The organism is Stenotrophomonas sp. 22692, assembly GCF_052045015.1.
Lineage (GTDB): Bacteria > Pseudomonadota > Gammaproteobacteria > Xanthomonadales > Xanthomonadaceae > Stenotrophomonas > Stenotrophomonas geniculata.
Genome location: NZ_JBQEMR010000009.1, coordinates 20609 through 76270 on the forward strand (window position 1 = coordinate 20609; position 55662 = coordinate 76270).

Annotated in this window: 55 protein-coding genes (1 of these 55 running past the window's edge); 25 read left to right on the forward strand and 30 right to left on the reverse strand. The window is 66.4% G+C overall.

Going from position 1 to position 55662, the window contains the following annotated elements:
* Window positions 1-51: 51 nt before the first annotated feature.
* Both ACTJJM_RS09570 and ACTJJM_RS09575 read right to left on the reverse strand, forming a co-directional pair.
* Window positions 52-591 (reverse strand): GNAT family N-acetyltransferase, encoded by a 540-nt coding sequence (locus ACTJJM_RS09570; RefSeq protein WP_010486816.1) that lies wholly within the window; start codon window positions 589-591, stop codon window positions 52-54.
* Between the two features lie 126 nt (window positions 592-717).
* Window positions 718-1563 carry a glycine zipper 2TM domain-containing protein gene (locus ACTJJM_RS09575; RefSeq protein ID WP_440865438.1) on the reverse strand — a complete coding sequence of 282 codons (846 nt, stop codon included), beginning with the start codon at window positions 1561-1563 and terminating at the stop codon, window positions 718-720.
* Window positions 1564-1726: 163 nt separating this feature from the next.
* Here ACTJJM_RS09575 and ACTJJM_RS09580 point away from each other — a divergent pair, with 163 nt between their 5' ends.
* A complete protein-coding gene (locus tag ACTJJM_RS09580) occupies window positions 1727-1945 on the forward strand; it encodes a DUF6116 family protein (protein WP_010486812.1) in 219 nt (72 codons plus the stop codon).
* On the forward strand, window positions 1942-2715 hold the full coding sequence (locus ACTJJM_RS09585) for a TatD family hydrolase (RefSeq protein ID WP_049453106.1): 774 nt from the start codon (window positions 1942-1944) through the stop codon (window positions 2713-2715). The genes ACTJJM_RS09580 and ACTJJM_RS09585 overlap by 4 nt, the downstream gene beginning before the upstream one ends.
* 33 nt (window positions 2716-2748) lie before the next feature.
* Here the strand turns inward: ACTJJM_RS09585 and ACTJJM_RS09590 are convergent, their stop codons facing one another.
* Entirely contained in the window at window positions 2749-3573 is an 825-nt protein-coding gene (locus ACTJJM_RS09590; protein WP_053443288.1) for a tRNA threonylcarbamoyladenosine dehydratase, read from the reverse strand.
* Window positions 3574-3653: 80 nt separating this feature from the next.
* On the opposite strand from ACTJJM_RS09590, the gene ACTJJM_RS09595 reads away from it, so the two are divergent.
* Both ACTJJM_RS09595 and ACTJJM_RS09600 read left to right on the forward strand, forming a co-directional pair.
* Window positions 3654-4088, forward strand: a complete 435-nt coding sequence (locus tag ACTJJM_RS09595) for a cytochrome c (RefSeq protein ID WP_099559388.1) — start codon at window positions 3654-3656, stop codon at window positions 4086-4088.
* A 136-nt stretch (window positions 4089-4224) separates the two neighbouring features.
* Window positions 4225-4719, forward strand: a complete 495-nt coding sequence (locus tag ACTJJM_RS09600; protein WP_010486804.1) for a glycine zipper 2TM domain-containing protein — start codon at window positions 4225-4227, stop codon at window positions 4717-4719.
* 72 nt (window positions 4720-4791) lie between these two features.
* Here ACTJJM_RS09600 and ACTJJM_RS09605 read toward each other — a convergent pair whose 3' ends face one another.
* Complete coding sequence (locus tag ACTJJM_RS09605; RefSeq protein ID WP_010486802.1) at window positions 4792-5001, reverse strand: cold-shock protein; 210 nt, start codon at window positions 4999-5001, stop codon at window positions 4792-4794.
* A 235-nt stretch (window positions 5002-5236) separates the two neighbouring features.
* Between ACTJJM_RS09605 and ACTJJM_RS09610 the strand changes: the two genes are divergently transcribed.
* The 3 genes from ACTJJM_RS09610 to arsC all read left to right on the forward strand — a co-directional run bounded on the left by ACTJJM_RS09610 (window position 5237) and on the right by arsC (window position 7337).
* A complete protein-coding gene (locus ACTJJM_RS09610) occupies window positions 5237-5722 on the forward strand; it encodes a DUF456 domain-containing protein (protein WP_125438328.1) in 486 nt (161 codons plus the stop codon).
* Between the two features lie 119 nt (window positions 5723-5841).
* Window positions 5842-6996 carry a phospholipase A gene (locus tag ACTJJM_RS09615; RefSeq protein WP_125438331.1) on the forward strand — a complete coding sequence of 385 codons (1155 nt, stop codon included), beginning with the start codon at window positions 5842-5844 and terminating at the stop codon, window positions 6994-6996.
* A complete protein-coding gene (arsC, locus tag ACTJJM_RS09620; protein WP_159360372.1) occupies window positions 6996-7337 on the forward strand; it encodes an arsenate reductase (glutaredoxin) in 342 nt (113 codons plus the stop codon). The genes ACTJJM_RS09615 and arsC overlap by 1 nt, the downstream gene beginning before the upstream one ends.
* 73 nt (window positions 7338-7410) lie before the next feature.
* On the opposite strand, the gene ACTJJM_RS09625 is transcribed toward arsC, so the two are convergent.
* The 4 genes from ACTJJM_RS09625 to ACTJJM_RS09640 all read right to left on the reverse strand — a co-directional run bounded on the left by ACTJJM_RS09625 (window position 7411) and on the right by ACTJJM_RS09640 (window position 10546).
* A complete protein-coding gene (locus ACTJJM_RS09625) occupies window positions 7411-8046 on the reverse strand; it encodes a glutathione S-transferase family protein (protein WP_049409309.1) in 636 nt (211 codons plus the stop codon).
* 58 nt (window positions 8047-8104) lie between these two features.
* Complete coding sequence (locus ACTJJM_RS09630; protein WP_159360373.1) at window positions 8105-8440, reverse strand: hypothetical protein; 336 nt, start codon at window positions 8438-8440, stop codon at window positions 8105-8107.
* A 75-nt stretch (window positions 8441-8515) separates the two neighbouring features.
* Window positions 8516-8911 carry a hypothetical protein gene (locus ACTJJM_RS09635; protein ID WP_053443290.1) on the reverse strand — a complete coding sequence of 132 codons (396 nt, stop codon included), beginning with the start codon at window positions 8909-8911 and terminating at the stop codon, window positions 8516-8518.
* A gap of 117 nt (window positions 8912-9028) precedes the next feature.
* Window positions 9029-10546, reverse strand: coding sequence for a fumarate hydratase (locus ACTJJM_RS09640; protein WP_010486788.1), 1518 nt, complete (start codon window positions 10544-10546; stop codon window positions 9029-9031).
* A 147-nt stretch (window positions 10547-10693) separates the two neighbouring features.
* On the opposite strand from ACTJJM_RS09640, the gene ACTJJM_RS09645 reads away from it, so the two are divergent.
* The 4 genes from ACTJJM_RS09645 to ACTJJM_RS09660 all read left to right on the forward strand — a co-directional run bounded on the left by ACTJJM_RS09645 (window position 10694) and on the right by ACTJJM_RS09660 (window position 15171).
* Window positions 10694-11590: an RNA polymerase sigma-70 factor gene (locus ACTJJM_RS09645; protein WP_197601702.1), complete on the forward strand. Its 897-nt coding sequence runs from the start codon at window positions 10694-10696 to the stop codon at window positions 11588-11590.
* Window positions 11591-11626: 36 nt separating this feature from the next.
* Window positions 11627-12076, forward strand: a complete 450-nt coding sequence (locus ACTJJM_RS09650; RefSeq protein ID WP_197601703.1) for a carboxymuconolactone decarboxylase family protein — start codon at window positions 11627-11629, stop codon at window positions 12074-12076.
* Between the two features lie 363 nt (window positions 12077-12439).
* A complete protein-coding gene (locus tag ACTJJM_RS09655) occupies window positions 12440-14311 on the forward strand; it encodes an ABC transporter ATP-binding protein (protein WP_440865439.1) in 1872 nt (623 codons plus the stop codon).
* 80 nt (window positions 14312-14391) lie between these two features.
* Window positions 14392-15171 carry a ferredoxin--NADP reductase gene (locus tag ACTJJM_RS09660; RefSeq protein ID WP_010486777.1) on the forward strand — a complete coding sequence of 260 codons (780 nt, stop codon included), beginning with the start codon at window positions 14392-14394 and terminating at the stop codon, window positions 15169-15171.
* A 94-nt stretch (window positions 15172-15265) separates the two neighbouring features.
* On the opposite strand, the gene ACTJJM_RS09665 is transcribed toward ACTJJM_RS09660, so the two are convergent.
* Entirely contained in the window at window positions 15266-15745 is a 480-nt protein-coding gene (locus ACTJJM_RS09665) for a glutathione peroxidase (protein WP_049482383.1), read from the reverse strand.
* A 130-nt stretch (window positions 15746-15875) separates the two neighbouring features.
* Here ACTJJM_RS09665 and ACTJJM_RS09670 point away from each other — a divergent pair, with 130 nt between their 5' ends.
* Window positions 15876-18044: a M3 family metallopeptidase gene (locus ACTJJM_RS09670; RefSeq protein ID WP_126559431.1), complete on the forward strand. Its 2169-nt coding sequence runs from the start codon at window positions 15876-15878 to the stop codon at window positions 18042-18044.
* A 92-nt stretch (window positions 18045-18136) separates the two neighbouring features.
* On the opposite strand, the gene cfa is transcribed toward ACTJJM_RS09670, so the two are convergent.
* The 3 genes from cfa to ACTJJM_RS09685 are packed head-to-tail and all read right to left on the reverse strand — an operon-like array spanning window position 18137 to window position 20493.
* Window positions 18137-19252, reverse strand: a complete 1116-nt coding sequence (gene cfa, locus ACTJJM_RS09675; RefSeq protein WP_053443294.1) for a cyclopropane fatty acyl phospholipid synthase — start codon at window positions 19250-19252, stop codon at window positions 18137-18139.
* A 19-nt stretch (window positions 19253-19271) separates the two neighbouring features.
* Window positions 19272-20153 carry a DUF3298 and DUF4163 domain-containing protein gene (locus ACTJJM_RS09680; protein ID WP_010486767.1) on the reverse strand — a complete coding sequence of 294 codons (882 nt, stop codon included), beginning with the start codon at window positions 20151-20153 and terminating at the stop codon, window positions 19272-19274.
* A gap of 37 nt (window positions 20154-20190) precedes the next feature.
* On the reverse strand, window positions 20191-20493 hold the full coding sequence (locus tag ACTJJM_RS09685) for a GNAT family N-acetyltransferase (RefSeq protein WP_006455911.1): 303 nt from the start codon (window positions 20491-20493) through the stop codon (window positions 20191-20193).
* A gap of 185 nt (window positions 20494-20678) precedes the next feature.
* On the opposite strand from ACTJJM_RS09685, the gene ACTJJM_RS09690 reads away from it, so the two are divergent.
* Entirely contained in the window at window positions 20679-20864 is a 186-nt protein-coding gene (locus ACTJJM_RS09690) for a hypothetical protein (RefSeq protein WP_049453088.1), read from the forward strand.
* A 43-nt stretch (window positions 20865-20907) separates the two neighbouring features.
* Here ACTJJM_RS09690 and ACTJJM_RS09695 read toward each other — a convergent pair whose 3' ends face one another.
* Window positions 20908-21534 (reverse strand): rhomboid family intramembrane serine protease, encoded by a 627-nt coding sequence (locus ACTJJM_RS09695; protein WP_010486760.1) that lies wholly within the window; start codon window positions 21532-21534, stop codon window positions 20908-20910.
* Between the two features lie 7 nt (window positions 21535-21541).
* Window positions 21542-23107 (reverse strand): POT-type proton-dependent oligopeptide transporter, encoded by a 1566-nt coding sequence (locus ACTJJM_RS09700; RefSeq protein WP_049409328.1) that lies wholly within the window; start codon window positions 23105-23107, stop codon window positions 21542-21544.
* A 162-nt stretch (window positions 23108-23269) separates the two neighbouring features.
* Here ACTJJM_RS09700 and ACTJJM_RS09705 point away from each other — a divergent pair, with 162 nt between their 5' ends.
* On the forward strand, window positions 23270-24118 hold the full coding sequence (locus ACTJJM_RS09705; RefSeq protein WP_057503451.1) for an endonuclease/exonuclease/phosphatase family protein: 849 nt from the start codon (window positions 23270-23272) through the stop codon (window positions 24116-24118).
* Between the two features lie 60 nt (window positions 24119-24178).
* Here ACTJJM_RS09705 and ACTJJM_RS09710 read toward each other — a convergent pair whose 3' ends face one another.
* The gene (locus ACTJJM_RS09710) at window positions 24179-24790 is read right to left on the reverse strand and encodes a superoxide dismutase (protein ID WP_005410310.1); all 612 of its coding nucleotides are present in this window, start codon (window positions 24788-24790) and stop codon (window positions 24179-24181) included.
* 220 nt (window positions 24791-25010) lie between these two features.
* Here ACTJJM_RS09710 and ACTJJM_RS09715 point away from each other — a divergent pair, with 220 nt between their 5' ends.
* Entirely contained in the window at window positions 25011-25463 is a 453-nt protein-coding gene (locus ACTJJM_RS09715; protein WP_197597852.1) for a ribonuclease domain-containing protein, read from the forward strand.
* Window positions 25463-25876, forward strand: coding sequence for a barstar family protein (locus ACTJJM_RS09720; RefSeq protein ID WP_010486750.1), 414 nt, complete (start codon window positions 25463-25465; stop codon window positions 25874-25876). The genes ACTJJM_RS09715 and ACTJJM_RS09720 overlap by 1 nt, the downstream gene beginning before the upstream one ends.
* A gap of 105 nt (window positions 25877-25981) precedes the next feature.
* Here the strand turns inward: ACTJJM_RS09720 and ACTJJM_RS09725 are convergent, their stop codons facing one another.
* A complete protein-coding gene (locus ACTJJM_RS09725; RefSeq protein WP_440865440.1) occupies window positions 25982-27748 on the reverse strand; it encodes a hypothetical protein in 1767 nt (588 codons plus the stop codon).
* 10 nt (window positions 27749-27758) lie between these two features.
* A complete protein-coding gene (locus tag ACTJJM_RS09730) occupies window positions 27759-28358 on the reverse strand; it encodes an NfuA family Fe-S biogenesis protein (RefSeq protein ID WP_010486746.1) in 600 nt (199 codons plus the stop codon).
* Between the two features lie 90 nt (window positions 28359-28448).
* Here ACTJJM_RS09730 and ACTJJM_RS09735 point away from each other — a divergent pair, with 90 nt between their 5' ends.
* The 3 genes from ACTJJM_RS09735 (at window position 28449) to zupT (ending at window position 30120) form a co-directional block, all read left to right on the forward strand.
* Window positions 28449-28799 carry a 4a-hydroxytetrahydrobiopterin dehydratase gene (locus ACTJJM_RS09735; protein WP_005417612.1) on the forward strand — a complete coding sequence of 117 codons (351 nt, stop codon included), beginning with the start codon at window positions 28449-28451 and terminating at the stop codon, window positions 28797-28799.
* Window positions 28796-29212, forward strand: a complete 417-nt coding sequence (locus ACTJJM_RS09740) for an energy transducer TonB (RefSeq protein ID WP_010486743.1) — start codon at window positions 28796-28798, stop codon at window positions 29210-29212. The genes ACTJJM_RS09735 and ACTJJM_RS09740 overlap by 4 nt, the downstream gene beginning before the upstream one ends.
* Before the next feature lie 98 nt (window positions 29213-29310).
* The gene (gene zupT / locus ACTJJM_RS09745) at window positions 29311-30120 is read left to right on the forward strand and encodes a zinc transporter ZupT (protein WP_010486740.1); all 810 of its coding nucleotides are present in this window, start codon (window positions 29311-29313) and stop codon (window positions 30118-30120) included.
* 546 nt (window positions 30121-30666) lie between these two features.
* On the opposite strand, the gene ACTJJM_RS09750 is transcribed toward zupT, so the two are convergent.
* Window positions 30667-31641, reverse strand: coding sequence for an RluA family pseudouridine synthase (locus ACTJJM_RS09750; RefSeq protein WP_049453080.1), 975 nt, complete (start codon window positions 31639-31641; stop codon window positions 30667-30669).
* A 407-nt stretch (window positions 31642-32048) separates the two neighbouring features.
* Between ACTJJM_RS09750 and rne the strand changes: the two genes are divergently transcribed.
* Window positions 32049-35321 carry a ribonuclease E gene (gene rne, locus ACTJJM_RS09755; RefSeq protein WP_423159027.1) on the forward strand — a complete coding sequence of 1091 codons (3273 nt, stop codon included), beginning with the start codon at window positions 32049-32051 and terminating at the stop codon, window positions 35319-35321.
* 177 nt (window positions 35322-35498) lie between these two features.
* Here rne and ACTJJM_RS09760 read toward each other — a convergent pair whose 3' ends face one another.
* The 10 genes from ACTJJM_RS09760 to ACTJJM_RS09805 form a co-directional block, all read right to left on the reverse strand.
* Window positions 35499-36386, reverse strand: a complete 888-nt coding sequence (locus ACTJJM_RS09760) for an endonuclease/exonuclease/phosphatase family protein (protein WP_049408973.1) — start codon at window positions 36384-36386, stop codon at window positions 35499-35501.
* Between the two features lie 2 nt (window positions 36387-36388).
* Window positions 36389-39556, reverse strand: a complete 3168-nt coding sequence (locus ACTJJM_RS09765; RefSeq protein ID WP_423159026.1) for a discoidin domain-containing protein — start codon at window positions 39554-39556, stop codon at window positions 36389-36391.
* A complete protein-coding gene (locus ACTJJM_RS09770) occupies window positions 39553-40389 on the reverse strand; it encodes a carbohydrate ABC transporter permease (protein WP_006378064.1) in 837 nt (278 codons plus the stop codon). Before ACTJJM_RS09770 ends, ACTJJM_RS09765 begins: the two co-directional genes overlap by 4 nt.
* Entirely contained in the window at window positions 40386-41267 is an 882-nt protein-coding gene (locus tag ACTJJM_RS09775) for a carbohydrate ABC transporter permease (RefSeq protein WP_006378065.1), read from the reverse strand. Before ACTJJM_RS09775 ends, ACTJJM_RS09770 begins: the two co-directional genes overlap by 4 nt.
* Window positions 41264-42604, reverse strand: coding sequence for a sugar ABC transporter substrate-binding protein (locus ACTJJM_RS09780; RefSeq protein WP_010486726.1), 1341 nt, complete (start codon window positions 42602-42604; stop codon window positions 41264-41266). The genes ACTJJM_RS09775 and ACTJJM_RS09780 overlap by 4 nt, the downstream gene beginning before the upstream one ends.
* 4 nt (window positions 42605-42608) lie before the next feature.
* Window positions 42609-44213, reverse strand: coding sequence for a glucoamylase family protein (locus tag ACTJJM_RS09785; RefSeq protein ID WP_010486724.1), 1605 nt, complete (start codon window positions 44211-44213; stop codon window positions 42609-42611).
* A gap of 249 nt (window positions 44214-44462) precedes the next feature.
* A complete protein-coding gene (locus ACTJJM_RS09790) occupies window positions 44463-47519 on the reverse strand; it encodes a TonB-dependent receptor (protein WP_419965132.1) in 3057 nt (1018 codons plus the stop codon).
* 76 nt (window positions 47520-47595) lie between these two features.
* Window positions 47596-48633, reverse strand: a complete 1038-nt coding sequence (locus ACTJJM_RS09795; protein ID WP_019336632.1) for a LacI family DNA-binding transcriptional regulator — start codon at window positions 48631-48633, stop codon at window positions 47596-47598.
* A gap of 148 nt (window positions 48634-48781) precedes the next feature.
* The gene (locus tag ACTJJM_RS09800) at window positions 48782-49057 is read right to left on the reverse strand and encodes a BolA/IbaG family iron-sulfur metabolism protein (RefSeq protein WP_019336633.1); all 276 of its coding nucleotides are present in this window, start codon (window positions 49055-49057) and stop codon (window positions 48782-48784) included.
* Window positions 49054-49353, reverse strand: coding sequence for a YciI family protein (locus ACTJJM_RS09805; protein WP_029550673.1), 300 nt, complete (start codon window positions 49351-49353; stop codon window positions 49054-49056). The genes ACTJJM_RS09800 and ACTJJM_RS09805 overlap by 4 nt, the downstream gene beginning before the upstream one ends.
* A 375-nt stretch (window positions 49354-49728) precedes the next feature.
* On the opposite strand from ACTJJM_RS09805, the gene ACTJJM_RS09810 reads away from it, so the two are divergent.
* Genes ACTJJM_RS09810 through ACTJJM_RS09820 form a run of 3 tightly spaced genes read left to right on the forward strand, consistent with a single transcriptional unit; the run spans window position 49729 to window position 53150 of the window.
* The gene (locus ACTJJM_RS09810; RefSeq protein WP_010486714.1) at window positions 49729-50634 is read left to right on the forward strand and encodes a segregation and condensation protein A; all 906 of its coding nucleotides are present in this window, start codon (window positions 49729-49731) and stop codon (window positions 50632-50634) included.
* A 13-nt stretch (window positions 50635-50647) separates the two neighbouring features.
* Entirely contained in the window at window positions 50648-51523 is an 876-nt protein-coding gene (gene scpB, locus ACTJJM_RS09815) for an SMC-Scp complex subunit ScpB (protein ID WP_049453069.1), read from the forward strand.
* Window positions 51516-53150: a pseudouridine synthase gene (locus ACTJJM_RS09820; RefSeq protein WP_071306023.1), complete on the forward strand. Its 1635-nt coding sequence runs from the start codon at window positions 51516-51518 to the stop codon at window positions 53148-53150. The genes scpB and ACTJJM_RS09820 overlap by 8 nt, the downstream gene beginning before the upstream one ends.
* A gap of 116 nt (window positions 53151-53266) precedes the next feature.
* On the opposite strand, the gene ACTJJM_RS09825 is transcribed toward ACTJJM_RS09820, so the two are convergent.
* A complete protein-coding gene (locus ACTJJM_RS09825; RefSeq protein ID WP_423159025.1) occupies window positions 53267-54055 on the reverse strand; it encodes an AraC family transcriptional regulator in 789 nt (262 codons plus the stop codon).
* A 90-nt stretch (window positions 54056-54145) separates the two neighbouring features.
* On the opposite strand from ACTJJM_RS09825, the gene ACTJJM_RS09830 reads away from it, so the two are divergent.
* Both ACTJJM_RS09830 and ACTJJM_RS09835 read left to right on the forward strand, forming a co-directional pair.
* Window positions 54146-55273: an MFS transporter gene (locus ACTJJM_RS09830; protein WP_440865441.1), complete on the forward strand. Its 1128-nt coding sequence runs from the start codon at window positions 54146-54148 to the stop codon at window positions 55271-55273.
* A gap of 95 nt (window positions 55274-55368) precedes the next feature.
* Complete coding sequence (locus ACTJJM_RS09835) at window positions 55369-55662, forward strand: hypothetical protein (RefSeq protein WP_043401502.1); 294 nt, start codon at window positions 55369-55371, stop codon at window positions 55660-55662.
* A protein-coding gene (locus ACTJJM_RS09840) for a hypothetical protein (protein WP_241875325.1) crosses the window boundary here: on the reverse strand, window positions 55649-55662 show its 3' end. 421 nt of this gene lie beyond the right edge of the window; the window shows 14 of its 435 coding nt (coding positions 422-435); its start codon lies off the right edge, out of view; it ends in the stop codon at window positions 55649-55651. The genes ACTJJM_RS09835 and ACTJJM_RS09840 overlap by 14 nt on opposite strands.

A 55662-nucleotide genomic window follows, 5' to 3' on the forward strand; every position in this document is an offset into this window, starting at 1 on the left:
CGGCTGCCTCTGCGCGAACGGCAGCCGAGCGTGGGCTCGGCTCTACAACCGTCAACGGCGCTGCCGCCACTGCTCGCGCGACTGGCCCCAGATCTGCATCGGCTTGTCGTTGTACGGCGCTGGCAGCTCCCCCATGCGCAGCATCGTGCTGCCGAGCTTGCGCGCGACCGCCCGCGAGTTGTCGTTGTTCTCGGCGATGGTGTGGATCACCTCATCCCACCCGAGCGTGTCGAACGCCCAGTCGATCGCGGCGACCGCAGCTTCCGGCGCATAGCCCCTGCCCCAGCTGGCATGGCGGATGCCCCAGCCGACCTCGGTGCCGGGCCAGTCCTGCGGTTGCCAGGGACCCATGCGCCCGATCCAGTCGCCGCTGGATTTCTCGATCACGCTGAACATCGAGAAGCCGAACAGCTGCCAGGCGCCGGCCAGGCTGCAGAAGCCACGCCAGGCCACCGAAGGCGGCTGCACGCCACCGAGGGTGCGCATCGTTTCCTCGTCGGCGCAGAACGCCAGGTAGGGTTCGTAGTCCTCGCGCAGCAGTGGGCGCAGGATCAGGCGCTCTGTTTCGATGCGCAGGTCGAAAATGCTCATGCCGGCTCCATGTCGAAGGAAGCGTCCATGATGGTGGATTCGCGCTCCGCACGGATGAATTTCGCCGGCTGCAACGGAACGGGCCGGCATGAGCCGGCCCGTCGGGTACTGCGTGCTGCACCTGGATTACTGGCGCGTGGTGGCCGCAGTGGCACCGGCCGCAGCGGTCTGCGTGACCAGCTGGCCATCGACCACCGGCAGGCGATCGCTGGCCGGCTTGTTGGCCATGCGCACGGTCTTCTCGGCGCCGTCGTAGCGATAGGTCACGTTGTAGCCCTTCACCACGTCGTTGGTGCCCATGGCGATGCGGTTACCCGGCTTGCTGGCCATGCGCATGGTGCCGGTGGTGCCGTCCTCGTTGCGGTAGGTCACGTTGTAGCCGGTAACACGGCTCGACTCGGAGGTTGCGGTCTCGGTGTGGCACTGGCGCTCGGTACGGTTGACCACGCGGCCACCCACGTGGCGCTTGTCGATCTGGTTGCCGATGAAGCCACCGGCCACGGCACCGGCCGCGGTCGCGGCCTTTTTGCCGTTACCACCGCCGACCTGGTTGCCCAGCAGGCCACCCACCACAGCACCGACCACGGTGCCGCCGACGTTGCCGTCACGTTCCGGCAGGCGCTCCTGCACCGTCACGTCCTGGCAGACTTCATGCGGTGTCTGGGTGGTGGAGGTCTCGCGCACCGCATCGGTGCCGATCACGGTGGCGTAGGCCTTCTGCTTCTCGGTGATCGGGTCGACCTTCAGCACGTCGGCATATTCCAGCCCACGCGGTGCCGACGGGTCGAGCGTGTCACCACGCGCGCCATCGTCAGTGGCGTTGCCATCGACCAGGCGCGATTCGCCATTGGGGGTTCCGGCGCTGATGGAATCAGGCGACGTGTCGCCGCTCTTCATGAAGGCGGCGGTGGCGATACCACCGACCAGCAGCGCGCCCGCTGCGACCAGGACAGTTGTAGTTGTGCTTTTCATGACCTGCTCCTTGCGGACCATCCGCAACGTTCTCGGACCAGATTGCAGCATGCGCTGCCTGAACGGAATCTCCACATTTCCTGCTCATTCCCGTAACCCATTCAGCATCGGGAAATGCTGGGCCCGTGGTAGCGTTTGCATATTCCCCAGGAGGACCCCCGCCATGGCCAACCCGATGCTGCTGCCGGTACTGCAATGGGCGCGCCGGCTACGCTACCCCACCCTGTTCAAGCTCACCGCAGGCCTGTTCGTGCTGACCCTGTTCATCCCCGACCCGATCCCGTTCGTCGATGAACTGGTACTCGGCTTCGGCACCCTGCTCCTGGCCAACTGGAAAAGCCGCAACACCGCCACGGCGCCGCCGTCGCTGGAACAGCGTTGAGCCTGCTGGTCGACAGCCACTGCCATCTCGATGCCGGCGAGTTCGACAGTGACCGCGCCGCCGTGATCGCACGCGCGCAGGCCGCTGGCGTGCGCCTGCAGGTGGTGCCGGCGGTGACCGCAGCCAGCTGGCCGAAGCTGAGGGAGGTCTGCCAGCAGGCGCCGGGGCTGTACCCGGCCTACGGCCTGCACCCGATGTTCCTGTCCGAGCACCGGCCCGGCCACCTGCCGCTGCTGCGCGAGTGGATCGAGCGCGAACGCCCCTGCGCGATCGGCGAATGCGGCCTGGACTTCTTTGTCGAAGGCCTGGATGCCGAGACGCAGCAGGCGTACTTCATCGGCCAGCTGCAACTGGCCCGTGAGTTCGAGCTGCCGGTGATCGTGCATGCACGGCGCGCGGTGGACGTGGTGATCGCCGCGATCCGTCGCATCGGCGGCCTGCGCGGCGTGGTGCACAGCTTTTCCGGCAGTCCGGAACAGGCGGCACAACTGCACCGGCAGGGCTTCCTGCTCGGGCTCGGCGGCCCGTTGACCTACGAACGCGCGCAGCGCCTGCAGCGGCTGGTGCGCGACATGCCGCTGGAACAGCTGCTGCTGGAGACCGACGCGCCCGACCAGCCTGACGCCGGCATCCGCGGCCAGCGCAACGAACCGGCACGGCTGGGGGTCATCGCCCGCCACGTGGCCACGCTGCGCGGGATGGAGCTGGACGCAGTGGCCCAGGCCACGACGGAGAATGCACGACGCCTGTTCGCGCTGCCGGCAATGTAACGGTAGGTGCCGGCCGCTGGCCGGCACGATCCATCACACCTCGCTGGCCTCTACCGCTTCGGCCTTCACTTTCTTCGGCTCCAGCAGCATTTCCAGCGCCTTGCCCACCGCCGCGAACGCGAACGCGCCAGTGATATGGGTCGCCGCACCCAGGCCGGCGCCACAGTCCAGCTTCAACGCCGCATCGGCGCCAAGGTTCGGGCGGATGCCACAGACGCTGCCATCAGCCTGCGGATACTTCACGTTCTCCAGCGAATACACTGCCGGCACACCGAAATAGCGCTTGGCGTTCTTCGGGAAATTGAACTCGCTGCGCAGCTTCTTGCGGATCAGCGCCAGCATGGCGTCGTGCTCGGTGCGCGAGACGTCGCGGATGCGCACCAGGGTCGGATCGGTACGGCCACCGGCGGCACCGACGGTCAGCAGCGGCAGCTTGCGCCGACGGCACCAGGCAATCGTCTCGACTTTGACCCGGAAGCTGTCGCAGGCATCGATCACCAGATCGAAGCCCCGGTCCAGCAGCTCCGCCATGTTCGACACGGTCAGGAACGCCTGCACGGCATCGACCTCGATATCCGGATTGATCGCGCGGCAGCGCTCGGCCATCGCCTCGGCCTTGTTGCGGCCGTAGTTGCCTTCCATCGCCGGCAGCTGCCGGTTGGTGTTGGAGACGCAGATGTCATCGGCATCGATCAGGGTCAGGTGGCCCACCGCCGAGCGGGCCAGCGCTTCCACCACCCATGAGCCGACGCCGCCCATGCCCACCACCGCCACGCGGCTATCCTGCAGGCGCTCGAGCGCACCCACGCCATACAGCCGTTCGATGCCGGCGAAGCGTTGTTTGACCTGTTCATTCATCCCGCTATTTTAACGTGCAGGCGCCAGCGCCTGCAGCGCGCCGGCATCGAACCCACCGTTGCACGCCCGGAGAGCCCGCCATGAACGCCAGCCCACCCCGCCGCCCGTCCACCGCCTACCGCTATCTGTTCGTGCTCGGCCTGGGACTGTTGATCGGCCTGATCGCCACGGTGATGGTGGGCCGCGCCCTGCAGGCGCGCCGCGACCCGTTCCCGGACAGCCTGATGCAGGTGATGCAACGGCAATCGCAGCTGCTGCAGCAGGCCCAGCAGCAGAACCGCTGCAGCCTGGCCGACAGCGTGCCGCGCCTGCAGGCCCTGCGCCTGCTGTCCAACGACCTCGATCTGGCCTTTGCCGGGCTGAAGGACAACGCGCAGTTCCAGCAGCATGCCAGCCAGCTGCGTGGCAACCTCAACGTCGCCCTGGCCGCGCCGCCCAGCGACTGCACGGCCCTGGCCCAAGTGGTGGAAACCGTGCAGGCCGACTGCCGCGCCTGCCACCAGGACTTCCGCTGAGCCGCATTCATCCTGCAGCCGGGCAAGGCATGCACGGTTGGCGCGTCGTTCACGTTCGAAAGGAGACGATTCGTCCACCCTGCTGCATGACGCAGTACCACCCCAGACACCCGCCTTCACGGCCAGGAGACGCCCCATGAAGATCCAGCTCATTGCCGCCAGCGCCATCGCTACCCTCGCCCTGGCAGGCTGTGCCACCTCGCCTGGCTACGGCGGTGGTGGTTACAACAACGGCTACAACAATGGCGGCTACGGCAACAACGGCGGTTACAACCAGGGCCGCTGCGCTGACTGCGGCATCGTCACCCGCATCAATACCGTGCAGTCCGGCCGTACCGCCCCCAGCGCGACCGGCGCGATCCTGGGCGGCATCGTCGGCGCCGTGGCCGGCCACGAGATCTCCGACCACACCGGTGGCAGCCGTGGCAACAAGAACATCGCCGCCGCTGCGGGCGCAGTCGGTGGCGCGCTGGCCGGCAACCAGATCCAGAAGAACGTGACCAGCGACACCTACGACATCAGCGTGCGCATGGACGATGGCCGCACCATCGTGGTCAACCAGCGTGACCTCGGCGGCATCCGCGAAAACACCTACGTGCGCGTGGTCAACGGCAAGGTCATCCTGCGCTGATCCGCACCGGGCCATGCGCAACGAAAAAGGCCCGCTTGCGCGGGCCTTTTTCATGCCGACAGGCGGCGGGCATTACACCGGCTGCACCTTGTCAGCCTGCAGACCCTTCTGGCCCTGCACGACTTCGAAGCTCACAGTCTGGCCTTCCTTGAGGCTCTTGAAGCCCTGGGTCTCGATGGCGCGGAAGTGCACGAACACGTCCTCGCCATTCTGCCGGCTGATGAAGCCGAAGCCCTTCGCATCATTGAACCACTTTACGGTACCGGTCTCGCGATCAGCCATCTCACTAACTCCCTTTGACTCTCTCTTGTTGTTGGAAACGCCTGGTGGGCGGCTGACAAGCAAGGGGGAAGCGAGGTGCATCGATGCAGCGGATCGGGAAGATCTTGCTTCATCAGGCCACGATCCACGGTGACCTTGCCAAGCTCAGCGACTGCAACTTAACCCGCCCAAAACGAAAAAGCAACTGGCAAAATCTTTCACTGTCAACCCCAAAACGGCCACCATACGGGACAGCATGGGACTCTCATTCATCTTATATCTGCTATCGGTCATTTTTGTCCTGGTCGGCATCGCCGGGATCATCCTGCCAGCCCTCCCCGGCATCCCACTGGTATTCATCGGACTGCTGCTGGCGGCCTGGGCCGACGGCTTCGCCCATGTGGGCTGGCCAACCCTGGTCGCACTGGGTGTACTGACCGTGCTCTCGCTGCTGGCGGACGTGCTGGCCACAGTGGTGGGCGCACAACGGGTGGGCGCCAGCCGGAAGGCGCTATGGGGCACGTTCGTCGGCAGCATCGTCGGCCTGTTCTTCATGCCGATCGGCCTGTTCGCCGGCCCGTTGATCGGCGCCCTGCTCGGCGAGTACTGGCACACCCGCGAGCTGGGCCGCTCGACAAAGGTCGGCCTGGCCACCTGGCTCGGCATCCTGCTCGGCCTGGCGCTGAAGCTGGCGGTGGTGATCGCGATGCTGGGGCTGTTCGCCTTCGCCTGGTTCCTGTGACCGGTGCAGCCTTCACGCTACACGCACGCAGTGGCCGTGCATAAACCGTGGGGGCTGGCCGCGATCCGGTACAGCCGCCACACTGTGCGATTCCCGTATTCACTGAAGGGCCTGCTGGAATGACCCTCCCCCCGCTGCTTCCCTGCCTCGCGCCGCTGGCGCTGGCCCTGGCCAGTGCGCCGCTGGCCGCGCAGGAGTTCGTGCCCAGCACCGACACCTCGCCGGCGGCGTGTGCCGCCATCACCACCGACGCCGCGCGCCTGGCCTGCTATGACCGCCTGTTCGCGCACACCCCGCAGGCCACGGCCGCTGCCGACGCCGCTGCCGAGGCAGCCGCGCAGGCCCGTCGCGAAGAGCGCCAGACCGCACGCGTGAGCCAGGGCGAAGAGAAACTGCGCGAACGGGTCAGCGACCTGTTCCGCCCGGCAGCACCGGACAGCGCGCTGGCCAACGCCGGCCGCGGTTCGCTGCTGGACAGCCGCTGGGAACTGGCCGAGGACTCCAAGCTGGGCCCATTCCAGCTGCGTGCCTACAAGCCGGTGTACCTGCTGCCGGCGTTCTGGACCAGCGACCGCAACACCACGCCGCATTCGCCGAACCCGGCCAACACGGTCACCACCCCGCAGGTGCTCGACAGTGCAGAACTGAAGTTCCAGATCAGCTTCAAGACCAAGATCGCCGAGAACCTGTTCGGCGACAACGGCGATATCTGGGCCGGCTACACCCAGAGCTCGCGCTGGCAGGCCTACAACGGCGAGGATTCGCGCCCGTTCCGCGAAACCAATTACGAGCCGGAAGTGATGATGGTATTCCGCAACGGCTACTCGATCGGTGGCTGGCGCGGGCGCATGACCGGCATCGCACTGAACCATCAGTCCAACGGCCGCGCTGATCCGCTGTCGCGCAGCTGGAACCGGGTGATGCTCAACATCGGCCTGGACCGTGAGAACTGGGCACTGGTGCTGCGTCCGTGGTACCGCATTCCCGAGACCCGCAGCGACGACAACAATCCGGACATCGAGGACTACATGGGCCGCGGTGACGCGACCTTGACCTGGAACCGCAACGGCCATGAAGTCTCGCTGATGGCGCGTCATTCGCTGCGCACCGGCAGCCGCTCGCACGGCGCCCTGCAGCTGGATTACGGCTTCCCGATCAGCAACCTGCTGCGCGGCCATGTGCAGATCTTCGACGGCTACGGCGAAAGCCTGATCGACTACAACCACAAAGCCACCTACGTGGGTGTGGGCGTGTCGCTGCTGGAGTGGTTCTGATGGACGTGACGATCTGGCATAACCCGGCCTGCAGCAATTCGCGCGGCGCCCTGAAGCTGATCCGCGATGCGGGCTTCGAGCCGGAGGTGATCGAGTACCTCGGCAATCCCCCCGATGTGGCCACACTGCGCCAGGTGCTGGCCGAATCCGGATTGAGCGCGCGTGATCTGGTGCGCAGCAAGGAATCGCAGTTCGCCGAACTGGGCCTGGAAGATGCGGACGAGGCCACGCTGCTGGCCTCGATGGCCGAACACCCGCGCCTGATCAACCGCCCCGTGGTGCGCACGACCAAGGGCACACGGCTGTGCCGCCCGCCGGAAACGGTGCTGGAGATCCTCTAGCCCGAAAAAGGGGACGGAGGGAATTAAGTCGTTTGTGCACAAACGACTTAATTCCCTCCGTCCCCTTTTTTGGTTATCGCCAGTCGGTGATGCCCTCGCGGCGATACACCTCGGCGAACGCCGGGCGCGCCTTCATCGACGTGGCATGCGCCTTCAGCACCGGCCAGGTGTCGCTGGGCTTCGGCATGCCGCGCGACCAGCGCATCAGCATCACCAGCATGTAGTCGACCACGCAGGGCGTGGCGCCCAGCAGGTAGGGACCATGCACCTGCAGGTGCGTGGCGACATGCTGCCAGGCCGCTTCAAGGCGCTGACGGGCCATCTCGCGGCTCGCCTCGATATTCGCCTCCCCCGCCATTTCATGCGGGTAGAACCAGGCGCGATAGGCGGGCTGCAGCGTATTGGCACACCAGAACATCCATCGGTAGGCCTCGGCACGCTGTGGCGTGCCCACCGGGGGCAGCAGGTTGGCGCCCGGATGGCGATCAGCCAGATACAACGCAATGGCCGCCGCTTCGGTCAGTACCAAGCCATCGATCAGCAGCGTCGGCACCACACCGGCCGGATTCAGCGCCAGGTACTCCGCCGACTTGTGCTCGCGCGCGTCGAAATCCAGCAGCACCAACTCGTGCTCGATGCCCAGCTCGATCAACAGCCAATGCACCACGAGGGCGGCAGTACTGGTCGAACCATACAGCGTGGTGCTCATGCGGAAGATCCTGTGCAGGTGGATCCGCCGATTATGCGCCCGCGCGCGCGATCGTTGCTCAGCCGCAGCTGCTCATGCAGGAATCCCGGCGTTCGCCACAGGACATCATCGGCGCGCGCATCGTGCAGTCATGCGCCTTCAGTTCGCAGGCACGGCGCAGTTCGGGGTTGGCAACGTCCTTGCAGCGCTTGTCCGGCGCAGGCACCGCCTGCTGCTCGCAGCTGAAGGCACTATTGCCGGTGCTGCCCCGCGCCATGCAGCTGCGATAGTCGGCCTGGCACTGCATGCGGCACTGCGAGGAGGCGGAGAAATCCGCACCTTCATAGGATGACGTTGTGCTGCAGCCGGCCAGGATCAGCAGGAACACAGCCGCGACGGATCGATGCAGGCGCATGGGCACATCCAGTGCAGGGGAGTGCCGACCCTAGCAGACTACGGTTGCTCGTGCATGCACCTACGCGTGCCGCGATCAGTACACGGGAGTACCGGTGTCGGTGCGGACGTCATTCACGGTACCGCCGCAGGAGAGCAGGCACTGGGCGTACGGGGCACTGCATGAAGGAAGCGCCGGGGGACCGCAGTAGTTGCCGGCACCGTTGCCCCCTTCGCAGTTGTGCCGCTGCTTGTCGTCGGCGATACCACTGCAACGGCTGATGATCCGGCTCTTCTCGCTTTCGCAGCTCCGCTGATCCGATTCGGCACGGGCGCGGTTGTGGAAGTCGCACGTCGCCTTCTGGCTCTCGCAGACCGACGCGCAGATCTTCCCCGCTTCGTGGGTGGGTGGCTCGACGAAATAACGTGGCCCGCAGGCGCTGCACGCCAGCGTAGCGACCAGCAACACGAAAACACGCGACCACCGCAGCACGATGGACTCCCTTCCAGTACGCCGGCCAGTACGTTGGCAGAGCAGGCCGCGCGCGGGCGGGCTGCACACAACAACGGCGCCACGCGGGCGCCGTTGCCTGAAACGGAAGCGGAAGACTTACTCCACCACCACCGGAATCTTGCCGATGCGGGCCTGCCATTCGCGCGGGCCGGTCTTGTGTACCGATTCGCCAGTGGAATCCACTGCCACGGTCACCGGCATGTCCTGCACGGTGAACTCGTAGATCGCTTCCATGCCCAGATCAGCGAAACCGACCACCTTGGCCGCCTTGATCGCCTTGGACACGAGGTAGGCCGAACCGCCGACCGCCATCAGGTAGGCCGACTTGTGCTTCTTGATCGCCTCGATTGCGGCCGGGCCGCGCTCGGCCTTGCCGACCATACCCAGCAGGCCGGTCTGCGCCAGCACCTGCTCGGTGAACTTGTCCATACGGGTCGCCGTGGTCGGGCCGGCCGGGCCCACCACTTCGTCGCGCACCGGATCAACCGGGCCCACGTAGTAGATGAAACGCCCCTTCAGGTCGACCGGCAGTTCCTCGCCCTTGTTGAGCATGTCGACCATGCGCTTGTGCGCGGCGTCACGGCCGGTCAGCAGCTTGCCGTTGAGCAGCAGGGTCTGGCCCGGCTTCCAGCTGGCCACGTCCTCCGGCGTGATCGTGTCCAGGTCCACCCGGGTGCCCTTGGACGCGTCATAGGTCAGCTTCGGCCAGTCTTCCAGCGACGGCGGGTCCAGCATCACCGGGCCGCTGCCGTCCAGGGTGAAGTGCGCGTGGCGGGTGGCCGCGCAGTTCGGGATCATCGCCACCGGCAGGTTGGCCGCGTGGGTCGGGTAATCGTTGATCTTGATGTCGAGCACGGTGGTCAGGCCACCCAGGCCCTGCGCACCGATACCCAGGGCATTGACCTTCTCGTACAGCTCCAGGCGCAGCTCTTCGATGCGGTTGGACGCACCACGGGCCTGCAGCTCGGTGATGTCGATCGGCTCCATCAGCGCTTCCTTGGCCAGCAGCATCGCCTTTTCGGCGGTGCCACCGATGCCGATGCCGAGCATGCCCGGCGGACACCAGCCGGCGCCCATGGTCGGCACGGTCTTCAGCACCCAGTCGACGATCGAGTCGGACGGATTGAGCATGGCGAACTTGGTCTTGGCTTCCGAGCCACCGCCCTTGGCGGCGACGATCACGTCGACCGTGTTGCCCGGCACCACCTTGACGTTGACCACGCCCGGGGTGTTGTCCCTGGTGTTGATGCGCTTGCCGGCAGGATCAGCCAGCACCGAGGCGCGCAGCTTGTTGTCCGGGTGCATGTAGGCGCGGCGCACGCCTTCATTGGCCATGTCTTCCACGCCCATGGTGGCGTCATCCCAACGCACGTCCATGCCGATTTCCAGGAACACGGTGACGATGCCGGTGTCCTGGCAGATCGGACGGTGGCCTTCGGCGCACATGCGCGAATTGATCAGGATCTGCGCCATCGCCTCCTTCGCGGCCGGCGACTCCTCGCGCTCGTAGGCGGCGGCAAGGTTCTTGATGTAGTCGACCGGGTGGTAGTACGAGATGTACTGCAGCGCGTCGGCGATGGACTGGATGAGGTCTTCCTGCTTGATCGATGTCACGTCTTGCTCGCTTGCTCGAGGCTGGCGGGGGTAATCCGCCCATTTTACCCCCTCCCCCGGCCGCGGGGTGGTAGTGCCGGCCGCCGGCCGGCACTATCCGCGCAAGCCCTCTGTCACGCCATGCGCCACTGCGGCGTCCTTGCCCACATGAACGCCGAAACCGCTTTCCAGACCCACCGCCCGCGCCTGATGGCCCTGGCCTACCGCCTGCTCGGCAGCCGCGCCGACGCCGAAGACGTCGTCCAGGATGCCTGGCTGCGCTGGTCCGGCGCCGACCCGGCGGCCGTCCGCGACCCCGAAGCCTGGCTGGTCACCACCACCACCCGGCTTGGCCTGGACCGGCTGCGCGCGGCCAAGCGCGAGCGCATGCACTACGTCGGCCCCTGGCTGGCCGAGCCACTGGCGGTCACCCTGGAGCCCGACCCGGCGCCCGGCCCGGCGCAGCTGCATGCGCTGGCCGACGATGTCTCGGTCGCCTTCCTGACCCTGCTCGAACAGCTCGGCCCCGAGGAACGCGCCGCCTTCCTGCTGAAGGAGGCGTTCGACCACGACTACCGCGAAATCGCCGACCTGATCGGCCACAGCGAAGCCAACTGCCGGCAGCTGGTGCATCGGGCCCGGCAGCGCCTGCAATCCGGGCGCCCACGCTTCAATGCCGATGCCAGCCAGCACCGGCAGCTGCTGGCGCGCTTCATGGATGCCTCGCAGCGTGGCGACAGCGAAGCAATCCGGGCCCTGCTGCACACCAACGCGCAGCTGGTCTCCGACGGCGGCGGCGTGGTCACCGCAGCGGTACGCCCGCTGCTGGGCGCCGAGCGCATCGGCCGCCTGTTCTGGGCCATCGCACGTCGTGGCGCGGTGCATCCGGCGCAGCTGGGCTACGTCAACGGCGAGCCGGCGATCCTGCGCTTCCATGGCGATCGGCTGCACTCGGTCACCACCATCGAAGTGGCCGATGGCCGCATCGCCAACGTGTACAGCGTGCTGAATCCAGAAAAACTGCCGTCGGTTGTCACGCGCGATGGCGGTGCGGCGTCCTGGTAATGAAAGGCGGCCAACGTGGCCGCCATGGAGCCGAAAATGTCCGACCACGCCTCTCCCCGCGTCCCCTACACCCGCCTGGCCGCCGAGGCCTTCAAGGGCCTGTTGGCCACCAGCCAGGCGGTGCATGACAGTTCGATCGACCCGACCCTGATGGAACTGGTGTTCCTGCGCGTGTCGCAGCTCAACGGCTGCGGCTACTGCATGGACATGCACGGCACCGCGCTGCGCAAGGGCGGCATCGAGCCGCGCAAGCTGGACACCCTGCCCGCGTGGCACGAAAGCCGCTTCTTCGATGCACGCGAACGCGCAGCGCTGGGCTGGGCCGAGGCGCTGACCCGCTTGACCGACGGTGCGCCGTCGCAGGCGGCGTTCGATGCGTTGGCGCCGCATTTCGATGAGAAGAGCATCAGTGACCTGAGCATGGGCATTGCCGTGATCAACGCCTGGAACCGGCTGGGCGCGGGCCTGCTGCCACCGCTGCCGTAAGAGGGTTTTGTTGGCCGGGCTGCCGCCCGGCACCCGCAGAGGCAACAACCAGAGCAACATCAAAAGCCGGCGCTACTGTGGGTTGGCGGGGCGGGTCAGGTCGCAGGGGACGCTGCAAGTACGTCCATGTAAGCTCGGTCGCCGCATGCGTGCGACTCACGCCCCTGCGACCTGACCCACCCCGCCCTCGACAGACTTCTACTGCTGTTGGCAGGTGTCGACCTTGGTCGACACGGTAGATCCACGCCATGCGTGGATACGGGGGGGCTGGATCCCTTCGCTTTGCAAAGGGATCTGATCCCGGTGCCGGCCACACGGCTGCACTGACCCCATCTGCACGCGTCCGACGCGCACAATACGCGCATGCCTGCTACCCCCACCGCTGGCGCTGCCGCCGCGAAGAAACCCAGCCTGCGCCAGCGCTTCAGGGCGATGCGCAACCTGCCGCCTTTCCTGCGCATGGTCTGGCAGACCAGCCCTGCGCTCACCCTGGCCAGCCTCGGGCTGCGCCTGATCCGTGCACTGCTGCCGGTGGCGATGCTCTACGTCGGCAAGCTGATCATCGACAGCGCCCTGCACCTGAGCCAGCACGACGCTAGCTTCCCGCCGCTGGGCGAAGCGCTGTCCAGCGGCGTGCTGAATCCGTTGCTGGGCCTGCTGGCGCTGGAATTCGGCCTGGCCATCGCCTCGGACCTGCTCGGCCGGCTGGTCAGCTACGCCGATGCCCTGCTCTCGGAACTGTTCGCCAACGTCACCAGCATCCGGCTGATGGAACACGCGGCAACGCTGGATCTGGAGGACTTCGAGGATCCGGACCTGCAGGACAAGCTGGACCGTGCGCGGCGCCAGACCATGGGCCGGATGAACCTGATGAGCCAACTGTTCGGCCAGGTGCAGGACGCGATCACCGTGGCCAGCCTTGCCGTCGGCCTGCTGGTCTACGCGCCGTGGCTGATCCTGCTGCTGGCGCTGGCGCTGGTGCCGGCCTTCATCGGCGAATCGCACTTCAACGCGGCCGGGTACAGCCTCAACTTCCAGTGGACGCCCGAGCGCCGCCAGCTCGACTACCTGCGCCAGCTCGGCGCCAGCGTGGAAACGGCCAAGGAAGTGAAGATCTACAACCTGCACCGCTTCCTGGTGGAGCGCTACCGGCGGCTGTCAGTGGCGCTGTTCCAGGCCAACCGTGCACTGGCCCGGCGCCGCGCGTTCTGGGGCACGCTGCTGGCCGCGCTGGGCACGCTGGGCTACTACACCGCCTATGCCTACATCGCCTGGCGCACGGTGCGCGGCGACTTTTCGATCGGCGACCTGACCTTCCTCGCCGGCAGCTTCCTGCGCCTGCGCCAGCTGCTGGAAGGCCTGCTGATCGGGTTCTCGCAGGTGGCCAGCCAGGCGCTGTATCTAGATGACCTGTTCTCGTTCTTCCAGATCCAGCCGGAAATCCACTCGTGTGAAGGCGCCGTGCGCGTGCCGCAGCCGATCCGCCAGGGCTTCGTGTTCGAGAACGTCGGCTTCCGCTATCCCGATGCCGAGCAGTGGGCGGTGCGCCATCTGGATTTCCAGCTGCACGCCGGCGAAGTGCTGGCCCTGGTCGGCGAGAACGGAGCGGGCAAGACCACGCTGGTGAAGCTGCTGGCGCGGCTGTACGAGCCGGACGAGGGCCGCATCCTGCTCGATGGCCGTGACCTGCGCGACTACGACCTGGACGACCTGCGCGCCAACCTCGGGGTGATCTTCCAGGACTTCGTGCGCTACAACCTCAGCGCCGGCGAGAATATCGGCGTCGGCCAGGTCGAGGCGATGGACGACCAGGCACGCATCGCCGACGCCGCGCGGCGCGGCATGGCCGAGGACGTGATCGACGACCTGCCCGGCGGTTACGACCAGCTGATCGGCCGCCGCTTCAAGCAGGGCGTGGACCTGTCCGGTGGCCAATGGCAGAAGATCGCCATTGCCCGCGCGTGGATGCGCAATGCGCAGGTGATGATCCTGGATGAGCCAACCGCAGCGCTGGATGCCCGAAGTGAGTTTGAAGTGTTCCAGCGGTTCAGGGAACTGGCGGATAATCGCACCGCAGTATTGATTTCCCACCGTTTTTCCTCGGTACGCATGGCCGATCGCATCCTGGTGCTGGCCGATGGCCGCATCGAGGCCAGCGGCACCCATGAGCAGCTGATGGCCCAGGGAGGACGGTACGCCGAGCTGTTCGAGCTGCAGGCGGCGGGTTACCGCTGAGAACGCCTCTCGTTCCGCCTAATGAGAACCCGTCTCATTTGAGATAGAATCACCCCCGACGACTTTCGATAGATACGCCCATGTCCTCCGCTTTCGGCGCCGAAACGGTGCTTGAGGTCCGTCACTGGACCGACGCCTACTTCAGCTTCACCACCACCCGCGACAGCGGCTTCCGCTTCGAGAACGGCCAGTTTGTGATGATCGGCCTGGAAACCGAGGCGCGGCCGTTGCTGCGCGCCTATTCCATCGCCAGCGCCAACTGGGAAGAGCATCTGGAGTTCTTCAGCATCAAGGTGCAGGACGGCCCGCTGACCTCGCGCCTGCAGCACATCAAGCCGGGCGACAAGGTGCTGGTTGGCAAGAAACCCACCGGCACCCTGCTGATCAGCGACCTGCACCCGGGCAAGAACCTGTATCTGCTGGGCACCGGCACCGGCATGGCACCGTGGCTGTCGGTCATCAAGGACCCGGAAACCTACGAGCGCTTCGAGAAGGTGATCCTGTGCCACGGCGTGCGCTACGAAAAGGACCTGGCCTACCGCGATTACTTCGAGAAGGAACTGCGTGAGCATGAGTTCCTGGGCGAGATGATCGGCGACAAGCTGCTGTACTACCCGGCCGTCACCCGTGAACCGTTCGCCAACCAGGGCCGCCTGACCCAGCTGATGGAGAGCGGCGAGATGCAGCGCACCCTCGGCCTGCCGGAGCTGAGCCCGGAAAACGACCGCGCGATGATCTGCGGCAGCCCGCAGATGCTGGCCGACCTGCGCACCGTGCTCGACGCGCGTGGCTTCCAGGTTTCGCCGCGCATCGGCCAGCCGGGCCACTATGTCTTCGAGCGCGCGTTCGTCGAGAAGTAAACCGTTGCAGCTGTAGAGCCGAGCCCACGCTCGGCTCGCGCGCACCGCGCGCGCTCAATGTCGGCCGGACAAGCAGCCGAGCGTGGGCTCGGCTCTACAACACCGCTTCGATCTCGTCGCGCAGCTGCTCCGGCTTGGTGGTGGGCGCATGCCGCGACACTACCCGCCCCTGGCGATCGACCAGGAACTTGCTGAAATTCCACTTGATACGGGCACTGCCAAGCAGGCCGCGCTTCTCGCGTGACAGCCAGGCCCACAACGGATCAGCCCCCTCGCCGTTGACCTCGATCTTCTCCGACAGCGGGAAGCTGACCGGATAATCCAGCGAACAGAACTGGCGGATCTGCGCGGCGTCGCCGGGCTCCTGCGCGCCGAACTGGTTGCATGGGAAGCCGATCACCACCAGGCCGCGCTCGCGGTAGTCCTGCCACAGCTGCTCCAGCCCGGTGTACTGCGGGGTGAAACCACAGCGGCTGGCCACGTTCACCAGCAACAAGGGACGGCCCCGGTACTGATCCAGCGCCTGCGGCTGGCCGTCGAGGTCACGGAAGCTGAAATCGTAGGCGCTGGTCATGATGGCGGGCCGTGGGCGGTGAATGCATGGTACCCGCGCCCGGCGCCACCAGCATGCCTTTTGACACAAGTGCGGGCGCGGCCGGCCGGGTTAACCTCGGGCCCTTGTCTGCCTTACCGGAGTTCCTACCTTGACCACTCGCCTTGCCCTTGCCGTGGCCATGTCCCTCGGCCTTGCCCTGCCCGCCTTCTCCGCCGGCGCCGCCACCCCGGCTGCCAGCACCCATGCCCAGCAGGCCAATCCGTTCTTCGCCGAAAGCCCGCTGCCGCTGCACTTCCCGCAGTTCGACAAGATCAAGGACAGCGACTTCGCCCCAGCCTTCGACGCCGGCATGGCGCAGCAGCTGAAGGAAGTGGAGGCCATCGCCAACAACAAGGCCAAGCCGACCTTCGACAACACCATCATCGCCCTGGAAAAGAGCGGTGACATCCTCGACCGCGCGACCACCGTGTTCTTCAGCCTGGTGGGCGCCGATACCAACGACACCCGCAAGAAGCTGCAGGCCGACTACTCGGCGAAGTTCGCCGCGCACAGCGATGCGATCGCGCTGAACGGCAAGCTGTTCGCGCGCATCCAGGCACTGTACGACACCCGCAGCCAGCTGGGCCTGGACGCCGAAGGCGTGCGCCTGGTCGAGAAGTACTACGACAACTACGTGCGCGCCGGCGCCAAGCTGTCCGACGCCGACAAGGCCAAGCTGAAGGAAATGAACGCCGAGCTGGCCAACCTGGGCACCAAGTTCAGCCAGAACGTGCAGTCGGAAGTGAACGCTTCGGCAATCACCGTCGACGACGTCAAGGAGCTGGACGGCCTGTCCAAGGAGCAGATCGCCGCCGCTGCCGAAGCCGCCAAGGCCCGCGGCCAGGACGGCAAGTACGTGATCACCCTGCTCAACACCACCGGCCAGCCGCCGCTGACCAACCTGGCCAACCGCGCCCTGCGCCAGAAGATCTACGAAGCGTCGGTCAGCCGTGGCAGCCGTGGCGGTGAGTTCGACAACACCGCGCTGGTCTCGCGCATCATGCAGCTGCGTGCCGACAAGGCCAAGCTGATGGGCTTCCCGAACTTCGCCGCCTACAACCTGACCAACCAGACCGCCAAGACCCCCGAAGCAGTCAACGCGATGCTGGGCAAGCTGGCCCCGGCCGCCGTGGCCAACGCCAAGCGCGAAGCCGCCGACCTGCAGGCGATGATCGACCAGGAACAGAAGGCCGCGGGCAAGCCGACGTTCAAGCTGGAACCGTGGGACTGGGCCTTCTACAGCGAGAAGGTGCGCCAGGCCAAGTACAACTTCGACGAGTCGCAGCTGAAGCCGTACTTCGAAATGAAGAACGTGCTGGAGAACGGCGTGTTCCATGCCGCCAACCTGGAATTCGGCCTGACCTTCAAGCAGCGCACCGACCTGCCGGTCTACCACGATGACGTCACCGTCTACGACGTGTTCGACGCCGACGGCAGCCAGCTGGCGATCTTCATCTTCGACCCGTATGCACGCGCCTCAAAGCGCGGTGGTGCGTGGATGAATTCCTACGTTTCGCAGTCCAAGCTGACCGGCTTCAAGCCGGTGGTCGCCAACCACCTGAACATCCCGAAGCCGCCGGCCGGCCAGCCGACCCTGCTGACCTGGGATGAGGTGAACACCACCTTCCACGAGTTCGGCCATGCCCTGCACGGCATGTTCTCCAACGTGAAGTACCCGTACTTCTCGGGCACCTCGGTGCCGCGTGACTTCGTCGAGTTCCCCTCGCAGGTCAACGAGATGTGGGCCGACAACCCGGTCATCCTGAAGAACTACGCCAAGCACTACCAGAACGGTTCGGCGATGCCGCAGGCGCTGCTGGACAAGGTGCTGGCGGCGGCCAAGTTCAACCAGGGCTTTGCCACCACCGAGTACCTGGGTGCAGCCATGCTTGATCAGCGCTGGCACCAGATCGGCGCCGACCAGGTGCCGGCCGCCAAGGACGTGATGGCCTTCGAGCGCGCCGCGCTGGAGAAGGACGGCATCTACTACGCGCCGGTTCCGCCGCGCTACAAGACCCCGTACTTCAGCCACATCATGGGTGGCTACTCGGCCGGCTACTACGCCTACATCTGGTCGGAAGTGCTCGACGCCAACACCCAGAAGTGGTTCAAGGACAACGGCGGCCTGAGCCGCAAGAACGGCGACCACTTCCGCGCCACGCTGCTGTCCAAGGGTGGCAGCGTGGATGCCATGCAGCTGTTCCGCGATTTCGCCGGCCACGAGCCGCAGATCGAACCGCTGCTGGAAAAGCGTGGCCTGACCGGCGCCGGCAACTGATCGCCGCTGCGGCAGCCTGAAACGAAAACCGCCCGGGAAACCGGGCGGTTTTTTGTTGGGTCATCCACGCATGGCGTGGATGCTCTTGCAGATCAGCGTGGCGCCACGTACCCGCCCGGCACGCCTTCCGGCGACAGCACCAGCTGCCACAACTGCGCATGCCGGCAGCGGAAGGTGGCCATCGATCCGGCCAGGTAGAACCGCCACATGCGGCGGAAATGCTCGTCATAACGCGCATCCAGCCGTGGCCATGCCGCTTCCACGTTGCGCCGCCAGGCTTGCAGGGTCAGGTCGTAATCGGTGCCGAAGTTGTGCCAGTCCTCCAGCACGAAACGGCCTTCGAACGCCCGGGTGATCTGCACTGCCGACGGCAGCATCGAGTTGGGGAAGATGTAGCGCGCGATCCACGGATCGGTGCGATGCCGGGAGATGTTGGTGCCGATGCTGTGCAGCAGCAGCAGGCCACGCGGCGACAGGCAGCGTTTGGCCACTTCGAAGAAGCTGGCGTAGTTCTTGTCGCCGACGTGCTCGAACATGCCGATCGAGAAAATCGCATCGAACGGTTCGTCCAGTTCCCGGTAGTCCTGCAGGCGGATTTCAATCGGCAACCCCGCGCACAGCTCGCGGGCAAACTCGGCCTGTTCCTGCGAAATGGTCACGCCGACGCCGCTGACGCCGTAGCGCTCGGCAGCGAACTTCAGGGCTTCGCCCCAGCCACAGCCGATGTCCAGCACACGCTGACCCGGGCGCAGCCCCAGCTTGCGGCACACCAGGTCGAGCTTGGCTTCCTGCGCGGTGTCGAGATCGTCGGCATTGCGCCAGTAGCCACAGCTGTAGACCAGGCGCTGGCCGAGCATGGCCTGGTAGAGATCGTTGCCGAGGTCGTAGTGGCGGCGGCCGACTTCGTAGCTGCCCTGCCCCACCTGCAGGTTGAACAGGCGCGCCTTCAGCGCATCGGCCACTTCGCGCCAACCGTGCACCCGTTCGTCCAGGTGCGCCTGCATCAGGTGGACGAGGAATTCATCCAGGACGTTGGCATCCCACCAACCCTCCATGTAGCTCTCGCCGAGGCCGAGCGAGCCTTGGCCCATGACCCGCGCGAAGAAGCGCGGGTCATGCACCTGGATATCCTGTGGCTGGGTACCGCCGATGCGGACCCCGGCTTCCTGCAGCAGGCCGGCGACCCGCTCCTGCAACCCTGTATCCACGCCACCTCCTCGACTGCGGTCAACCGCGTGCGAACAGCTCCACGTAGTCCTTGGCCACGTGCGGCAACAGCACCGCCGCCGGTACATCGGCGGTCTGGGTGCCGTCCGAGTATGGACCCACCTGGTAGGGCGGGAAAACAAAGCGCAGTGCCGTGATCTGCCCCTTGTCGTCGGTCAGCGGCTGGAACTGGCTGAAATTGTCGGCCTGCGGGCCGGTACCGTCGGCGATCATGCGCGATGCGTTGCGCAGCGATTCCTGCAGCTGGGCCGGGTCCATGTCCTCGCCGCTGAGCCGCGTGGCCACGCGTTCGCGCAGCTGGTCGGCAACGAAATCACTGATCGCCTTCCAGCCCTTGGCATCGGCCACCAGCTTGTCGGCGCTGAGCATCTGCTGCTGCGCCGGCAGCCACACGAAACGCGCCACCAGCGGCTCGCCGTGGGCGCCACCGGTATAGCGGCTGCCATCGGCACTGACCACCACCAGCTGTGGCGTTTCCAGCAGCTTCTCGAAGCTCAGCGACAGCTCGTAGGGCATGGTCGGCTTGTCATTGCCCAGCCCGTCCAGTGCCTGCTGCAGGTCGCTGCGAGCGCTGGTGGCATAGTCCTGCAGCGCGCGTGCCAGGCCCGGGTAGCGGTCGATGCCGGCCGGGTAGCTGATGCCCACCACTTCGCGTTCGTTGTTCTCGATCACGTCGCGCAGGTCCAGCGGCGCTTCCGTGGCCGGCGTTTCGCCTGCGGCGGTGGTCTCGGCGGCAGGTGCCCCGTCGGCCACCGGTGCCTTTTCGCTCTCACGCTGGCAACCGGCCAGCAACAGCACGCCCACCACGCCGGCCAGCACGCTGCCGTGCAATGGCCGGTTGTTTCCAATCTTCATCGGGATCCCCTGTTCATGTTTGTACATCATCGCCTGCCATGGCTGAAGCGTGGCCCGCTGGCATTCAGCCAACGAGCAGGTCGTGGTACTCCTCATGCCGCTGCAGGAAGGCCTCGGCGTAGGAACACGCCGGCACCACCTTGTACTTCTGCTCACGGGCAAAACGCAGCGCCACACGGGTCAGCTCACCGGCAATGCCCCGGCCGGCGATCGGCTCGGGCACCTCGGTATGCGTGATGACCATGCGCCTGCGTTTGATCTGGTAATCCAGCACCGCCAGCTGTCCGCGCACACGGGCGGTGAAGCGATGGTTGGCCAGGTCGTGTTCGACCTCGTAGGCCAGACCGGGGGGCGTGACCGAAGCCATGGAACTGTCTCCTGCGGCGACTGCGTGGATGGTGCGCAGCCGGGCGCCATGATCGCGTGAAGCCTGAACAGGGGCAAGTCCAGTCCGTTCACGTCAGTTTTCGACCCTCAAGCTGGGGGGCCGGCGGCCGCTATCGCCTGTGGAGGGGTACGGCCAGGCTGGCACGGCCCTTGCGACCGTTGATCATGCGCACCACCGCGGAGGCACCGATGCACCCCAGCGATCCCCATTCCGATACCGACCGCGCCCTGCTGGAGGGCCTGCTGCAACTGGCGGTGGAAGGGCAGACCGAAGACCAGGATTTCCAGCGCATCGGCGAGGAAGTGTTCGCCCGCCTGCTGGACACCTACGGCCAGCAGACCGCGATCTGAGCCTGCCGGGGCGGATCGCTGCCGATCCGCCCCGCTCCCGCCATCAACCGCCGCCGAGGCGGAAGGTCGGGTTGGAAAGCTCGCGCAGGAAGTGGGTGAAGATGCTCGGCTGCATGGCCAGCATGAAGATCACGCCGAACGCCGCGCCCGCCAGGTGGGCGCTGTGGTTGATGCGGTCACCGCCGCGCTTGTCCATCCAGATGCTGTAGCCGACGTAGAACGCGGCGTAGACGATGGCCGGCGCCGGGATGAAGAACACCAGGATGATCGACCACGGCTTGATCAGGATGAAGGCGAACAGCACCGCCGACACCGCCCCGGACGCACCCAGGCTGAGGTAGTTCGGGTTCTTCTGGTTCTTCAGGTAGCTGGGCAGGATCGAGACCAGCAGCGCACCGATGTAGAACGCCGGGTAGGTCAGGTAGCTGCCGGTCAGCTGCACCATCACGCTCTCGATGAATCCCCCGAAGAAGAACAGGGTGATCATGTTGAAGATCAGGTGCGACCAGTCGGCATGGATGAAGCCATAGGTCACCAGCCGGTCGTACTGGCGGTGACGGTCGATGGCCGGCGGCCACAGGATCAGGCGGTCGGCCAGCTTGCGGTTGTTGAACGCCATCCACGACAGGATGGCGGTGATGGCGATCAACAGCAGATTGACGGGGGTCATGTCAGGCTCAGGCGCTACGGTAGTTGTCGACCATACGATAGCGTTTTGCGTACCAACCGAAGGCCAACGCCGCGACGAAGGCGAAACCGGCGAAGAAGAACATCAGGAATGCCGCCTCGCTCAGGCCGGTACTGGCGATCTTGTGGGTCACCACGTCATTGCGCACGGCGGCATTGGACAGCAGCACCCACAGGTTGCCGATGGTGGTGGTCAGGTTCCAGAAGCTCATGACCACCCCCTTCATGGCCTGCGGCGCCTGGCTGTAGGCGAACTCCAGGCCGGTGGCCGAGACCAGCACCTCACCGAAGGTCAGCAGCGCGTACGGCAGCATCTGCCAGAAGATCGACATGGCGTTGCCCCCGTCCATCACCACCTGGATGCCGCCGACCACGATCCAGGCCAGGCCGCTGAAGGCGATACCGGCGGTCATGCGGCGCAGCGCGGTCGGCTCGAAGCCGAAGCGGCGCAGGGCCGGGTACAGCACCAGATTGTTGAACGGGATCAGGATCATCACCAGCAGCGGGTTCAGCGCCTGCATCTGCGAGGCGGTGAACCAGCTCGGCATCTGCATCTGCTGGCCCTGCAGGACCCAGGTCGAGGCCTTCTGGTCGAACAGCGAGAAGAACGGCGTGGTCAGCGCGAAGATCACCAGCACGCGCAGCACCGAGCGCACGCCTTCCACGGCTTCGGCCGGATGCTGGCCACGGGCACGCTCCAGCTGCAGCCAGGTGCCGCCGCCGATGCCCGCCAGGATCGACACCAGCGCCAGGCACAGGCAGATGACGATGCCCAGCGAGCCGACCAGGCTGAACGAGGCTGCTGCCAGCACCAGGCCGAGCACGGCGATCACCAGGCCCGGACGGCCCTGGCCGGTCACGCGCGTGGTCAGTGCGGTACGCACCACGTTGGCGAACGAATGCGGATCCTTCGGCGGCAGCGGCACCAGCACGTAGCGCTTGCGGCCCAGCCAGAACACGAAGGTGGCGATGAACATCAGAATGCCCGGGATACCGAACGCCCACTGCGGGCCCCAGTTCTTCAGCACCAGCGGGATCAGCAGCGAGGCGAACAGCGAGCCGAAGTTGATGATCCAGTAGAAGGCGTCGAAGACGATCTTGGCCAGGTGCTTGTTGCTCTGGTCGAACTGATCACCCATGAACGAGGCCACCAGTGGCTTGATGCCGCCGGCACCGAGCGCGATCAGGCCCAGGCCGAGGAAGAAGCCCTCGCGGCTGTTCTCGAACAACGCCAGGCACAAGTGGCCGGCGCAGTAGACCAGGCTGAACCAGAGAATGGTGTGGTACTTGCCGAAGAACCTGTCGGCCAGCCAGCCTCCGAGCAGCGGGAAGAAATACACGCCGATCATGAAGCTGTGCATGATGTCCTTGGCTTCACCGGCACGGCCTTCCGCAGTGATTTCCTGCAGCAGCAGCGAGGTGATCAGGAACTGCACCAGGATGTTGCGCATCCCGTAGAAACTGAACCGCTCGCAGGCCTCATTGCCGATGATGTACGGGATCTGGCGCGGCATCTTTCCCTGGCCGGCGATGGGGGCAACTGCGTCGTGGCTCATCCTGTAAGGCAATCCTGCAAAGCGAAAGGCGCAAGATTACCGGAAGCAGGGCTTGCGAAGCACGCTGCAGGGCTGCATGACAACGGTGCCAATCCATGGCAGACACCGCATGCCATGCCGGAAGTCACGGCACCTGCACGACAAAAGCGTAAACTTATCGTTATGCGCCCCCTCGCCCCCGCCCGTCTCCTGCTCAGTTGCCTGGTGCTGCTGATGGCGTTGCAGGCGCAGGCGCGGCCGCAGGCACCGGCCACAACGGCCAGCGAAAGCGAGCCCCGCCAGCTGACCGTGGCCGCGCTGGAGCTGCCCAGCCGCGATGATGCGCAATGGAAGTTGCGCCGCGAACAGGTCGCACAGTTGCTGACCGACCTGCAACCGGACGTGATCTCGGTGCAGCAGGTGCTGCAGCAGCAGGGCCGCAACCCGGCCTGCTGGCTCGCCACCCGGCTGCGCTACAGCTGCGACTTCGTTACCGCCGATCCGCCCAGCCAGCCGTTGCGGCATGGCAACGCGATGCTGACCCGGCTGCCGGTCAGCGAGGATGGCGTGACCCTGCTGCACCCACCCGGCACCTTCAGCGCCGCCGGCATGATGCGGCTGAAGCTGGGCGAGGCACTGGTCAACATCTATGTGGCACGGCTGCGCCCGGACCCGGACGAGGCCACCGCCCGCCAGCATCAGACCAGCGACCTGATGACCTGGATCGGCGCCACCGCCGAGGGCATGCCCAGCCTGATCGCCGGCGATTTCTCGGCAACCACCGTCGAGCTCGTGCGCAGCACCCCGGGGTTCCAGCCCGCCCGGCGCAATCCCGGCGGTCGCGTCGAGGCGCCTGCGGCCAGTGGTGGCGGCAGCAGCGGTCATGGCCTGGATGTGCTGTTCCAGGTCAAGCACTTCGGCGGCATCCGCCAGCAGCCGATCCTGCTGCCGGCCGACGGCGACCTGCCCGGCCTGCGCCTGGGCGTGATGGCCACCCTGCGCCTGCAGGGTGATACCGCCACTACCGAATGACTCCTGCAACAGAAAAGGCCGGGGTTTCCCCGGCCTTCTCCGTTCATCCCATCACCGCGATCAGGCGATCGCTTCCTGGTAACGGCGCTCGACCTCGTTCCAGTCGATGACGTTGAAGAACGCGCCGATATATTCCGGACGGCGGTTCTGGTACTTCAGGTAGTACGCGTGTTCCCACACGTCCAGGCCGAGGATGGGGGTGTTGCCCTCCATCAGCGGGCTGTCCTGGTTACCGGTGCTCTCGACCACGACCTTCTTGTCCGGGGTCACGCTCAGCCAGGCCCAGCCGCTGCCGAAACGGGTCAGCGCAGCCTTGGTGAAGGCGTCCTTGAACTTGTCGAAGCCGCCCAGGTCCTTGTCGATGGCCTTGGCCACGTCGCCCACCGGGTTGCCGCCAGCATTCGGAGCCATCACGGTCCAGAACAGCGAGTGGTTGGCATGGCCGCCACCGTTGTTGCGCACCGGACCCTGCAGGTTCTCCGGCAGCGACTTGAGCTTCTTCACCAGTTCTTCGACCGGCAGGTCAGCGTACTCGGTGCCTTCCAGCGCCGCGTTGACGTTGTTGATGTAGGTCTGGTGATGCTTGGTGTGATGGATTTCCATCGTCGCCGCATCGATGTGCGGTTCCAGCGCGTCGTAGGCGTAGGACAGCTTGGGCAGGGTATAGGCCATGATGCATCTCCTGATTGCGAGGGCACCCGACGGTGTCGGGCGTTGCGCGGTGAATGATGGGGACAGACCGCCAGATTACCAAGGGGGATGTAAAGGAAATTGCGTCCTGCCAGTGAGCACGACGGCAATTGTTACGCAGCAGTGACGCGATGCCATCCTCATGCACCGTGCAGCGCACAGGCGCTACAGTGCCTGCACCGCCCTCGCCCGCTCCTTGCCCATGCGCAACCCCCGGCTGCTGATCACCGCCATCGCCCTGCTGCTGCTCGGCCTGGTCGTCAACCATTTCATGCAGCGCCCGCCGGCGCCGCAGTTCGCGCCGGACCTGCAGGGTGCGCCTGCCGCGCGCGCGCCGGCCACCGCCTCGCCCGGCAAGGACAGCGGACTTCCCGCGTTCCTGCCCGCTGAAGCCCGGCAGACCATCGCACTGATCCAGCGTGGTGGCCCGTTCCCCCACCGCCAGGACGGCGGCACGTTCGGCAACCGCGAGCAGCAGCTGCCGCAGCGCCCGCGCGGCTACTACCGCGAATACACCGTCGATACCCCCGGCGCGCGCACCCGTGGCACGCGCCGCATCGTCACCGGCGGCGATCCGCCGGAGGCGTGGTACTACACCGACGACCACTACGAATCGTTCCGCAGCTTCACCGTACCGGCCCAGGGAGCGCAGTGATGAGCCACGATGATTTCGGCCTCGGCCTGCATGACATCAACAATGCCGGCGTCTACGCCATCGACAGCGACGACATCGGCGCACTGGCCGCAGCGATGCGCGATGCCGGGCTGAAGGTGATCCGCATCGATCTGGAAGGCGTGGGCGACAAGCGCACCCTGCTCGCCCGGCTGGCCGCGCAACTGGATTTCCCGACCGGCTTCGGTGGCAACTGGGATGCGCTGTCGGACAACCTGCGCGACCTGCAGTGGCTGCCGGCCAACGGTTACGCGCTGTTCCTGGCCGACGTGGACACGTTGCGCGCCTCCACGCAGAAGGACTTTGACACCCTGCTGGACGTGATGGACGAAGCCAGCCGCGACTGGGTCGGCCGCGACGTGCCGTTCTGGGTGTTCCTCTCGCAGAGCGCGTAAGGTCAGTGCCCTGGTAGAGGCCGACCTTGGTCGGCGCTTCTGTGCCAACCAAGGTTGGCACCTACCCAAGCGCGAGCCGGCCACTGTGTGGCGCGCCCGCCTTGCCTAGCGGCTCCCGTTGTCTTCCTGCAGTTCCTTCTTGAACGGGATGTCCGGCGGCGGTCGCGCCACGGCCGGCTGGTCCTGCATGTTCGGATTGGTCAGGCCGCAGCCACCACCGGCCTGCAGGATCGAGATCACGCAGGAGATCCTCGTACTGGTACCCGGCAATGGAATCTCCATTGCCTTGACTCCCTTGCGCACCCACTCGGCCAGCAGCGATTCCTGCGGGACCCAGTACTTGTCGAACGAAGTGGGCGTGTAGTCGTAAGGCGGTCGCTTCAACCAGGTGCCCGATTGCGCGATGCGTTCCTTGCTCCAGCCATCGTTGGCACCCCCGGGCGCACCGCGCTCGGCACGACCCTCGCCTTCCTGGCCCGGCACACGCACGCTGCCATCGGCATTGAACAGGCCACTGCCCTTGCCGGTGGCGCTGGCCTGGCGGGCGCCCTTGTCGGCGCCGTCATGGTTGCGGCTCGATGCACCCCAGTCATCACCCTTGGCGGGGGTGGCCCAGTTGCCCGGATTGGGGGCCGGGCGCGCTCCTGCCTGAGCCGGGGTCGTGCTGGATGCAGCAGGCCGCGCAGTGCTGCTGCTCGCCTGCGTCGCGCTGCCATTGGCTGCCGGCGCGGGTGTTGCCGCGGGTGCATTCCCACTGGAAGACGAAGGGGCTGCGGCCGGTGCCGAGGCTACTTCGCGCTCGCGCACCTGTACGTCACGACCCGCCGGCGCACGCACCGCCGGATCACGACCGGCAACGGTTGCCATCCGCACCTGCGGATCGACCATCGCCTGCACTTCACGCTCGCGCACCTGCACGTCGCGCTGCGGTACCCGCACCTGCACATCGGCCGTGCGCAGCGGCTGCGACACCGCCGGTGCATCGACCGTACTGACTTCGCGCTCCTGCACCTGGATGTCACGCAGCTGCGGCGTCCGCACCGCGATTTCCGGCGCACGCAGTGCGGTTGGGGTTGGCGGCGCCTGCACCGGCTGCACGCTGCGCTCGCGCACTGCGGGCGTGGTGTCACGCGGCACGATGCTGACCTCGGTGCGCGGCACGCTCACCGGTGGCACCACGAAATCCGTACTGGCCTGCGCTACTTCGGTGGCCTGCACCGGCGAGGGTGGCGGGGCCGCAAGCGGGGCCGGCTCGGCTTCGGCCGGCGGCGACGGCACGCTGGCTGTCGGTGCTGGAGCCGGCGCGGGTGCAGGCGCCGACGCGGCCGCAGGACGTGGCTCAGGTGCCGTCGCTGCCCCTGCCTGCTGGCCGGCGGCAACCTGACCCGCCGGTGCAGCCGCAGCCGCTTCGGCACCCGGCTGATCGCCACCACCTTCCTGGCTGGCGCGACCGACGAATTCCACCTGCACACGCTCGCCTTCGGCGCCCTCTGCTTCCGGTGCCGTGGTGCGGATCACCGCAACCCACAGCAGCAGCATGAAAAACAGCAGGTGCAGCAGCGCGCTGGCAAACGCCGAGGTCCAGCGCATCCAGCGCTGATCGCGCGGCGCAGCGTCCCAGTCCTGCCAGAACAGCCGTCGCAGCGACTGCCACGGTGACAGCCGGGGCGATTGACCCGGCGGCCCAGGCAGCGGGCGCGGCAGCAATACCGCAATCACTTCGCGGGCGTGGAACGGCCGCGGCAGCGGGCCCAGCGAGCGCAGCCACAGCGCCCAGCCATAGGGCAGGCGCGTAGACTTCTCGAGGACGGCGCGTGGCTGCTGGCGGGCCAGCAGCAGTTCGATGAGTTGCTCGGCCCGGGTCAGAGGCACGCGTCAGCGGTCAGGCGACGTTGCCGCGCGGGATGTACGGCGCGTGGCCGCTGTCGTGGTCGGTCGCGTCGCGCACGGCGGTCACGCCCGGCACGCGGCCCATCAGAGTCTTCTCGATACCCTGCTTGAGCGTCACGTCGGCCATGCCACAGCCTTGGCAGCCACCACCGAAGCGCAGCAGCACCACGCCGTCGGCCGAAACTTCCTGCACGGCCACCTTGCCGCCGTGCGAGGCCAGCTGCGGATTGACTTCGTTCTCCACCACCCAGTGCACGCGCTCGACCAGCGACGCGGCATCGCCGGGGGCCTCGCCCTTGATGCGCGGTGCCTTGATGGTCAGCTGCTGGGTACCGGCGGTGCCGGCGACGATGTCGATCTCGGCGCCGTCGAGCCAGCCGACGCTGCTCGCATCGACGTAGAGGGTGAAGCCATCGCAGTCCACCGCCCACTCGTCACCGAGCAGGTCGGTCGGTTCGGCGAATTCCAGCCGGGCATCGGCGCGCGGGGTACCGGGGTCGACCGCGCTCAGGCGCACGCCCATGCCGGGCACGCCCTCGCGTTCGATCAGCTTGCGGAAATGGGTCTGGGCAGTGTCGGAGATCTGGATCATCAGGCTATTCTAGCCAAGTAAGCGTCAGCCGCTCATTCGGTTTATACACCGTCCGGCGCATTGTTCAGTCAACACGAGGTGGAGATTCCCATGGCCGACCTGATTCCACTGGCCCAGGCCCGTTGCGTGCCGCGCAAAGGCAGCGACCACAAGCTTGGCGAGGCCCGCCTGGCCGAACTGCTGCCGCAGGTTCCCGGCTGGGAGCTGAGCGAGGGCGGGCAGGCCCTGACGCGCACCTTCCGCTTCAAGGATTACTACGCCACCATGGCCTTCGTGAACGCGCTGGCCTGGATCGCCCATCACGAGGACCACCATCCGGACCTGGGCGTGCACTACGACCGCGCGGTCGTGCGCTTCTCCACCCACGATGTGGGCGGCCTGAGCGAGAACGACTTCATCTGCGCGGCAAAGACTTCGGCCCTGACGGAGCAACTGCCATGAACGTACGTTTGCTGAGCCTGTCCCTGATCGCTGCGACCGGCCTGGCCGGCTGTGGCCCGTCCGAACCACCGGCACCACCACCGCCGCCGCCGACCGAAGTGGCCGCGGTGAAGACGCCGCCGCCGCAGTACCCGCTTGAGCTGGCCTGCATGGGCGTGGGCGGCACCAGCACCTTCAAGGTGACCATCGGCGCCGACGGCAAGCCGAGCGAGGTCGCGCTGTTGACCGGGGCCGGCAACCCGCAACTGGACGAACTGGCCAGGACCGCCGTGCAGGGCTGGCAGTTCAAGGCCGCCACCCGCAACGGTGCTGCAGTGCCGGCCACCATCCAGGTACCGGTCAGCTTCAACCCGCCGCAGCCGAAGCCGGACCAGTGCTTCGCCATCGAAGAACGCCTGCGCCGCGGCGGCTGATCGCCCGCGCCCCGACGAGGCCAGCCGACGCCCGCCTCGCCCTCGCCGCCCCGGCCTTGCCCGGGGCGGTTGTCTATTGACCAGGACCGCGTCGGTACATGCTGCAGATTCCTCCCGAAAACATCTGGATCGCACTGGCGGTCACTCTTGCGGCCGGCCTCGCCACCGCCATCGGCAGCCTGCTGGTGCTGTTCTCACGGCGCCCCAACCCGCGCCTGCTGGCGTTCGGCCTGGCCTTCGCCGGCGGCGCGATGGTCTATGTGTCGCTGTCGGAGATCCTCAACAAGTCCATTGCTTCGTTCGCGCTGGCCTATGGCGAGCGTACCGGTTTCACCTACGGCACCCTGGCCTTCCTGCTGGGCGTGATCGTGATCGTGCTGATCGACCACTTCATTCCCAACCCGCACGACAGCCTGGACAAGCAGGACCCCGCGTTCCGCGAGAACAGCCGCGAGTACCTGAAGCGGGTCGCACTGCTGACGTCGGTCGCGATCACCGCGCACAATTTCCCGGAAGGGCTGGCAACCTTCTTTGCCACGCTGGAAAGCCCATCGGTGGGCATGCCACTGGCCTTCGCCATCGCCATCCACAACATTCCCGAGGGCATCGCGATCGCGGTGCCGGTGTACTTCGCCACCCAGAACAAGTTCTATGCGTTCAGTGCCAGCCTGCTGTCCGGCCTGGCCGAACCGGTGGGCGCGGCGCTGGGCTACTGGCTGCTGTCAGGATCGTTGTCGCACGCCACGTTTGGCTGGGTGTTCGGACTGATCGCCGGCGTGATGGTGTTCCTTGCGCTGGATGAGCTGCTGCCGGCGGCTAAGCGCTATGCCAAGGGCCACGAGACGGTTTACGGACTGGTGGCCGGCATGGGCACCCTGGCGATCAGCCTGGTGTTGTTCAAGTGGTGAGGGGTTCCCGGCCAACGGGCTGAGCCCCCTCGCGGCTGGCGGAGCGACATTCCGGGTTGGGCCGGCCGAGGTGGGTTTGCGGGGGACGCCGTAAACCCATCCTTGGGGGCTTGGGCGCGCCATCCATGGCGCTTACACCCCCGCAAACCCACCTCGCCCGGCCTCTGACAGGCTATAGGCGTGCCAGCCGCGCGATGAAAGAATGAAAAAGCGAAGCCCGCGCTGCGCGCGTGAGTCGAGCGTGGCTCGACTCTACAAGGGCTGCGTGCGGGTATGGGTCTACGCTGCGGCTGTCAGGTCCGCCTTGTAGCGAGCCGAGCACCGCAGGTCCGGCGAGGGCGAAGAGGCGCGGGTGTCTGAGCGCAGCGAGTTCCGCGCCGCCCCTCGGCGGACCGGGGAGCGCAGGGTACCGGCGCGCAGCGCCGGCTCGCGGATGGCGGCGTGTTTCTTTGGTTACTTTCTTTGCACGAGCAAAGAAAGTGACGAGCCCACTCATCGCAGGGAAGCGACGGCGCCGACCAAGCACCCGGCGCCGCCGAACCGCCGTCAGCGCAGGCGGTCCAGCGCCTCAACCAGCTCATCCGCCAGCGGCGCGTTCAGCACGTATGGGCTCTTGCCGTCATCCAGCGCGAACTCCAGCGAAGCCGCGTGCAGAAACAGGCGCTTCAGCCCGATCTGCTCACGAAGCCGCTTGTTCACCGCCGGATCGCCGTACTTGTCGTCACCGGCCACCGGGTGGCCCAGATGCTGGGCGTGCACGCGGATCTGGTGGGTGCGACCGGTCTCGATGCGCACCTCGCAGTACGAATGGCCGCCGCGGCGCTCCAGCACCCGGAAGTGGCTGATCGATTCCTTGCCGATCGCATTGACCTGTACATGGCGCTCGCCGCCCTGGCGCAGGCCCACGTGCAGCGGCGCGTCGACCGTCATCACGCCATCGGGCATGCGCCCGGTCAGCAGCGTCAGGTAGCGTTTGCGGATGCCAGCGCCGTGGTCTTCACGCAACAGGGCCTGCAGTTCGCTCAGCGCCGAGCGCTTCTTGGCCACGATCAGCAGGCCTGAGGTGTCGCGATCCAGCCGGTGGACCAGTTCCAGGGTCTGCCCCGGGCGCAGCGCGCGCAGGGTCTCGATAGCGCCGAAGCTGATGCCGCTGCCGCCGTGGCTGGCCACGCCGGTGGGCTTGTTCAGGGCCAGCAGGCGGGCGTCCTCGAAGACGATGGCCTGCTCCAGGCGGCGCATGAACGCCTCCGGAGGACCGGCCTTGTCTCCCTCTTCACTGAGACGGACCGGCGGCACACGCACCTCGTCACCCGCCTCCAGCTTGCGTTCGGCCTTGGCACGGCCGCCATTCACCCGTACCTGGCCGCTGCGCACCAGCTTGTAGACCAGGCTGCGCGGGGCGCCCTTCAGCTGGCCAAGCAGGAAGTTGTCCAGGCGCTGGCCGGCGCGGTCGGCGGGAACGGTGATCATGCGCACGGAAGGCTTGTCGCCAGCGGGTTTGGTCGGGTCTTGGGCGGTCATCAGGCTGTTTATTCTGTTACACTCGGGGGGCGAGATAAGGGATTGATTTCGTTGGAAGTTACTCAGGGCCAGAAGCCCAGCTTCCGACGAATCCGGCACAGTGCGCGACCACCGCCCGCGGGGCGGCCATGTTAGCGGCTCACCGGCCTTCCCGGCCATCGCCGGATGCCTGACACGCAACCGTGCTGAACATGTCCCGCGTGGCGCTCCAGCCTGGCTGACAGCTGCCTGCGGCCTGTAACACCCCAAAACCCATAAGAGTGAAGCGCTCCCGCGGCCTGCCGTGGTGTCGTAGCGCTGGAAACCCAAGCCGCCCTCCCCGCGCTTGCGCGAATGGGCGGCGAACCGTGTCCAGAGGCGAAACCCCATGGCGTTCCGCGCGGTAGCCGCTTGCGAGGAACGCAACAATGAAGCGAATGCTGATCAACGCCACGCAGGCTGAAGAGCTGCGTGTTGCCATCGTGGATGGCCAGTCGTTGTATGACATCGACATCGAACAGCCGTCGAAGGAACAGAAGAAGTCCAACATCTACAAGGGCCGGATCTTCCGCATCGAGCCCTCGCTGGAAGCGGCCTTCGTCGAGTACGGTGGTGGCCGCCATGGCTTCCTGCCGCTGAAGGAAATCTCCCGCGACTACTTCCAGGCCGGTGTCGACCACAACAAGGCCGGCATCCGCGAACTGCTGAAGGAAGGCCAGGAGATCGTCGTCCAGGTCGACAAGGAAGAGCGTGGCAACAAGGGCGCTGCCCTGACCACGTTCATCTCGCTGGCCGGCCGCTACATGGTGCTGATGCCGAACTCGCCCAGCGCCGGCGGCGTGTCCCGTCGCATCGAAGGCGAAGACCGTGCCGCCCTGAAGGACGCCCTGGACAAGCTGAACATCCCCGACGACATGGGCGTGATCATCCGTACCGCCGGCGTCGGCCGCGATGCGGAAGAGCTGCAGTGGGATCTGGACTACCTGCTCAACGTCTGGCGTGCCATCGCCGAAGCCGCGCTGAGCAAGCCGGCCCCGTTCCTGATCTACCAGGAATCGCGCCTGATCGTGCGCGCCCTGCGTGACTACCTGCGCGCCGACATCGGCGAGATCCTGGTGGACACCGAGGAGATGTACGAGCACGCCCGCGAGTTCATGCAGCAGGTGATGCCGCAGACCCTGCGCAAGCTCAAGCATTACAAGGACGACATCCCGCTGTTCAACCGCTTCCAGATCGAATCGCAGATCGAAGGCGCCTACGAGCGCAACGTGCGCCTGCCGTCGGGCGGCTCGATCGTGGTCGACCAGACCGAAGCGTTGACCGCCGTCGACGTGAACTCCTCGCGCGCCACCAAGGGCAGCGACATCGAGGACACCGCGTTCCAGACCAACCTGGAAGCGGCCGAAGAAGTGGCCCGCCAGCTGCGCCTGCGTGACCTGGGCGGCCTGGTGGTGATCGACTTCATCGACATGGCCTCCAACAAGCACCAGCGCGAAGTCGAGAACCGCCTCGCCAACGCACTGAAGTACGACCGCGCGCGCGTTCAGGTCGGCCGCATCTCGCGCTTCGGCCTGCTGGAAATGAGCCGCCAGCGCCTGCGCCCGAGCCTGGGCGAGTCCAGCCAGATCGTCTGCCCGCGTTGCGACGGCCACGGCCGCATGCGCAGCGTCGAGTCGCTGTCGCTGTCGATCATCCGCGTCGCCGAAGAACATGCGATGAAGGAAAACACCGGGCAGGTGCTGGTCCAGGCCCCGGTGGAGATCGCCAACTACCTGTTGAACGAAAAGCGCAGCGCCCTGCGCGAGATCGAGCAGCGCCACGAGGCGCCGATCGTGATCGTCGCCGACGAGCAGCTGCACACCCCGCACTACACCGTCACCCGCCTGCGCGAGAACGAGCTGGGTGAAGAGAGCAACAAGCCCAGCTACCAGCGCGGCACCCCGCGCAAGTTGCCGGTGCACGCGCTGACCAAGGGCCAGCTGAACATCCCGCCGCCGGCGGTGACCCAGGTCAAGCACACCTCCCCCGCCCCGGTGCGCGAGGAAGTGGAGCCGGCCGCAACTGCCCCGGCCCCGGTCGTGGCAGCGCCGGTGGCGCCGGCCCCGAGCGGCGGCGTGATCGGTTGGCTCAAGCGCGTGTTCGGTGGCGAACCGGCCCCGGCGCCGGCGCCGGCAGCCCCGGCTGCACGCCAGCAGCAGGACGGCGGCCGCAAGGACCGCAACAAGGATCGCAACAAGGACCGCAAGGACCGTCGCGACGACAATCGTGGCAACGGCAACGCGCAGCAGCAGAAGGACGGCGGCAACCGCAAGGACCGCGGTGAGCAGCGCAAGGATGGCCGCAACGGCAACAACGGCAATGCCCAGTCGCAGCCGCAGCAGGGCAAGCAGAAGGAGCCGCAGCAGAAGGATGGCCAGCAGCAGCCGCAGCAGCAGAACAAGCCGCGCAACGAGCAGCAGGGCCAGAACCAGAACCAGCAGCAGCCGAAGCTCAAGCAGCCCAAGCAGCCGCGTCCGCAGCAGCAGGACGGTGACAAGCCGACCGAGAAGCCGCAGCGCGGTGCCGCCGATGCACCGGTCGACGCCGTGACCGCGGCAGCAGCCGTGGCCGCCACGGCCGCCGCCGCCAATGGGGTGACCGCACAGGAAGCCACTGCACCGGTCGCCCCGGTGGCCGCCGCTCCGGCGGACGCCGCAGTAGCGGTCGAGACCGGTGCCAACGAGGCCGAGGTGGTTGCGGTTGCCGGTGACGAGGCCGCAACCGACGCCAATGGCGAGCAGGCAGGCGAAGGCGCGACCCGCCGTCGCCGTGGCCGTCGTGGTGGCCGTCGTCGTCGTCGCGGTGGCGCCGAGAACGCCGCTGGCAGCGACGCTCTGGGTGATGACCAGGACGAGGGTGATGACAGTGATGACGCCGACGGCGCCGAGCCGAACGTCGACAGTACTGCCGGCACTGCGCCGGTCGCTGTTGCGCAGCCGGCCCGTTCGCAGCCGGAGTTCGACTTCGATGACGAAGTCGAGCCGGTCGTTGCCGACGCCGCGAAGCCGGTCCGTGCTGCCGCCGCCGTTGCCGCCGCACCGGTTGCCGTGGTGAGCAGCGCCGTGGTCGAAGCCGCCGCCCCGGTCGTGGCTGAAGTGCAGGCCCCGGTCGAAGCTGCTGCGAAGACCGAAGCGGTGTCCTCGCCGGTGCAGACCAGCATGCTCGATGCCATCGACGCCGCGACCCCGGCCCAGCCGGTAGCCGCTGCCGCGCCGGTGATCGAAGTCATTGCGCCGGTGACCGAAGCACAGCCGGTCGCGGTTGAAGCAGCCCCGGTGGCTGAAGCCGCTCCGGTGATCGAAGCGAAGCCGGCGGCGGTCGAAGCTGCGCCGGTGGTTGAAGCCAAGCCGGAGATCGTTGAAGCCACTCCGGTGGTTGAAGCCACTCCGATGGTTGAAGCCAATCCGGAGGCCGTTGAGGCTGCGCCGGTGGTTGAAGCCAAGCCGGTCGTCGAACCCGTCGTAGCCGCCGAACAGCCGGTCGCTCCGGTGGCGGTGGAAGCCGCGCCGATCGAAGCCGCTGCCCCGGTCGCCGAAGCGGTGGTGACGCCGTTGATCGACCCGGTCGCCGATGGCCATGCCGACGCTGCAGCCCAGGCTGCAGAAGCCAAGGCCGGCGAAGAAGACGAAGAGACTGCCAAGCGCACGCCGCCGGCGAACTGATCGCTCTTTGATCGCATGAAAACGAAACGGCGGGGATCAATGATCCCCGCCGTTTTTGTTTGTGCCTCGGGCGCGTGCAGCGCTCTGGAAGAGGCCGACCTTGGTCGGCGCCGTTGTTGGAGCGGACGCGGACACGTCCGTGCCAACCAAGGTTGGCACCTACCGAAGCGTGCTCCGTCAGGGTTTCGGCGCGAACTGCAGACGGGTCCACACGCCGTAGTGGTCCGAGGCCCAGCGACCGCTGTCATCGGGCTGGTCGAACAGGAGCTTGGCCTCACGCGCGACCATCTCGTCCTGCTGGAAGAAGATGTGGTCGATCCGCGAGGGTGCCTGGTAGTAGTGCCGGTTCAATGTACTGACCTCGGCCAGGTCAGTGTTGACGTGCACGCTGCCGTAGCTGTCGCCGTAGTGGCTGCGCAGCTCGCTCAGGTCACCAGCATCCACCAGCGCATTGAAGTCGCCGGCGATCACCACCGGAGCACCGGCCGACGTTGCAGTGATGAAGCGCAGCAGGTCCTCGACCTGGCTGCGGCGGATGCGCTGCCCGCTCTCGTCACTGCGCTCGTTGAGGTGCGTGGCATAGACGTTCACCGGCGTGCCATCGACGTCGATGCGCAGGTGAGCAACCGTGCGGTAGTCGTCCAACGGCTGCAGCAGATGATCCCCCTGGGCGAGGATCGGCCGCCGCGTCAGCAGCGCATTGCCGTAGCGCTTGGGCGCCCCAACCGGATCGGTGGACACGAACACGTACCTGTAGCCGAGTTGGCTGGCCAGCCATTGCGCCTGGTTGCGCACGTTGCGGCGCTGGATCACCTCCTGCAGGGCAACCGCATCTGGCTGCAGGCGCTTGAGTTCGGCCAGAATGGTGCGGCGCCGGCTCGGCCAGTCTTCGCGGTCATGATGCAGGTTGAAGGTGACCATGCTCATGCCCGGCGCGCTGGCAACGTCGGGCGCCGCGGTCGTGGCAGCCGGTTCGGCCGCCATCAACACGCCCGGCAATGTCAATGCAATGGCCAGCCCCAGGGCACGCACCGATGTGCGCACCCTCGCCCCCTGCTGCTTCATCGTTACTGTCCCTTGCGCTCGGCGCGGCGCACCGCGCTCGGCACTTCGATCTCGATCCGCGCCGGCAGCTGGTGCACGTGCAGTTCCTTGTTGATCCACTCGGCGGCTTCGCCGTTGACCGTCACCTCGCCCGGATCACCCGCGTACGGCCATGGCAGCACCACGCCCCCCACCGGCGGCACCAGGCCCGGCTGCACCTCCAGCACCAGCTGCTTGTCGCTGCGCTGCAGGCGGTAATTGAGCTGGCCCTGTGGCGTACGCAGGCCCTGCACCGCGACACCCTCACCCTGCAGCCACGCGCTCGGTACGCCGGCGGCCAGCACCAGCGCATCGTCCATGTCACGGTTGTAGGCGAACATGTCCAAGGCCGAGCGCACGAAGTCCGAGGCCACCCAGGCATGCGGCAGGTCACCGACGAAGAACGGCTTGCGCGGCGTGCGCGAGACCACTTCGGCCCACTGGTTCCAGGCCTGCGGTGCACGGTCCTTGAAGAAGAACTCGGTGGCCTGCCAGGCGCGGTCGCGCCAGCCCAGGCGCACGAACGCGGCCACGTTGCGCCATTCGTACGGGGTGTAGTCCTTCCACTCGCGCTTGCCATCGCGCCGCGCGACGAACTCGTTCCAGTAGCGTTCGAAGGTCGCCTCCAGGGCCTGCTGCGGCAGTCGGCCCTGCTCGCCGCCAGGCGCCAGTGCGATCGTGGTCGAGGTCGCATCGAAATCGCCCAGCTCGGCCGAGCCCGGCAGGTAGTCGATGCTGTGCTGCTGCATCGCCGACAACAGCGAGGCCTGCAGGTCATCCCTGAACTGGTCGCGCGATTCGGCAATCTGCATCGCCTCGACCTTGCCCAGCTGGGTCGCCAGCAGCGCCGCGTCCTTGTAGCCGCGCAACGCCCAGAAGTTGTCCCAGTACGAGTGCATCGGCTTGGCCGAATAGCCTTCGTGGCTGATCGAGGCCGGCATCATCCCGTAGAACGCCGGGTTGCGCGCGCGGTTCTCTTCGGTGCGCTCGCTGGCGCGCAGCTGCTCCATGTAGGTGTAAGCGCCCTGCACGTGCGGCCACATCAGCTCGGTGAAGGTGCTGTCGCCGGTGTAACGCCCGTACTCGGCGATGCTGTAGATCAGCTCGCCATGGCTGTCGTTCTCCGGCACCGGATCACTGCCGCGCGCATCGACGCAGCACGGCACCTTGCCGTTCTCGAACTGGTACGGCGCATACCAGTTGATGTAGTCACGCACCGCATCGCTGCGGCCCATGCGCAGCAGGCCCTCGGAAATCATCGCGCCATCGCGGATCCAGCTGCGCGCATACGAACGCGTGCCCGGCTGCAGCCGCGGCCCGACCCGCGAGATCAGCATGTGCGCGACCGCCGTGCGCAGGGTGTCGACCAGCGGTTGGCCCGCAGCGGGCACCTGCAGCGAGACCACGCCCAGCTTCTTGCGCCATTGTTCAGCCACCTGCGCCTGCGCCTTGGCCACGTCCAGCGCCCGCGGCGCCCAGCCACCGGTCTGTGGCAGCACCACCGCCACCTCGCGGCTCTGGCCAGGCTCGAGCTTGATCGTATAGATCAACGCGCCCGACGCCATGCCGGTGCTGTCCTTCACCGCGGTCTCAGCCGGGTACTTGCCGTCCGCCAGGTGCATCGCATCGAGCTTGCCATCGAACGTACTGGCAAAGCGCGCGTCCGGCACCTGCAGCGGATAGAGGCGCGGCTCGCCGTTGACCCGTACCAGCTGCTCGCCGACATCCAGTGCATCGATGCGGCTGAAGCCACCGACGGTGTTGAGGAACTGCGTGGGCGGATTGACCTGCCACGGACGGATCGCCAGTGCCAGGGTGTATTCGTGTGCGACCTTGTCCGGATTGCTCAGCCGGTAGCGGCCGATCAGCTGCGCGCGCTCCGGCGTGCCCTGCACGAAGCCGGTCACCGCCAGGCCAACCTTTTCATGCACCCAATCGACGTTGGCGATCGGCAGGTAATGATCCTGCAGCGACTGGGTGATCGCCACCTTCGACCAGTCCAGCAGCTTGCCATCGAGGCGGATGAACGGTTCGATGCTGAAGCTGCCCTTGGCCGGCTCCAGTGCGCCGTCCTCGCTGATCAGCGCCTGTTCCTGGCCGCCATCGAGGCCGAGCAGGGTCCAGTACGGCTGCTCACCCACATAGGCACGTGGCAGCGAGCCGCGTGGCAGGTCGGCGGCGACCGAGGAGAGGAAAGCGTTCGGGGTGGCGGCAAAGGCCAGCGGCTTGAGCGTGATGTCACGGATGCCATAGCGCCAGTTCGGCCCGTCCTGCAGATCGAAGCGCACGTAGCGCGCATCGGTGTCCGGCAGCGCCAGCCAGTCGCGGCCACCGGCACCACTGGTCACTTCACGCACGGTACGCCAGTCACGGCCATCCTCGGAAGTGCGCACGGTATAGCGGCGGGCTTCCAGATTCGGCAGCCAGTCGATCACCGCACCGCCGATCTCGCGGCTCTTGTGCAGGTCCAGGCTGATGGTCTGCTGCTTGACGCCACCACTGATCCAGAACGTATCGCCCTTGCCGTCGATCATGCGGTCCTGCAGCGCGGTGGCGGTATCGGCAATCACCGATGGCACCAGCGCCGAATCATCCTGAGCTGGCAGGCCCTGCAGGGTCAGCTTGTCGAAGCACACCGTGCCGCGGCCGCCGACCTTGCTGTAGATCGTGAACTCGACCGCAGCACTGCGTGCCATCTCCTTCTCGGGCGAGGGACCCCACGCCTTGTCGATCTGGCGGCGGCGGTACTCGACCGGCGTCCACGCCCTGGGGAAGCTGTAGCCGGGCCGGTTGACCCACCAGACGTTGTCGCCACTGGTATCGATCAGCTTGAACTGCAGGTCGTTGCCCGGCGAATCACCGCGCAGCTGGAAACCGAAGCGGTAATTGACCGGGTATTCGATGTTCAGCGCGCGACGGATGCCGACGTAGCCGGAGACATCGTGGAAGTCATAGTCCAGGCACAGCGCGCGGCCACCACCGGCGCCGCTGACCGGCCGCAGCGAACCGCTGACCTGGTCGGACAGCACCAGCTTCCAGGCCGCGATGTCGTCGAAGTCGTCCAGCACCTTCGGTGCCGGCAGCGCCGGGGGGGCGGCGATCGCCAGGGAGGTCCACAACAGGCACAGTCCAACGGCGATCGCTCGCTTCATCCCTTGACGCTCCCCAGCAACAGACCTTGGATGTAGTACCGCTGCAGCACCAGGAACAGCGCCAGCACCGGGACCACGGTGACCACCGCGCCGGCCATCATCATTTCCACGTCCATGATGTGCTCGCGCGAGAGGGTGGCCAGCGCCACCGGCAAAGTGTAGTGCTCCTGATCGGTCAACACGATCAACGGCCACATGAAATCGTTCCATGCCCCCATGAAGGTGAAGATCGCCAGGGTCACCAGCACGGGCTTGAGCATCGGCAGCACGATCTGGAAGAAGATGCGCAGCTCCCCTGCCCCGTCGATGCGGGCCGCTTCCAGCAGCTCGTCCGGAATCGAACGCGCATACTGCCGCACCAGGAAGATGCCGAACACGCTGGCCAGCGCCGGCACGATCACGCCGCCGAAGCTGTTGACCAGGCCCAGCTGCTTCATCAGCAGGAACAGCGGCAGCATCGCCACCTGCGCCGGAATCACCAGCGCCGCCATCAGCACCTGGAACAGGCGCTCGCGGCCGACGAAGTTCAGCTTGGCGAAGGCATAGCCGGCCATCGTGTTGAGCAGCAACGAACCCAGCGTGATACCGACCGACACCAGCAGGCTGTTGGCGAAGTTGCCGCCCATGCCGGTGCGCGCGAACAACTCATGGTAGTTGCGCGTGGTGATGCTCGATGGCAGCAGCGGCGGCGGGAAGTGGGTCGCCTCGCCCTGCGGCATGAACGAGACCGAGAGCATCCACAGCAGCGGCGCCAGGCTGACCAGGGCCAGCACCAGCAACGCACCATTGATCAACCACGGGTACCAGCGCGACTGGCCGATTTCACGACTCATACCAACTGCCTCTTGCGGCCGAAACGCAGCATCACGGTGGTCACCGCCAGGATGATCAGGAACAGCAGGAACGCCACTGCGGAGGCGCGCCCCAGGTTCCACCACTTGAAGCCTTCCTCGAACATGAAATACAGCACGCTGACGGTGCTCTGCAGTGGGTCGCCGCGGGTCATCACGTACGGTTCGGCGAACAGCTGGAAGTAGCCCGACACGGTGATCACGCCGACCACCAGCAGCACCGGGCCGAGCATCGGCAGGGTGATGTGCAGGAACTGCTTCCAGCGCGAAGCACCGTCGATACGGGCCGCCTCGTACAGATCATGCGGGATGGCCTGCAGGCCGGCCAGGAAGATCACCATGTTGTAGCCGAAGTTCTTCCACACCGCGAACAGCATGATGGTCGGCATCGCCCAGTTGGGATCGCCCAGCCAGTCGATCGGGCTGATGCCCAGATGGCCCAGGCCGTAGTTCACCAGGCCGTAGCTGGTATGGAACAGGTAGCGCCAGATCACCGCCACCGCCACCAGCGTGGTCACCACCGGCGCGAACAGGGCGGTGCGGAACAGCGCCTTGAAGCGTGCGGCCGGTGCATTCAGCAGCATCGCCGCACCCAGCGACACGCCAATCGACAACGGCACGCCGATCAACACGAAGTAGGTGGTGTTCCACAGCGACTTCCAGAACATCGGCGTCTGCAGCAGGTCGATGTAATTGCCGAGGCCGACGAACCGCAGGTTGCTGCTGTCAGCCAGTGCATAGAGGTCGAAGTCGGTCACGCTCAGCGCCAGCGCCGAGGCGACCGGCAGGCCGAAGAACATGCCCAGCACGATCAGCGAGGGACCGGCGAAAATCCAGCCGGCAAGCGAAGTACGTTTCATTGCGCGCTCCCGGCGGCCACGGCACTGCTCGATTGCGGCGACGGCACGCGCTGCTGCAGGCGTTGTTGTTCATGCATCCAGCGGCGCTTGGCCAGCACCTTGTCCACGCGCTGGTCCAGCTCTTCCACGGCCTTGTCCTGCGCCAGGCCACCACGCACCACCTTCTCGGTGACGATGCGCATTTCCTGCACGATGCGCTCCCACTCAAGCACCTTCGGCGTCGGCTTGACCCGCTCCAGCTGGTCACGGAACGCAGCGGCCAGAGGATCATTGGCCAGCGACGGTGCGTTCCAGGTACTGCGACGCGGCGGCAGGTCGCCGATGATGGAATGGAAGCGGGCCTGGATTTCCGGGCGCGACAGGAACTCGATCAGCCTCCAGGAGGCTTCCTTCTGCTGCGACTTGCGGAAGATCACCAGGCTGGTGCCACCGGCAATACCGGCGCCCGGACCGTCCGGACCCGGCAACGCGGCCGTGCCCCACTGCCCTTCCAGCTCCTTGGGCTGCAGCTTCTTGAACTCGCGGATGTTCCAGGGGCCGGAGATGTAGAACACATTGAAGCCACGGAAAAACTCGTCCCAGACGTTGGAGATCTGCGTCTCGGACATCTTCGGCGCCCAGCCCTGCTCGAACATGTTGGCGTAGAAGGCCAGCGTGCGGCGGAACCCCGGGCTGGCGAAATTGCCGCGGGTGTCATCGTCGCGCAGCAACGGATCGGGCTGCTGCAGCGCCAGCGACAGCTGCTGCTCGAACTCGTTGATCGGCATCAGCACCGCATAGCGGTTCGGGCCCTGCATGCGCTTGATCGCCGCCATCTGTTCGTCCCACTCCTGCCACGTGCGCGGCGGGTGGTCGTAACCGGCCTTGGCCAGCAGATCCTTGCGGTAGAAGATCAGGCGCGTATCGACATACCACGGCACGCCCACCAGCTCGCCGTGGATCACATTGGTATCCCAGATGCCTTGGAAGTAGTCCTTCGGGTCGACCACGGCCGAGCGCTGCACGAACGGCTGCAGCGGCGTCAGCGCATCAAGCTCGGCGAACTCCGGTACCCAGGTGTTGCCCAGCTGGCACACGTCCGGCAGGCCGTCGGCGGCGAACGCGGTCAGCAGCTTCTCGTGCGCGGCCGTCCACGGGATGTTCTGCACATCCACCTTGATGCCCGGATTCTCGGCCTCGAACTCATGGATCAGCTCGCTGACCACCTCCGCCTCGCGGCCCATCGCCCAGAAACGTACGGTGGTGGTGCCCGGATCGGTACGGGCACAGCCGGCCACGGCCAATGCGGCCAAGGCAGGCAGCGCCCAGCGGCGCAGGCGGTCGATCCAGTTCGGCATCGGGTTACTTGCCCTGGCCTGTGGTGCGGTTGGCATTGTTCTTCTGTTCCTGCGCGGCAGCCGCGCGTGATTCGGCGATACCCACCGCGCGTGCCGCCGCGGCCTTTTCGTCTTTCTGCAGTTCCAGCGGCTGGAACGAACCTTCCGGTGCCAGCCAGCCACCACTGAACCCGGCCCGTTCCAGGCCCTTGCGGATGTACGGGTTCTTCTTCATGACTTCCCAGACGAAGTCATCGCGGTAGTTGGCGATCATGGTCAGGATCGGGCCCTGATCGATGGCGATGTAATCGCTGGCGACCCAGCCGCGATCCGGCACCAGGCGGCCGGTCTTGATCGGGATGTCGTAGTTGAAGCTGGGGTTGAATGAATCCAGGAAGCCGTAGCTGGAGTAGATGTAATCGCCAAAGCGCTTGTGCATCTCCAGCGTGGCCGGAATCACCTGCTCCGGCGCGAACACCACCGACGCGATCGCAGCGGTGGGAGCGATGGTGCCGTCATCGAAGTTCTCGCGCAGGCCGGCGCCGCGCGAGGAGTAATGGCGGAACTGGCGCTGCTCGCCGCGATAGTCCTGGGTGGTGTTCTGTGGTCCATCACTGGCGGTCAGGCCCCACACATTCTCGCCATACTCCTTCCACTGCATCGGGTTGGCGATGGCGTACTCGCGCTGGGCCAGTGCGGCCGAGCGGCTGTTGAGGAAGTAGGTGCTGCCTCGCTCGCGCATGTACGCATCCTGGATATCGCGGAAGTCGATCCAGACGTGGCTGTACTGGTGGCCGAACAGCGGGCCGAAGGACAGGTATTCCTGGCCCTGGTAGACGCCCCAGTCGTTGTCATAGGTACGCGTCCACACCGTCCACGCATCCGGGCTGACCGGGTGCGTCGGCGAGCCCAGGGCAAGGATGTAGACCATCATCGCCTCGTTGTAGCCCATCCAGTCGTGGTCGATGAAGCCGCTCTCGGGGAACCAGCCCATCGAGATCAGCGGTGCACGCTGCTGCAGCCACGGCCAGTCGACCTTCTTGTACAACGTGTCGGCGATCTGGCGGATCTCCTTCTCACGCGGATCGTCGCCGTCGTAGTACGACTGCGCGAACAGCACGCCCATCATCAGCAGCGCGGTATCCACCGAGGACAGCTCAACCCAGCTGTCGTAGCGACGCCCTTCCTGCATGTCCAGGAAGTGGTAGTAGAAGCCCTTGTAGCCGGCCTTGCCGGTGCGCTGCGGGCCCATCGGCACGTCGCGGAAGAACTTCAGCGTGGTCAGGGTGCGGTCGATCGCCTGGTTGCGGCTGACCCAGCCGTTCTCGATGCCGATCGGGTACGCGGTCAGTGCGAAGCCGACCGAGGCGATGCTGGCGAACGGCCGCGACGGATAGCGATCCGGGGTCAGGCCATTGATCTCGTTGGTGGTATCCCAGAAGAACTGGAAGGTACGACGCTCGATGTCATCGAACAACGGCGGCAGCACCGGCTTCATCGGCCGCGGCGGTGCGTCGGCCTCGATCAGGATCACCGGCGGCCGCGGCTTGGCAGGTTCCTGCTGGGCCGGCTGGCAGGCGGCCACGGCCAGGCTCAACGCTGCGGCGGACAACAGATGGCGTGCCTGCATGGCGCGATTTCTCCGGTGGTCTGATCGATGGGAAAGCATACCGTCCAATGATCTGAAATCGTTTACAAGATGCGTTCTGAAAAAACCACGAAAAACGTGGTTTGACACCGCGATCATTGCCCATGCCGCTGCCCCCCTGGCCGGCAGCGGCATGGGCAATGGACCGGCGCGGGGCCGGCCATTGCCGTTTTCACGCAGCCGATGCCGCCGGCGGAGCGGCGGCATCGGTTCGTGCATCTACATCCGGGCTTAGAAGCGGAAGCCCACTTCGGCCTTGATCTGGCGCGGAGTACCGATGATGTCGCCGGTCTCGTTGTAGCTGGCCTGCAGCTTGCCGTTGGTCTTGACGTAGTTATAGGTGGAGAAGTTGTCGAAGTTGAACACGTTGATGATGTCGATACGCGCGTACAGCTCGGTATCGCCCGGCATCTTGAACGTCTTCGTCGCCTGCAGGTCAACCGACCGGTAGCCGAAGATCTTGCCACCCACCAGGAACTTGCCGGTGGCATTGGGCACTGCTGCCTGTGGGGTCGGCAGGGTGTAGCCACTGGCCTGCATCACCGGATACCAGTCGTTGACGGCGGTCGGGGTTGCCAGGGTGATCTTGCCGCCGAAGGTGATGCCCCAGAAGCCCGCGTACGAACCGGTCACCACCAGGCGGTGGCGCGGTGCGCCGTTGGAGCGGATGGTCGGATAGTCACCGATCAGACCGCGGTCAAACGCGTACTTCTCGTTGATGTCGCGGTTGTGGCGGGCGGTGGTCCAGGTGTAGGCGATCGAGGTGCCCCAGCCGCTTTCCTTGGTGAACGGCTTCTGCGCCGACAGCAGGACCTGGGTGGCACGGGTCTTGATGCCCTGCTGGCCAATGATCAGGCTGCCGAAGCCCGGCACGTTGCAGCTCCACGCCTGGCTCAGGCCCGGGTCGCTGCCGCCGCACAGGCGCGGGTCATCGAAGAACTGGCCGGTCGGGTAACGGTTGCCCAGGGTGAAGGCGAAACCGTCGTAGCTCAGGGTACGTGCGATGGTGGCATCGGTCAGCCACTCGCCGATCCGATTGCTCATACCCAAGCTGAACTGGTCCGAATACGGCGCCTTCAGCTTGTTGTTCAACAGATCGACTTCCAGACCGGCATTGCTGGTCGCACCGACCAGCGACTGCAGGTTGCCGATGCCGTTGAGCAGGTTCGGATCCCAGTTGTAGCAGGCGGCTTGGCCGTTGATGCAGGTGCCGGTGTTGGGGTTGCGGAAGTAGATGGTCGGCTGCGGCAGGGCCAGCTTGGTGGTTTCCAGCTGCAGGTTGTCGAACAGGTCACGATCGTAGGAACGGCCGGCACCACCGTGGATCACATGCTGCTCGTCGGCATTGATGTCATACGAGAAGCCCAGGCGCGGCTGCCAGGCATCCTTGAACGCTTTGCGGTTATGACCGTTGCTGATGTAGTCGCTGATGTCCAGGCCACCCAGCGCCAGCGAATCGGCGTAGGTCTGCCCGGCAGGTGCACGCGGATCCTGCGAATAGATGGCGTCGACCACCTGCTGCGGGGTGACGAAGTTCAGGTAGGTCGGAGTCTTTTCGTAGTCCCAGCGCAGGCCGATGTTCAGCTGCAGGTGGTCGTTGACCTGCCAGTCGTCCTGGATGAACACGCCGTACTGCTTGGACTTCGAACGGACTTCGCCGGACACCCCCGACACGCCGGTCACCGGCTTGACGAACTGCGCCTTGTACGGAATCGAATCCGGGAAGTCCGGATCGCCCAGGGAGTAGGTGAAGGTCGGGTTGATCTGTGCCGCATCGGAGGCGTACAGGTCGATCTGCTTGTACTTCACGCCCATCTTGATGGTGTGGTCACCGGCCCACTGGATGCCATCCAGGGTCAGGTTGTCTTCGATCGACCAGCCCTTCTGGCCCTTTACCTGCGAATCCAGAGCCGATGCACCGCCGATCTTCACCACGGTGCGGTCTTCGGGACCGTCCGGCGCGGTGTAGGTGATGCCGTTGGCCAGGGTCAGCGGGGTCGGATTGTTGAACGAATCCTCGTGGGTGACCATCAATTCGTTGTAGTAACGCTCACCGCTGTGGTTCCAGCGCAGGGCGTAGCGACGGTCGGTATTGACCACTTCGCGTCCGGCCTGCGGCGAGGTCTGGCCACTGAACTGCGACTGGGTTTCGTCGCGGTCCTGGAAGGTCAGTTCAATGCGATCGTTGTCGGTCGGCTCGAAGTCGATCTTGCCGAAGATCAGATCCTGCTGGAACGGCTGGCTGGCCGGGCCGAGGCCGGCGGCGCCGGCCGGCGGCAGCAGGCCCGCAGCGCCGGTGACCGCGCCGTCCGGCGCGATGGTGACCGGCAGATCGAAGCGCTTGGCTTCGTAGGTGACAAAGAAGTGCGCCTTGTCCTGGATGATCGGGCCGCCCAGGGCGAAGCCGTATTCCTTCTCGGCCGAGACCATCTTGTCCTTGCCGCCCTGACGCTCGGCCGGGGTCTTGGCACGCATGTCCTCATCGGTGTAGCGGTAGAACGCCTCACCCTTGAACTCATTGGTACCGGACTTGGTCGCAGCAGTCACCGCGGCGCTCGACACCTGGCCATACTCGGCCTTGTAATTGCCGCTGATGACCTTGTACTCGCCAATGGCCAGCTGCGGGAACGGATTGCCGGCGCTGCCGGACTGGCCCGCCACGCCGCCGCCCTTCACGTAGCTCTTCTGGCCCACGCCGTCGATGTAGACGTTGGTGCCGTCGGCATTGGTGGCACCGCCGCGCAGCGAGGTGTTGCCCTTGGCATCACGGGTGAAGATCAGGCCCGGCACCGCGTCGGCGAACTCCAGGAAGTTGCGCGAGACCTGCGGCGTGGTCTGGATCTGCTGCAGGCTGACAGTCTTGCCGACTTCAGACGTGCGCACTTCCTGCAGCAGGGTCGGCGCGACGACGTTGACAGTGTCCAGGTTGGTGGCCGCGGTCGAACCCGGGGTGCTGCTGGCAGCGCCGGCAAAGTTCAGGGTAGCGGTCGAGGCCACGGTGACGGTGACCTTCTGCGACTGGCCGTTGGCAACCACGTCGTAGGTGCCCGGGTCCAGGCCCATCAGCGAGTAGCTGCCATCGGCACGCACGGTACCGCGACGGACGGTACCGGTGGCCACGTTGGTGGCGGTGACTTCGGCGCCGGCCTGAGCGCCGGAAACCTGGCCGCGCAGACTGGCATTGGCCGACTGCGCCATGACGTTCGGAGCGGCGGCCAGCATCAGGCAGCTGACCAGTGCGGTGCTCAGCAGCCGGCGTGCCGGCGTGCGGAAGGTGGTGTGCATCATCAACTCAATCTCCGGGTGGCGGTAACCGCTTGCGCGGTCCCTGCGATCAATCAAAAAAGAAGGAACGCCTCTGGCTTCAACGGCCCGATGGCGGAGTGGTGGAATCGCGAACTATCAAGCGGGGAACCAGGGTCTGCTTGTCCCCTGTCCCGTCCGTGGAGGTGCCGTCCATCAACTGCAGCAGGCGCGTCATGGCCCGGTCGCCGAGCTCGGCGATGCTGACCTGCATGGTGGTCAGCGACGGGTGGACGAAACGCGCCAGTGGAATATCATCGAAACCCGCCAGGGCCACATCGGCCGGGACACGGACCCCTGCCTGCGTGAACGCATACAGGCAGCCCAGCGCCATCATGTCGTTGGCGGCGAACACGGCATCAGGCAGCGCTCCGGCTGCCAGCAACTCCTGACCGGCGCGATGGCCGGAAGCTTCGTCGAAATCACCGGGCAGCTCGATGCCTTCGGCGCCACCGCCAAAAGCCGCCAGCGCGTCACGGAAGCCGCGCAGGCGCTCGCGCGCGTCGAAGTTGAGGTCCGGGCCAGAAATGAATGCAATGCGGCGGTGGCCGGCGTCGAGCAGATGGCGGGTCATCGCCATCGCACCGGCATGGTCGTCAATGCTCAGCACCGGGTGGTCCTGCCCGGGCAGATAGGTGTTGATCAACACCGTCGGCAACGACTGCGGCAGGTTGTCGGTCAGGAAACCGGGGCTCTCGGCATAGGGCGAGAGCACCAGCAGTCCGTCAACGCGACCGCGCATGGCGCGCAGGGCCGCGCCCTGCTGTTCCTGGTCGCCGTGATAGCTGGACACCAGCAGGTGCTGGCGGCGGCTACGGGCGACGTTGTCGATGCCACGCATCAGCTCGGAGAAGAACTCGCCGTACAGGTCCGGCAGCACCACGCCCACCGTATTGGTGCGGCGGCTGCTCAGGCTGCGGGCGGCGGCGTGCGGGGTGTAACGCAGCCGTGCGGCGACCTCCAGCACAAGCTGGCGGACCGGTTCGGCGACATTTTCATGCCCGTTGAGCGCGCGGGAAACCGTGGCCACGGAGACCCGGGCTTCGCGAGCGACGTCTTTGATTGTGATAGCTGCCTTGTTCACGAAGCCGCCCTCCACGGCTTGGACCTACCAGCATTGGCGCGGAATGTAAGCGTTTCCATCTGGGCTTGTAAACAGTCCGTTAGGCGAATGTCCCGAAATGGACATGAAAATCTGTCCGCGGCGAGGCCCGTGCGGACCGGCCAGGACAGTGCGGGACAAGGGCTCAGCCCTGTTCTGACGGGGTCTGCGCGCGGATGGACAGCGCGTGGATATCGGTCTCCATCATCGCCCCCAGCGCGGCGTACACCGCGCGATGCCGGGCCAGCGGGCCCAGTCCGGCAAAGCGTTCACTCACCACATGCACGTTGAAATGGCCGCGGCCATCGCGCGCACCGGCATGGCCTGCGTGGCGATGGCTGTCGTCTTCGATCTCGAGCACGCTCGGCGCCAGGGCATGCTGCAGCGCATCACGCATTCGCGAGATCCGTTCCGCGCTCACGGCAACACCTTGCGAAACGGTCGCACCTGCACGCGGGTGTAGACGCCGGCGGCCACGTACGGGTCGGCGTCGGCCCAGGCCTGGGCCTGCAGCAGCGACTCGAACTGCGCGATCACCACCGAGCCGCTGTAACCGGCCGGGCCCGGGTCTTCACTGTCCACCGCCGGGCACGGGCCGGCCAGCAGCAGGCGTCCCTCGTCGCGCAGCGCGTGCAACCGCGCCAGGTGTTCCGGCCGCGCCTGCAGCCGCTGCGCCAGCACATCCTGGCCGTCATACCCTTCGATCACATACCACACCGGCATTTCCTCGCTTGCGTTGTCGGGTCCGCAGATTCTAGCCAATGCGACCCCTGCCCCGGCCCGGCTGGACACTGGCGCAACAAAGGCTTACCCTAGACTCCATTGCACGTGGCTGGATGCAGCAGCCCGTCGGTTTTTGCGGCCAACGCAGCCCCCGACGACCGTCCCGCTGCTTCAAACCGGTCCACCTGGCCGGGCCACGTAGACGACCTCCCCGTAGTTCCGTCGCCGCCGTTTCGTGCGGCGCGTCCTGCTGTTTGATATGTGTGGAATCGCGCCGATCCCGGCGTGTCTGGTGCCCTGGGGCTCCGTGGCGTTGGCCCGGCGAACCCGGTGCCGCGACTGGTCCGTTGCAATCCTGATGTCCATTAGATGACTTCCGAACTCGCGCTCGACGCGAACCCGCCAACCCGGCCGCCCGCCCCACAGCAGCAGGAAATGCCGCTGGCCGTGGTGCATGGGCAACCGGTCCTGCAGATTCCGCAGGACCTGTACATTCCGCCGGACGCGCTGGAAGTCATCCTGGATGCCTTCGAAGGCCCGCTGGACCTGCTGCTGTACCTGATCCGCCGCCAGAACCTGGATGTCCTGGACATTCCGGTAGCCGAGATCACCCGGCAGTACGTGGAATACATCACCGTGATGCGCGAGCTGCGCTTCGAGCTGGCCGCCGAGTACCTGGTGATGGCAGCGATCCTGGCCGAGGTGAAGTCGCGCATGCTGCTGCCGCGCCCGGTCAGCGAGGAAGGCGATGAAGCCGACCCGCGCGCCGAACTGGTGCGCCGGCTGCAGGAGTACGAACGTTTCAAGCAGGCCGCCGAGGACATCGATGCCCTGCCCCGCCAGGACCGCGACACGACGGTGGCGCACGCCTTCATGCCCGAACGCGCCACGGTGAAGCTGCCGCCGCCGGTGGACCTGAAGGAGATGCTGCTGGCCCTGCACGACGTGCTCAAGCGCGCCGAGCTGTTCAGCGGTCACGCCATCAAGCGTGAGGCACTGAGCGTGCGGCAACGCATGGGCGAAGTGCTGGGACGCCTGGAAGATGGCAAGTTCTATCGTTTTGAAGGGCTGTTCACGGCCGAAGAAGGCAAGCTGGGCGTGCTGGTCACGTTCCTGGCGGTGCTGGAACTGGCCAAGGAACAGCTGCTGGACATCGTCCAGGAAGAACCGCTGGCGCCGATCTACGTGAAATCGCTGGCCGCCGGCAACACCAATGCCCCGCTGCAGTTCAGCAGCGAGTTCGACGACAACGACGCCGCCAATGCAGACGAGTGAGCGCTGACTGCCGATGGATCAACTGCTGATCAACCGCATTGTCGAGGGTGCCTTGCTGGCCTCCAGTCAGCCGCTCACCCTGGCCCAGCTGAAGGACCTGTTCCCGGAAGAGGAACCGGCACCGCCGGGCAGCATCGAACGCGCGCTGGAACGCCTGCGCGAAGCCTGCGAAGGCCGCGGCGTGGAACTGGTCGAGGTTGCCTCCGGCTTCCGCTACCAGGTGACCGGCGAAGTGCATGGCTGGATCAGCCGGCTGTGGACCGAACGCAAGACCCGTTACACCCGCGCCACCCTGGAAACCCTGGCGCTGATCGCCTACCGGCAACCGATCACCCGCGGCGAGATCGAGCAGGTACGCGGCGTGGCGGTCAGCAGCAACATCATCCAGGCACTGGAAGAACGCGAGTGGATCCGCGTGGTCGGCCACCGCGATGTGCCCGGCAAGCCTGCGCTGTTCGGCACCACCAAGGGCTTTCTGGATTATTTCGGCCTGAAGCGATTGGATGAGCTGCCGCCTCTGTCGGAACTGAAGGACCTGGGCGAGCTGGAACCCCAGCTGTCCCTGGACCGCGATGCGCCCGCAGCAGCAAGCGCCGACGGTCCTGACATCTCGGCCGGCGACGAAGGCGCTGCCGCGAACGATGATGCCGGCCTGGCCGGCAGTGACACCCCCGATTCCGCCGACGCAGCTCCTGCGGCGGCTATGGATGAGCAAGCACCTTCGCCCCTCGATGATGGGCACCCCGATTCCGCGCCGGGCGAGCGCGCGGTGCCAGTGAACGAACGCGAAGACAACGCCGTCGCGATGACGACCGTGGCTGTTGACCAAGCCGATTCCGAACCAGAGGCCGACCTCGAAACCGTCGGCCGGAGCAAAACTGATGAGTGACACCCCCCGTAACAAGCTCTCGCTGAAGCGCGAAGCCACCTCCGAACAGTTCAAGCTGGAAGAGCGCCTGCACAAGGTGCTGGCCCAGGCCGGCCTCGGCTCGCGCCGCGCGCTGGAACAGCGCATCGCCGAAGGCCTGGTCAAGGTCAACGGTGAAGTCGCGCAGACCGGCATGTCGGTCAAGAGTGGCGACAAGATCGAGCTGGATGGCCGTGGCTTCGTCGCCACCGCCCTGGCCGAGCCGTCGCGCGTGCTGGTCTACAACAAGCCGGAAGGCGAAGTGACCACCCGCGATGATCCGGAAGGCCGCCCCACCGTATTCGAATCGCTGCCGCCGCTGAAGGGCGCGCGCTGGATCGCGATCGGCCGCCTGGACATCAACACCACCGGCCTGCTGCTGGCCACCACCGACGGTGAACTGGCCAACGCCATGATGCACCCGTCGTTCGAGGTCGAGCGCGAATACGTGGTCCGCGTGCGTGCGCCGGAAGGCGAGGAAAAGGTCTCCGACGCCATCGTCGACCGCCTCACCCGTGGCGTGGCACTGGAAGACGGCCCGGCCAAGTTCGACGAGATCGAACGCATCGGCGGCACCGACTCGCACGACTGGTTCCGCGTCGTGGTGAAGGAAGGCCGCAACCGCGAAGTGCGCCGCCTGTGGGAGTCGCAGGGCTGCCAGGTCAGCCGCCTGAAGCGCACCCGCTACGGCAAGGTGAGCCTGCCGCGCGAACTGGCCCGCGGCCATTCGGTGGAACTGGGCACCACGCAGGTTGAAGCCCTGCGCGCGCAGCTGAAGCTGGAAGAAGGCGCGCCGTCGGCACTGACGCTGCAGCCGGTGATCGGCCAGCGCCGCGCCGCCAAGACCACCGTGCGCGTGCGCGAAGGTGGCCGCGGCAACGCCTACGTCAACGGCCACAACACCGCCGACGAGGGCCGCGAGCTGCGTCGTTTCGATAACGTCCGCGAAGACCGCGGCCGTGGTCGCGGCGGCAAGGGCGGCGGCTTCAAGGGTGGCCTGACGGTCAGCGGTGAAGCGGCAGCCAAGCAGTCGCAGAAGCCGTTCAAGCAGCGCGCCCAGAAGAACGACCGTTCGCTGCCAGAAGGCAACCCGGCCGCGTTCCGCACCTGGTACGTGCCGGATGGCGTGAGCACCGGCCCGAGCGGCCATCGCAATGCCGGCCCGGGCGCACGTGGCCCCGGTGCCCGTGGTCCGGGCGCAGGCGGCCAGGGCCGTCCGTATGGCAAGCCGAAGGGTCCGGGCGCAGGCGCCGGTGGCGGCCAGGGCCGTGGCGGTTTCGGCGGTGAAGGCCGTGGCGGCGCAGGCGGCCAGGGTCGTCCGGCCGGTGCGGGCAACCGCTCGCAGGGCCAGGGCAACAAGCACCCGTACGGCCATCCGGGCAATGCCCCGAGCTTCCCGTCCGACCACGCCACGCCGGGCTTCAACCCGTATGGCAGCCCGAAGCCCGCACAGGGCGCCCGTCCGGGCGGTCGCGGTCCGGGCGGCGGCAACCGCGGTCCGGGCGGTAATCGCGGCCCGGGTGGTCCGGGTAGCAACCGTGGCCCGGGTGGCCCCGGCGGCAACCGCGGTCCGGGCGGCCCGCGCCGCAGCGGCCCGCGCGGCGGCTGATCACCGGCCCGACTGAAATGAAAAACCCCGGCGCAGGCCGGGGTTTTTCGTTGAAAAGGGGACGGAGGGGATTAAGTCGTTTTTGCCACGGCCTGTGTCGAAGAGGCGAAAGCGACTTAATCCCTTCCGTTCCCTTTTGCGTGGCGCTGGAACGCGGCGGGCGTGGTGCCGGTCATGCTGCGGAAGAAGGCGATGAACGGGCTCTCGGCGGAGAAGCCGGTGTCCTGCGCCACATGCGCGACGCGATGACCCAGCAGCAGCAACTCCATGGCCCGCATCAGTCGCCATTGCTGGCGCCAGGCCTGGTAGCTCATGCCGGTATCACGCTGCATCAACCGGCCGACGGTACGCGCGCTCAGGCCCGTGCGCGCGGCCAGCTCCCCCAGTTCGGGCGGCAGCTGCTCGGCCAGCGGCAGGCAACGTGCGATCCGCGGATCACGCGGTAAAGGCAGGTCCATCGGCGCCACCGGTGCAGCGGCGATTTCCAGCACGCACAACGCCAGTTGATGGTGCGCGCGCGGCGACTGCCAGTCATGGTCGAACGGCGCCTGCGCGATCGGCTCCAGCAAGGCCTGCAGCAGCGGACCGACGCCGATGATCGCCGGCTGCCGGGGCAGCTGGGCCAACAGGGTGGCGTCGAAGTACAACGAACGGTAGTCGACTGCCTGGCGCATCTGCGCACGGTGGCGCAGCCCACCCGGAATCCACGCCGCGCGCGCGGGCGGCAGCAGGCTGACGCGGTCACCGTAGGTCAGGCGCGTACAGCCCTGCCGGGTGTACAGCAGCTGCGCGCGTGCATGTTGGTGCCAACCCGAGTCGTGATCCGCCAGTGAGGCCGCGATCCCCAACACCGGAGCGCCCCAGGCATCGGCGTCGAAGTGCGCATCCGGCTGCAACCAGGCCATGTCTGATTTCATATATCTGATGACAGGATAGACAGAGTGCGCCATTGTGGGCGCGACCACAATGCGCGGCCCTGTTCCTGGAGCGCCCGCATGTCGCGCCGCCTGTTGTTGCTCACCATTGCACTGCTGATGTTTCCGCAGTTGGCACAGACCCTGTACAGCCCGGCCCTGGCCGATCTGGCCGAACGCTTCGCCCTGCCGCCGAGTGCCGCCAGCCAGGCCATGAGCCTGTACCTGTTCGGCTTCGCTGCAGGCGTGCTGCTGTGGGGGCGCCTGGCCGATCGTATCGGTCGTCGCCCCGCCCTTCTCTGTGGCCTCGGCGTCTTCGGAGCAGCTGCACTGGGCGGGCTGATGGCTGGCAGCTTCGGCCAGGTGCTGCTGGCCCAGGCGTTGGCCGCAGTCGGCGCCGCCGCCGCTTCGGTGGTGACCCAGACCGTGCTGCGCGACCATCTGCAGGGTCCAGCGTTGGCGCAGGCATTCTCCTGGATCGGCATGGCCCTGGCCCTGAGCCCGGCCATCGGCCTTGCACTGGGCACGCTGCTGGTCGCCGCCCATGGCTATGCCGGCGTACAGTCCGGCCTGCTGCTGGTTGCTGCCCTGCTGGCAGTCGCATGCCTGGCTGGCCTGCGCGAAAGCCGTCCTGCACATATCCCGCACACGCCCATGCTGCCGCTGCTGCGGGAACTGCTGCGCGATCGCTGGATCTGGTCACACGCGTTGCTGGTGATGGCCTTCAACGTGGCGATGTACAGCTGGTATGTGCTCGGCCCCTTCGTGTTTGCGCGCCTGCACTGGCCAGCCACCTGGTTCGGCGCCAGCGGCGCGGTGCTGGCACTGGGCTCGGCACTGGGCGCGTGGGGCAATGGCCGCCTGCTGCGTGCAGGCGTTGCCACAACCACGCGCATCCGCATCGCCGCAGGACTGGTTCTGACGGGAGGCCTGCTGGCCGCGCTGCTGCATGATCACCCTGCCCTGGTCGCGGCGATGGTGCCGGTGGTGACGGGCTTCGGCCTTGCCATTCCCAATGTGCTCGGCCAGGCCTTGCGCGGCTATCCACACTGTCTCGGCAGCGCAGGCGCGCTGTTCGGCCTGCTCTACTACCTGCTGATCGGTGCGGCAATGGCGCTGGTCGGTGCAGTGCAGCTTCTGGCACCGACCCTCATCGTGTGCGGCCTGCTGGCCTTGTGGCTGCAGCGGCAGCGTCCCGCTGCAGCCTAGGAATTGCTGCAAAAGCAGCGCACTGTGCGCGCCTCCCGGGAACGGCTTTGATTCCCTGGCTATCGTGCGCGCTCTCCCACAAAAGGCAGATGCTCATGATCACTATCACCGCCGAACAGGCCCGCGCCAACGTCGATGCCGCCAAGCGCCCGATCGAACTGTTCTACCGCGATCTCGACAACGCCATCCAGATCGGCTCGGAAAATGGCCGCCGCTACGTCGTGTTCGGCTTCAGCCAGGTGATGGCCAGCGAGCAGCTCGTCGAAGACGTGGTCGCACAGTTGCTGAAGAATGGTTTCGGTGTTGAACGGTTGTTGAGCGATTCCGAACAGCACTACATCCGCATCAACTGGGGAACTGCCGCGCCGTCGCGCCTCAGCGCCGGCTGA

Bases quoted from the DNA above. Each gene is read 5' to 3' on its own strand.
- ACTJJM_RS09570 (WP_010486816.1), bottom strand. From the start codon at position 591: ATGAGCATTTTCGACCTGCGCATCGAAACAGAGCGCCTGATCCTGCGC.
- ACTJJM_RS09575 (WP_440865438.1), bottom strand. From the start codon at position 1,563: ATGAAAAGCACAACTACAACTGTCCTGGTCGCAGCGGGCGCGCTGCTG.
- ACTJJM_RS09580 (WP_010486812.1), top strand. From the start codon at position 1,727: ATGGCCAACCCGATGCTGCTGCCGGTACTGCAATGGGCGCGCCGGCTA.
- ACTJJM_RS09590 (WP_053443288.1), bottom strand. From the start codon at position 3,573: ATGAATGAACAGGTCAAACAACGCTTCGCCGGCATCGAACGGCTGTAT.
- ACTJJM_RS09595 (WP_099559388.1), top strand. From the start codon at position 3,654: ATGAACGCCAGCCCACCCCGCCGCCCGTCCACCGCCTACCGCTATCTG.
- ACTJJM_RS09600 (WP_010486804.1), top strand. From the start codon at position 4,225: ATGAAGATCCAGCTCATTGCCGCCAGCGCCATCGCTACCCTCGCCCTG.
- ACTJJM_RS09605 (WP_010486802.1), bottom strand. From the start codon at position 5,001: ATGGCTGATCGCGAGACCGGTACCGTAAAGTGGTTCAATGATGCGAAG.
- ACTJJM_RS09610 (WP_125438328.1), top strand. From the start codon at position 5,237: ATGGGACTCTCATTCATCTTATATCTGCTATCGGTCATTTTTGTCCTG.
- ACTJJM_RS09615 (WP_125438331.1), top strand. From the start codon at position 5,842: ATGACCCTCCCCCCGCTGCTTCCCTGCCTCGCGCCGCTGGCGCTGGCC.
- arsC (WP_159360372.1), top strand. From the start codon at position 6,996: ATGGACGTGACGATCTGGCATAACCCGGCCTGCAGCAATTCGCGCGGC.
- ACTJJM_RS09625 (WP_049409309.1), bottom strand. From the start codon at position 8,046: ATGAGCACCACGCTGTATGGTTCGACCAGTACTGCCGCCCTCGTGGTG.
- ACTJJM_RS09630 (WP_159360373.1), bottom strand. From the start codon at position 8,440: ATGCGCCTGCATCGATCCGTCGCGGCTGTGTTCCTGCTGATCCTGGCC.
- ACTJJM_RS09645 (WP_197601702.1), top strand. From the start codon at position 10,694: ATGAACGCCGAAACCGCTTTCCAGACCCACCGCCCGCGCCTGATGGCC.
- ACTJJM_RS09650 (WP_197601703.1), top strand. From the start codon at position 11,627: ATGTCCGACCACGCCTCTCCCCGCGTCCCCTACACCCGCCTGGCCGCC.
- ACTJJM_RS09655 (WP_440865439.1), top strand. From the start codon at position 12,440: ATGCCTGCTACCCCCACCGCTGGCGCTGCCGCCGCGAAGAAACCCAGC.
- ACTJJM_RS09660 (WP_010486777.1), top strand. From the start codon at position 14,392: ATGTCCTCCGCTTTCGGCGCCGAAACGGTGCTTGAGGTCCGTCACTGG.
- ACTJJM_RS09665 (WP_049482383.1), bottom strand. From the start codon at position 15,745: ATGACCAGCGCCTACGATTTCAGCTTCCGTGACCTCGACGGCCAGCCG.
- ACTJJM_RS09680 (WP_010486767.1), bottom strand. From the start codon at position 20,153: ATGTACAAACATGAACAGGGGATCCCGATGAAGATTGGAAACAACCGG.
- ACTJJM_RS09685 (WP_006455911.1), bottom strand. From the start codon at position 20,493: ATGGCTTCGGTCACGCCCCCCGGTCTGGCCTACGAGGTCGAACACGAC.
- ACTJJM_RS09690 (WP_049453088.1), top strand. From the start codon at position 20,679: ATGCGCACCACCGCGGAGGCACCGATGCACCCCAGCGATCCCCATTCC.
- ACTJJM_RS09695 (WP_010486760.1), bottom strand. From the start codon at position 21,534: ATGACCCCCGTCAATCTGCTGTTGATCGCCATCACCGCCATCCTGTCG.
- ACTJJM_RS09700 (WP_049409328.1), bottom strand. From the start codon at position 23,107: ATGAGCCACGACGCAGTTGCCCCCATCGCCGGCCAGGGAAAGATGCCG.
- ACTJJM_RS09705 (WP_057503451.1), top strand. From the start codon at position 23,270: ATGCGCCCCCTCGCCCCCGCCCGTCTCCTGCTCAGTTGCCTGGTGCTG.
- ACTJJM_RS09710 (WP_005410310.1), bottom strand. From the start codon at position 24,790: ATGGCCTATACCCTGCCCAAGCTGTCCTACGCCTACGACGCGCTGGAA.
- ACTJJM_RS09715 (WP_197597852.1), top strand. From the start codon at position 25,011: ATGCGCAACCCCCGGCTGCTGATCACCGCCATCGCCCTGCTGCTGCTC.
- ACTJJM_RS09720 (WP_010486750.1), top strand. From the start codon at position 25,463: ATGAGCCACGATGATTTCGGCCTCGGCCTGCATGACATCAACAATGCC.
- ACTJJM_RS09730 (WP_010486746.1), bottom strand. From the start codon at position 28,358: ATGATCCAGATCTCCGACACTGCCCAGACCCATTTCCGCAAGCTGATC.
- ACTJJM_RS09735 (WP_005417612.1), top strand. From the start codon at position 28,449: ATGGCCGACCTGATTCCACTGGCCCAGGCCCGTTGCGTGCCGCGCAAA.
- ACTJJM_RS09740 (WP_010486743.1), top strand. From the start codon at position 28,796: ATGAACGTACGTTTGCTGAGCCTGTCCCTGATCGCTGCGACCGGCCTG.
- zupT (WP_010486740.1), top strand. From the start codon at position 29,311: ATGCTGCAGATTCCTCCCGAAAACATCTGGATCGCACTGGCGGTCACT.
- ACTJJM_RS09750 (WP_049453080.1), bottom strand. From the start codon at position 31,641: ATGACCGCCCAAGACCCGACCAAACCCGCTGGCGACAAGCCTTCCGTG.
- rne (WP_423159027.1), top strand. From the start codon at position 32,049: ATGAAGCGAATGCTGATCAACGCCACGCAGGCTGAAGAGCTGCGTGTT.
- ACTJJM_RS09760 (WP_049408973.1), bottom strand. From the start codon at position 36,386: ATGAAGCAGCAGGGGGCGAGGGTGCGCACATCGGTGCGTGCCCTGGGG.
- ACTJJM_RS09765 (WP_423159026.1), bottom strand. From the start codon at position 39,556: ATGAAGCGAGCGATCGCCGTTGGACTGTGCCTGTTGTGGACCTCCCTG.
- ACTJJM_RS09770 (WP_006378064.1), bottom strand. From the start codon at position 40,389: ATGAGTCGTGAAATCGGCCAGTCGCGCTGGTACCCGTGGTTGATCAAT.
- ACTJJM_RS09775 (WP_006378065.1), bottom strand. From the start codon at position 41,267: ATGAAACGTACTTCGCTTGCCGGCTGGATTTTCGCCGGTCCCTCGCTG.
- ACTJJM_RS09780 (WP_010486726.1), bottom strand. From the start codon at position 42,604: ATGCCGAACTGGATCGACCGCCTGCGCCGCTGGGCGCTGCCTGCCTTG.
- ACTJJM_RS09785 (WP_010486724.1), bottom strand. From the start codon at position 44,213: ATGCAGGCACGCCATCTGTTGTCCGCCGCAGCGTTGAGCCTGGCCGTG.
- ACTJJM_RS09790 (WP_419965132.1), bottom strand. From the start codon at position 47,519: ATGATGCACACCACCTTCCGCACGCCGGCACGCCGGCTGCTGAGCACC.
- ACTJJM_RS09810 (WP_010486714.1), top strand. From the start codon at position 49,729: ATGACTTCCGAACTCGCGCTCGACGCGAACCCGCCAACCCGGCCGCCC.
- scpB (WP_049453069.1), top strand. From the start codon at position 50,648: ATGGATCAACTGCTGATCAACCGCATTGTCGAGGGTGCCTTGCTGGCC.
- ACTJJM_RS09820 (WP_071306023.1), top strand. From the start codon at position 51,516: ATGAGTGACACCCCCCGTAACAAGCTCTCGCTGAAGCGCGAAGCCACC.
- ACTJJM_RS09825 (WP_423159025.1), bottom strand. From the start codon at position 54,055: ATGGCCTGGTTGCAGCCGGATGCGCACTTCGACGCCGATGCCTGGGGC.
- ACTJJM_RS09830 (WP_440865441.1), top strand. From the start codon at position 54,146: ATGTCGCGCCGCCTGTTGTTGCTCACCATTGCACTGCTGATGTTTCCG.
- ACTJJM_RS09835 (WP_043401502.1), top strand. From the start codon at position 55,369: ATGATCACTATCACCGCCGAACAGGCCCGCGCCAACGTCGATGCCGCC.